At 61.0% G+C, this 56,157-nt stretch carries 51 protein-coding genes, 5 tRNA genes, 3 rRNA genes and 1 pseudogene (2 of these 60 running past the window's edge); 26 read left to right on the forward strand and 34 right to left on the reverse strand.

Annotated elements, in window-relative coordinates:
* The 3 genes in view from NMB38_RS18655 to yacG are tightly spaced (each overlapping or abutting the next) and all read left to right on the forward strand, a layout consistent with a single transcriptional unit that may run on beyond the window.
* A protein-coding gene (locus tag NMB38_RS18655; protein ID WP_049695406.1) for a prepilin peptidase crosses the window boundary here: on the forward strand, positions 1-382 show its end. 488 nt of this gene lie to the left of the window's left edge; only the last 382 of its 870 coding nucleotides appear in the window; the start codon falls outside the window, past its left edge; the stop codon is at positions 380-382.
* Entirely contained in the window at positions 379-1,002 is a 624-nt protein-coding gene (coaE, locus tag NMB38_RS18660; protein WP_027915706.1) for a dephospho-CoA kinase, read from the forward strand. Before NMB38_RS18655 ends, coaE begins: the two co-directional genes overlap by 4 nt.
* Positions 999-1,199 (forward strand): DNA gyrase inhibitor YacG, encoded by a 201-nt coding sequence (gene yacG, locus NMB38_RS18665; RefSeq protein WP_027915705.1) that lies wholly within the window; start codon positions 999-1,001, stop codon positions 1,197-1,199. Before coaE ends, yacG begins: the two co-directional genes overlap by 4 nt.
* Positions 1,200-1,248: 49 nt before the next feature.
* Here the strand turns inward: yacG and NMB38_RS18670 are convergent, their stop codons facing one another.
* Positions 1,249-1,932, reverse strand: a complete 684-nt coding sequence (locus NMB38_RS18670; RefSeq protein WP_027915704.1) for an energy-coupling factor ABC transporter permease — start codon at positions 1,930-1,932, stop codon at positions 1,249-1,251.
* Positions 1,933-2,078: 146 nt separating this feature from the next.
* Here NMB38_RS18670 and NMB38_RS18675 point away from each other — a divergent pair, with 146 nt between their 5' ends.
* Positions 2,079-2,708 carry a DUF1780 domain-containing protein gene (locus NMB38_RS18675; protein WP_023533234.1) on the forward strand — a complete coding sequence of 210 codons (630 nt, stop codon included), beginning with the start codon at positions 2,079-2,081 and terminating at the stop codon, positions 2,706-2,708.
* Positions 2,709-3,057: 349 nt separating this feature from the next.
* The gene (locus NMB38_RS18680) at positions 3,058-4,353 is read left to right on the forward strand and encodes an NAD(P)/FAD-dependent oxidoreductase (RefSeq protein WP_049695405.1); all 1,296 of its coding nucleotides are present in this window, start codon (positions 3,058-3,060) and stop codon (positions 4,351-4,353) included.
* Between the two features lie 36 nt (positions 4,354-4,389).
* Here the strand turns inward: NMB38_RS18680 and NMB38_RS18685 are convergent, their stop codons facing one another.
* The 7 genes from NMB38_RS18685 to rluD all read right to left on the reverse strand — a co-directional run bounded on the left by NMB38_RS18685 (position 4,390) and on the right by rluD (position 10,706).
* Positions 4,390-5,391, reverse strand: a complete 1,002-nt coding sequence (locus NMB38_RS18685) for an NAD(P)/FAD-dependent oxidoreductase (RefSeq protein WP_049695404.1) — start codon at positions 5,389-5,391, stop codon at positions 4,390-4,392.
* Between the two features lie 167 nt (positions 5,392-5,558).
* A tRNA-Lys gene (locus NMB38_RS18690) sits at positions 5,559-5,634 on the reverse strand.
* 6 nt (positions 5,635-5,640) lie between these two features.
* Positions 5,641-5,717: transfer RNA gene (locus NMB38_RS18695), tRNA-Pro, on the reverse strand.
* Positions 5,718-5,721: 4 nt separating this feature from the next.
* A tRNA-Asn gene (locus NMB38_RS18700) sits at positions 5,722-5,797 on the reverse strand.
* A 467-nt stretch (positions 5,798-6,264) separates the two neighbouring features.
* The gene (gene clpB, locus NMB38_RS18705; RefSeq protein WP_494354852.1) at positions 6,265-8,829 is read right to left on the reverse strand and encodes an ATP-dependent chaperone ClpB; all 2,565 of its coding nucleotides are present in this window, start codon (positions 8,827-8,829) and stop codon (positions 6,265-6,267) included.
* Between the two features lie 177 nt (positions 8,830-9,006).
* On the reverse strand, positions 9,007-9,747 hold the full coding sequence (gene pgeF, locus NMB38_RS18710) for a peptidoglycan editing factor PgeF (protein WP_027915701.1): 741 nt from the start codon (positions 9,745-9,747) through the stop codon (positions 9,007-9,009).
* Positions 9,744-10,706, reverse strand: coding sequence for a 23S rRNA pseudouridine(1911/1915/1917) synthase RluD (rluD, locus tag NMB38_RS18715; RefSeq protein WP_023533229.1), 963 nt, complete (start codon positions 10,704-10,706; stop codon positions 9,744-9,746). Before rluD ends, pgeF begins: the two co-directional genes overlap by 4 nt.
* 147 nt (positions 10,707-10,853) lie before the next feature.
* Here rluD and NMB38_RS18720 point away from each other — a divergent pair, with 147 nt between their 5' ends.
* Together NMB38_RS18720 and NMB38_RS18725 are read left to right on the forward strand one after the other, a co-directional pair.
* Complete coding sequence (locus tag NMB38_RS18720; RefSeq protein ID WP_027915700.1) at positions 10,854-11,873, forward strand: outer membrane protein assembly factor BamD; 1,020 nt, start codon at positions 10,854-10,856, stop codon at positions 11,871-11,873.
* A 94-nt stretch (positions 11,874-11,967) separates the two neighbouring features.
* Positions 11,968-12,198, forward strand: a complete 231-nt coding sequence (locus tag NMB38_RS18725) for a PP0621 family protein (protein ID WP_023533255.1) — start codon at positions 11,968-11,970, stop codon at positions 12,196-12,198.
* Positions 12,199-12,206: 8 nt separating this feature from the next.
* On the opposite strand, the gene thiO is transcribed toward NMB38_RS18725, so the two are convergent.
* Genes thiO through NMB38_RS18750 form a run of 5 tightly spaced genes read right to left on the reverse strand, consistent with a single transcriptional unit; the run spans position 12,207 to position 15,027 of the window.
* Entirely contained in the window at positions 12,207-13,304 is a 1,098-nt protein-coding gene (gene thiO / locus NMB38_RS18730; protein WP_088523216.1) for a glycine oxidase ThiO, read from the reverse strand.
* A 56-nt stretch (positions 13,305-13,360) separates the two neighbouring features.
* Positions 13,361-13,747, reverse strand: coding sequence for a type IV pilin protein (locus NMB38_RS18735; RefSeq protein WP_027915698.1), 387 nt, complete (start codon positions 13,745-13,747; stop codon positions 13,361-13,363).
* 1 nt (position 13,748) lies between these two features.
* A complete protein-coding gene (locus NMB38_RS18740; RefSeq protein ID WP_027915697.1) occupies positions 13,749-14,213 on the reverse strand; it encodes a hypothetical protein in 465 nt (154 codons plus the stop codon).
* Positions 14,210-14,848 (reverse strand): PilW family protein, encoded by a 639-nt coding sequence (locus NMB38_RS18745; protein WP_132578351.1) that lies wholly within the window; start codon positions 14,846-14,848, stop codon positions 14,210-14,212. The genes NMB38_RS18740 and NMB38_RS18745 overlap by 4 nt, the downstream gene beginning before the upstream one ends.
* Positions 14,845-15,027 carry a type IV pilus modification PilV family protein gene (locus tag NMB38_RS18750; protein ID WP_027915695.1) on the reverse strand — a complete coding sequence of 61 codons (183 nt, stop codon included), beginning with the start codon at positions 15,025-15,027 and terminating at the stop codon, positions 14,845-14,847. Before NMB38_RS18750 ends, NMB38_RS18745 begins: the two co-directional genes overlap by 4 nt.
* Positions 15,028-15,136: 109 nt before the next feature.
* Here NMB38_RS18750 and NMB38_RS18755 point away from each other — a divergent pair, with 109 nt between their 5' ends.
* On the forward strand, positions 15,137-15,634 hold the full coding sequence (locus NMB38_RS18755; protein ID WP_027915694.1) for a GspH/FimT family pseudopilin: 498 nt from the start codon (positions 15,137-15,139) through the stop codon (positions 15,632-15,634).
* A gap of 36 nt (positions 15,635-15,670) precedes the next feature.
* On the opposite strand, the gene ispH is transcribed toward NMB38_RS18755, so the two are convergent.
* The 6 genes from ispH to murJ form a co-directional block, all read right to left on the reverse strand.
* Positions 15,671-16,618 (reverse strand): 4-hydroxy-3-methylbut-2-enyl diphosphate reductase, encoded by a 948-nt coding sequence (ispH, locus tag NMB38_RS18760; protein ID WP_027915693.1) that lies wholly within the window; start codon positions 16,616-16,618, stop codon positions 15,671-15,673.
* Positions 16,619-16,632: 14 nt separating this feature from the next.
* Positions 16,633-17,070 (reverse strand): FKBP-type peptidyl-prolyl cis-trans isomerase, encoded by a 438-nt coding sequence (gene fkpB / locus NMB38_RS18765; RefSeq protein WP_027915692.1) that lies wholly within the window; start codon positions 17,068-17,070, stop codon positions 16,633-16,635.
* Positions 17,063-17,578, reverse strand: a complete 516-nt coding sequence (lspA, locus tag NMB38_RS18770; RefSeq protein ID WP_027915691.1) for a signal peptidase II — start codon at positions 17,576-17,578, stop codon at positions 17,063-17,065. The genes fkpB and lspA overlap by 8 nt, the downstream gene beginning before the upstream one ends.
* Positions 17,571-20,402, reverse strand: coding sequence for an isoleucine--tRNA ligase (gene ileS / locus NMB38_RS18775; RefSeq protein WP_088523211.1), 2,832 nt, complete (start codon positions 20,400-20,402; stop codon positions 17,571-17,573). The genes lspA and ileS overlap by 8 nt, the downstream gene beginning before the upstream one ends.
* Positions 20,399-21,349, reverse strand: a complete 951-nt coding sequence (ribF, locus tag NMB38_RS18780; protein ID WP_494354853.1) for a bifunctional riboflavin kinase/FAD synthetase — start codon at positions 21,347-21,349, stop codon at positions 20,399-20,401. The genes ileS and ribF overlap by 4 nt, the downstream gene beginning before the upstream one ends.
* Positions 21,350-21,467: 118 nt before the next feature.
* Entirely contained in the window at positions 21,468-23,006 is a 1,539-nt protein-coding gene (gene murJ / locus NMB38_RS18785) for a murein biosynthesis integral membrane protein MurJ (RefSeq protein WP_027915688.1), read from the reverse strand.
* Between the two features lie 250 nt (positions 23,007-23,256).
* On the opposite strand from murJ, the gene rpsT reads away from it, so the two are divergent.
* Positions 23,257-23,535, forward strand: coding sequence for a 30S ribosomal protein S20 (gene rpsT, locus NMB38_RS18790; protein ID WP_023533220.1), 279 nt, complete (start codon positions 23,257-23,259; stop codon positions 23,533-23,535).
* Between the two features lie 128 nt (positions 23,536-23,663).
* On the opposite strand, the gene NMB38_RS18795 is transcribed toward rpsT, so the two are convergent.
* The 10 genes from NMB38_RS18795 to aptA all read right to left on the reverse strand — a co-directional run bounded on the left by NMB38_RS18795 (position 23,664) and on the right by aptA (position 36,137).
* Positions 23,664-25,964, reverse strand: coding sequence for a PqiB family protein (locus NMB38_RS18795; protein ID WP_027915687.1), 2,301 nt, complete (start codon positions 25,962-25,964; stop codon positions 23,664-23,666).
* Entirely contained in the window at positions 25,957-26,580 is a 624-nt protein-coding gene (locus NMB38_RS18800) for a paraquat-inducible protein A (protein ID WP_028688058.1), read from the reverse strand. Before NMB38_RS18800 ends, NMB38_RS18795 begins: the two co-directional genes overlap by 8 nt.
* Entirely contained in the window at positions 26,567-27,226 is a 660-nt protein-coding gene (locus tag NMB38_RS18805) for a paraquat-inducible protein A (RefSeq protein WP_027915685.1), read from the reverse strand. The genes NMB38_RS18800 and NMB38_RS18805 overlap by 14 nt, the downstream gene beginning before the upstream one ends.
* A gap of 214 nt (positions 27,227-27,440) precedes the next feature.
* Positions 27,441-27,556 (reverse strand): 5S ribosomal RNA (gene rrf, locus NMB38_RS18810).
* Positions 27,557-27,690: 134 nt separating this feature from the next.
* Positions 27,691-30,582, reverse strand: a 23S ribosomal RNA gene (locus tag NMB38_RS18815).
* A 243-nt stretch (positions 30,583-30,825) separates the two neighbouring features.
* Positions 30,826-30,901, reverse strand: a tRNA-Ala gene (locus tag NMB38_RS18820).
* Positions 30,902-30,925: 24 nt separating this feature from the next.
* Positions 30,926-31,002: transfer RNA gene (locus tag NMB38_RS18825), tRNA-Ile, on the reverse strand.
* Between the two features lie 85 nt (positions 31,003-31,087).
* Positions 31,088-32,624: ribosomal RNA gene (locus tag NMB38_RS18830) — 16S ribosomal RNA — on the reverse strand.
* Together the 16S, 23S and 5S rRNA genes with 2 tRNA genes alongside form the textbook arrangement of a ribosomal RNA operon.
* Before the next feature lie 603 nt (positions 32,625-33,227).
* Positions 33,228-34,721: a CoA-acylating methylmalonate-semialdehyde dehydrogenase gene (locus tag NMB38_RS18835; RefSeq protein WP_027915193.1), complete on the reverse strand. Its 1,494-nt coding sequence runs from the start codon at positions 34,719-34,721 to the stop codon at positions 33,228-33,230.
* Between the two features lie 69 nt (positions 34,722-34,790).
* Entirely contained in the window at positions 34,791-36,137 is a 1,347-nt protein-coding gene (gene aptA, locus NMB38_RS18840) for an omega-aminotransferase AptA (protein ID WP_027915192.1), read from the reverse strand.
* 115 nt (positions 36,138-36,252) lie between these two features.
* Between aptA and NMB38_RS18845 the strand changes: the two genes are divergently transcribed.
* From NMB38_RS18845 to NMB38_RS18865, 5 genes are all read left to right on the forward strand, one after another.
* The gene (locus NMB38_RS18845; protein ID WP_176417824.1) at positions 36,253-37,173 is read left to right on the forward strand and encodes a LysR family transcriptional regulator; all 921 of its coding nucleotides are present in this window, start codon (positions 36,253-36,255) and stop codon (positions 37,171-37,173) included.
* Between the two features lie 90 nt (positions 37,174-37,263).
* A complete protein-coding gene (locus NMB38_RS18850) occupies positions 37,264-37,926 on the forward strand; it encodes a TetR/AcrR family transcriptional regulator (RefSeq protein ID WP_023535181.1) in 663 nt (220 codons plus the stop codon).
* 9 nt (positions 37,927-37,935) lie between these two features.
* Positions 37,936-38,520: an IMPACT family protein gene (locus tag NMB38_RS18855; protein ID WP_028687904.1), complete on the forward strand. Its 585-nt coding sequence runs from the start codon at positions 37,936-37,938 to the stop codon at positions 38,518-38,520.
* A gap of 384 nt (positions 38,521-38,904) precedes the next feature.
* Positions 38,905-39,591: an SDR family oxidoreductase gene (locus tag NMB38_RS18860; RefSeq protein WP_104926549.1), complete on the forward strand. Its 687-nt coding sequence runs from the start codon at positions 38,905-38,907 to the stop codon at positions 39,589-39,591.
* A gap of 85 nt (positions 39,592-39,676) precedes the next feature.
* Complete coding sequence (locus NMB38_RS18865) at positions 39,677-40,624, forward strand: adenosine deaminase (protein ID WP_049695395.1); 948 nt, start codon at positions 39,677-39,679, stop codon at positions 40,622-40,624.
* Positions 40,625-40,629: 5 nt separating this feature from the next.
* Here the strand turns inward: NMB38_RS18865 and NMB38_RS18870 are convergent, their stop codons facing one another.
* The 3 genes from NMB38_RS18870 to NMB38_RS18880 form a co-directional block, all read right to left on the reverse strand.
* Positions 40,630-41,343, reverse strand: a complete 714-nt coding sequence (locus NMB38_RS18870) for an ArsR/SmtB family transcription factor (RefSeq protein ID WP_027915187.1) — start codon at positions 41,341-41,343, stop codon at positions 40,630-40,632.
* Between the two features lie 342 nt (positions 41,344-41,685).
* Positions 41,686-42,867 carry a multidrug effflux MFS transporter gene (locus NMB38_RS18875; RefSeq protein WP_125922713.1) on the reverse strand — a complete coding sequence of 394 codons (1,182 nt, stop codon included), beginning with the start codon at positions 42,865-42,867 and terminating at the stop codon, positions 41,686-41,688.
* A 98-nt stretch (positions 42,868-42,965) separates the two neighbouring features.
* On the reverse strand, positions 42,966-43,163 hold the full coding sequence (locus tag NMB38_RS18880) for a heavy-metal-associated domain-containing protein (protein ID WP_494354854.1): 198 nt from the start codon (positions 43,161-43,163) through the stop codon (positions 42,966-42,968).
* Positions 43,164-43,300: 137 nt separating this feature from the next.
* Between NMB38_RS18880 and NMB38_RS18885 the strand changes: the two genes are divergently transcribed.
* The 5 genes and pseudogenes from NMB38_RS18885 (at position 43,301) to NMB38_RS18905 (ending at position 48,663) form a co-directional block, all read left to right on the forward strand.
* On the forward strand, positions 43,301-43,687 hold the full coding sequence (locus tag NMB38_RS18885; protein WP_027915184.1) for a hypothetical protein: 387 nt from the start codon (positions 43,301-43,303) through the stop codon (positions 43,685-43,687).
* 51 nt (positions 43,688-43,738) lie between these two features.
* Positions 43,739-46,135, forward strand: a complete 2,397-nt coding sequence (locus NMB38_RS18890) for a heavy metal translocating P-type ATPase (RefSeq protein ID WP_059183622.1) — start codon at positions 43,739-43,741, stop codon at positions 46,133-46,135.
* On the forward strand, positions 46,132-46,542 hold the full coding sequence (cueR, locus tag NMB38_RS18895) for a Cu(I)-responsive transcriptional regulator (RefSeq protein ID WP_027915182.1): 411 nt from the start codon (positions 46,132-46,134) through the stop codon (positions 46,540-46,542). Before NMB38_RS18890 ends, cueR begins: the two co-directional genes overlap by 4 nt.
* 333 nt (positions 46,543-46,875) lie before the next feature.
* Positions 46,876-47,757 (forward strand): annotated as a pseudogene (locus tag NMB38_RS18900) (cache domain-containing protein); the annotation flags it as partial.
* 201 nt (positions 47,758-47,958) lie between these two features.
* On the forward strand, positions 47,959-48,663 hold the full coding sequence (locus tag NMB38_RS18905; RefSeq protein WP_422768398.1) for a methyl-accepting chemotaxis protein: 705 nt from the start codon (positions 47,959-47,961) through the stop codon (positions 48,661-48,663).
* 70 nt (positions 48,664-48,733) lie between these two features.
* Here NMB38_RS18905 and NMB38_RS18910 read toward each other — a convergent pair whose 3' ends face one another.
* Together NMB38_RS18910 and NMB38_RS18915 are read right to left on the reverse strand one after the other, a co-directional pair.
* Positions 48,734-49,513: an AraC family transcriptional regulator gene (locus tag NMB38_RS18910; RefSeq protein WP_027915180.1), complete on the reverse strand. Its 780-nt coding sequence runs from the start codon at positions 49,511-49,513 to the stop codon at positions 48,734-48,736.
* A gap of 107 nt (positions 49,514-49,620) precedes the next feature.
* Positions 49,621-50,898: an acetyl-CoA C-acetyltransferase gene (locus NMB38_RS18915; RefSeq protein ID WP_111475914.1), complete on the reverse strand. Its 1,278-nt coding sequence runs from the start codon at positions 50,896-50,898 to the stop codon at positions 49,621-49,623.
* Positions 50,899-51,014: 116 nt separating this feature from the next.
* On the opposite strand from NMB38_RS18915, the gene NMB38_RS18920 reads away from it, so the two are divergent.
* From NMB38_RS18920 to NMB38_RS18950, 7 genes are all read left to right on the forward strand, one after another.
* Entirely contained in the window at positions 51,015-52,367 is a 1,353-nt protein-coding gene (locus tag NMB38_RS18920; RefSeq protein ID WP_049695392.1) for a 3-oxoacyl-ACP reductase, read from the forward strand.
* Positions 52,368-52,369: 2 nt separating this feature from the next.
* Positions 52,370-53,245, forward strand: coding sequence for a MaoC family dehydratase (locus NMB38_RS18925; RefSeq protein WP_059183621.1), 876 nt, complete (start codon positions 52,370-52,372; stop codon positions 53,243-53,245).
* An 80-nt stretch (positions 53,246-53,325) separates the two neighbouring features.
* A complete protein-coding gene (locus tag NMB38_RS18930; protein ID WP_023535180.1) occupies positions 53,326-53,631 on the forward strand; it encodes a MazG-like family protein in 306 nt (101 codons plus the stop codon).
* Complete coding sequence (locus tag NMB38_RS18935; RefSeq protein ID WP_028687894.1) at positions 53,628-54,377, forward strand: methyltransferase domain-containing protein; 750 nt, start codon at positions 53,628-53,630, stop codon at positions 54,375-54,377. The genes NMB38_RS18930 and NMB38_RS18935 overlap by 4 nt, the downstream gene beginning before the upstream one ends.
* A gap of 19 nt (positions 54,378-54,396) precedes the next feature.
* Positions 54,397-55,026, forward strand: a complete 630-nt coding sequence (locus NMB38_RS18940; RefSeq protein ID WP_345956415.1) for a DUF4136 domain-containing protein — start codon at positions 54,397-54,399, stop codon at positions 55,024-55,026.
* Between the two features lie 19 nt (positions 55,027-55,045).
* Positions 55,046-55,615: a DUF4136 domain-containing protein gene (locus NMB38_RS18945; protein ID WP_345956417.1), complete on the forward strand. Its 570-nt coding sequence runs from the start codon at positions 55,046-55,048 to the stop codon at positions 55,613-55,615.
* Positions 55,616-55,822: 207 nt separating this feature from the next.
* On the forward strand, positions 55,823-56,157 hold the 5' portion of the coding sequence (locus tag NMB38_RS18950) for an A24 family peptidase (RefSeq protein WP_023535174.1). It continues 136 nt past the right edge of the window; the window shows 335 of its 471 coding nt (coding positions 1-335); the start codon lies at positions 55,823-55,825; its stop codon lies off the right edge, out of view.

Raw genomic sequence — 56,157 nt, forward strand, 5'->3', positions numbered from 1 at the left:
GTGGCTGGGGCTGATCGTCAATGCTGGCGATGGGTTCGCGCCACTTGGCGATGCGCTGTGGGGTGCCGTGCTGGGGTATCTGAGCCTGTGGGCCGTCTACTGGACATTCAAGCTGCTGACCGGCAAGGAAGGCCTTGGGTACGGTGACTTCAAGTTGATGGCGCTCATCGGTGCCTGGGGTGGCTGGCAGGCATTGCCGCTAACCCTTTTGCTGTCTTCGGTAGCAGGCGCATTCATAGGGCTGTGCCTGATCGCGTTGCGTCGGCATGCCATGGGGGCGGCAATGCCCTTTGGGCCTTATCTGGCCATTGCAGGGTGGATTGCCGTGCTCTGGGATGATGAAATATCCCCCTCCTACATGCAACTGCTTGGATCCCAATGACCACAGCGGCCACAACACCCTGGATTCTGGGCCTTACCGGCGGCATCGGCAGCGGCAAGAGCGCCGCAGCCGAGCGCTTTGTCGAGCTTGGCGTGCACCTGGTCGATGCCGACCAGGCGGCGCGCTGGGTGGTCGAGCCCGGACGCCCGGCTCTGGCGAGCATCGTCGAGCACTTCGGCCCCGCCGTGCTGCAGGCCGATGGGCAGCTTGACCGTGCCGCGCTGCGCCAGTTGATCTTCACCGACCCGGCGCAGCGCAAATGGCTGGAGCAATTGCTGCACCCGCTGATCGGCCAGGAGATTTTCAGTTACCTGGCCAAAGGGCAATCGCCCTATGCGGTGTATGTCTCGCCCCTGCTGATCGAGTCGGGGCAGTATCGAAAAACTCAGCGCGTACTGGTCATCGACGTACCGCAAACACTGCAGGTAGCACGCACCCTTGCCCGCGACCACACCAGCGCCGAACAGGTGCAGGCCATTCTTCAGGCCCAGCTGCCGCGTGAAGAACGCCTGCACCATGCCGATGACGTGGTGGTCAATGACGGCGACCTGGGCCATTTGCATGCGCAGATCGACCGATTGCACAACTTTTACCTGACTTTACGAGGAGGCCAGCCATGAGCCAGCCATTGACCGTCGATTGCCCGACCTGCGGCGCACCTGTGGAATGGAACGATAAGAACACCTTCCGGCCGTTCTGCTCCGACCGTTGCAAACTGATCGACCTGGGCGCCTGGGCGTCCGAGGAGCACAAGATTCCCGGGGCCGAGGACTCGGAAGACGAATTGTATTCGGGGGATCTAGAGCCTCGTCACTGATTCTTTGGAGAAACACACCCCGTAGACGCTGTGCAGGGGGGCATGGCTTTCAGTCACCCCCTTCTTTCCAGGGAGCCTGCAGGTATCGAGTGCGGTTGAACGTCTCCAGCCATTCAGGGCAAAAGACCACCAGTGCGCTGATCACGGTTCCGTTGATGAACGCTTCGGGAAACATCATCAGCCACAGGTAGCCCACAAAATCACTTAGCCACTCTGGCATGGCGAACAGGCCATCGAGCCAGAGCAGCCCCAGCGCGGCGGTGAGGCACACGGCCACCGTCAGTGCCGCCGGGAAAAACCCTGAGCAAAAGATGTACACGAAAAGATTTCGCGGCTGCGCTCGTTCCACCGCGATGGCACAGGCTTCGGTGACCAGGACCGGCAGGCCGACCAGCAGCAGACCGTTGACCCCTAACCCAGCCAACTCCTGACGCCCGAGCAGTAGCAGGCCCAGCTGCGCCATAAAGCCACCCAGTACCGCCAGCGGCCAGTCCAGCAGCAGGGTGACGGCGGTCATGCCGATGAAGTGGTAGGACACGCCCGTGTCGAAATCGCGCCGAACCAACCACAGCGCGAACAACCCAACCACAGTGCCGAACAGCAAGTGCTGGCGCCGCCGGTCCGTGACCAGCTCGACCCAGCGGGCTTGACTGGCGGCCCACGCGAGCAGTGGCACGTAGCCTAGCCAGCCAACGGTCAGCGTTGTTGCCGACAGCACCTGCGCGCTGATCATGTAGGAATAACCTCAATGAATGCATGGATAAATGCGAGTCTACACGGATTGCCATCAGCGTGCTTTTGGCCCAAAGGGCAGGTAATTCATTGATTCAAGGCGCGATCAACTCCTGATCGTCATCAAATTACAGCTAAGCTTGCTTCATGGATGACTCCGATTACCTGCGCCTGCTTACCATCCAGGCCGAACAAGCCAACGCCTTCTTGTCCAATGCCCGCAAATGGGAGCGCGAGCGTTGGGTCTGCCAGCGCCTGCTCCAAGGCTTGAATATCGCCTATCGCAACGACGACTTCACGCCCGCCGGCCAGGAGCCGCCTGACGTACTGTTCCGCGATGCGGCCTTCGAGGTGTTCTTCGTGCTGGACGAGGGTCGCCGACTTAACGATGAATGGCGAGAAGAGCTGCAACGCAGGCGCAGCGCCTTTTCACTGGCGCAACTGGTGCGACGCGAAGCACGCCCTCGCCGCATCAGTGCGACCGAGTTGCTGGGCAGGCTGGCGCCCACCCTGCGCAAGAAAGCGCACAACTACCGTGAACGCGGGTTAGACCTGAACGAGCTGGACATCATTGCCTTCGCCAGTCTCAAACGCGAGGTGCTGGACCTCAACACCCACTTCCCGCCGCCCACCGAGTACTTGCGCCAGGGCTGGCGCTCACTGTCGCTGGTCGGGCCAACCTTTGCCCGGGTGTTGTTCGCCCACCCAGATGCGCCGGATTTCCTACGCGGTAACCTGGGACGCAGCATCGTCTTCGATGTGGGGATCAGTCTTTGATCCTATGCAGTGATCGCTTGCGATGACGTACACTCGGCGGCGCCGATAGAAAGGATTATCATTTGTCACAGCCGCGTGCGCGAGCGCTGTAGCGTTTGCCGATGCGCGAACGTCTATGCCTAGAGGCCCAGCATGACCCATCGCCTGAACCCTGTGTGTCAGCCAGTGTCGATGATGACCTGCAAGCCCTTGGGACGCTGTGTCGAGTACCTCGCTACCCCCGTCGTCTTGGGTCAGGCACCTGTTGAGTGGACCGGAGCTATGAGCTGCCTTGCGCTCGCCCTCCCCTCATGCCCCGTGCGACCGGCCCGTTGGGCCAAGAATTCCGTAAACCTTATGAGATATTCCCATGACTCATCGCATCGTGATTGTCGGCGGCGGCGCCGGCGGCCTGGAACTGGCGACCCGCCTGGGCAAGACCCTGGGCAAGCGCAAGCAAGCTGACATCACCCTGGTGGACACCAACCTCACCCATATCTGGAAACCGCTGCTGCACGAAGTGGCCGCCGGCTCGTTGAACTCCTCCGAAGACGAACTGAACTACGTAGCGCAAGCCAAGTGGAACCACTTCAACTTCCAACTGGGGCGCATGAGTGGCCTGGAGCGTGAGAGCAAGCGGATCCAGCTGGCTGCCACGCTGGATGAAGATGGTCGCGAGTTGCTGCCCGCGCGCACCCTTGCCTACGACACCCTGGTCATCGCCGTCGGGTCCAACACCAACGACTTTGGCACCTTGGGTGCGGCGCAGCATTGCCTGTTCCTGGACACGCGCAAACAGGCAGAGCGCTTTCATCAGCAACTGCTTAACCATTACCTGCGCGCCCATGCAGGCGATGTGGCCAGCGAAAAGATCAGCGTGGCCATCGTCGGTGCGGGTGCCACGGGCGTGGAGCTGGCTGCCGAGCTGCACCACGCGGCGCATGAGCTGGCGGCCTACGGCCTGGATCGCATCCAACCCAAGGACATGCACATCACCCTGATCGAGGCGGGCCCACGCGTGCTGCCGGCACTGCCGGAGCGCATCAGCGTGCCCGTGCATCAGACCCTTGAGAAGCTTGGGGTGAAAGTAATGACCAACGCGGCTGTCAGCGAAGTGACGGCTGAAGGTCTCAAGACCAAGGACGGCGAAGTGATCCAGGCCAGCCTGAAGGTCTGGGCAGCGGGCATCCGGGCGCCGGGCTTCTTGAAGGAGATCGATGGCCTGGAGACCAACCGCATCAACCAACTGGTCGTGCGTTCCACCCTGCAAACCACCCGTGATGACGATATTTTCGCCTTCGGTGACTGCGCCGCCTGCCCGCAGCCAGACAGCGATCGCAACGTGCCGCCCCGGGCGCAGGCAGCTCACCAGCAGGCTTCAATGCTGGCACAGAGCATCAAGGCACGCCTGGAGAACAAGCCGCTGCCGACCTACCAGTACAAGGATTATGGCTCGCTGGTGTCGCTCTCGCGATTCTCGGCAGTGGGTAACCTGATGGGTAACTTGATGGGCAATGTGAAGCTCGAAGGCTGGCTGGCAAGGATGTTCTACGTGTCGCTGTATCGCATGCACCAGATGGCGTTGTACGGATTCTTCCGCACGGCCCTGATGATGCTGGGCAGCAAGATTGGCCGCGGCACCGAACCAAGGCTGAAGTTGCACTGACCTGGCTGCTGACCGGGTGCGTTCGCAGGCGCCCGGCTAGCTTCGCGTTCGTACGATTTCCTCGGCTGCCAGACGGCCGAGGTGGGGCGCAAGCACGATCCCAGGGTGTGCCACCAAGGTATACAACCCCTCGACACCAGGAAGGTAACCCATCACAGGCTTGCCTTCCGGGGTCATCGGTCGGTGCCCGATACTGACCGCGCGCAGCGAAAGCGCCGTGGCGCCGATGAACATCTGCCGGATGGCCTTGGTCGTAAGCTCGACCAAGGCTGGCAACCCTGCCTCACCCTCGGCGGGCGCTTCTTCGGCGCAGGCCACGCCCCCTTCCAATGCCGGGCGTAACTCCAAACCATTACCGTAGACCAGGTGTCGCACTACACCGGCAGGCGCCGCGAAGCGCATCAGTACGGCAGGCCGGGTAAGCAAGGGCAAGGGCAGACCGACACCCGCTGCAAGGCCGATAGCGGCACCGGCATTGGCCAGCACCACGGTATCGGCGGCGTAGGTTTGCGCTGCGCACCTGGCGGCCGTCACGCGTCCGTTGTGCGTGTCTATGCCATCGACCCGCCGGCCGTAGAGAATCTCTGCCCCGGCCTGCTCAGCGCCGCTCAACAGCATCTTCGCCAAGGCAACGGGCTCCACGGCAAAATCGTCCGGCGCCCACGCCGCCAGGGCCGGTGGCGTGATCATGCAAGGCTCAAGGGCGCTTATCTGCTGGGCATTCAGGGGTTGAAGGTTTACGCCGGCAGAACGTTGCTGATTGATGAGGGCGGACGTTTGTGCATCGTTTTCCAACCACACCATGGCGCCACGGGCGGCAATCGGCAAAGGCCCGAGGTCAAGCGCCAGCCGTTTGAAATCGGCAATAGCCTGCAACGTGGAGGAAAATGCCGCCGGGTTGTCCGATGCACTGGCGCTGGCGGTGCCTACCCAGCCATATGACCAACGGGTAACGCCACTGGCGGCGCGAGACCCTTGCTCCAGAACAGTGACCCGGGCACCGAGCCTTGCAAGGTGCCACGCAATGGAAGCACCCATGATGCCTCCACCCACGACCACGACACTTGATGTGTTGGCTCCCATGCCAATAGGTCCCCAGACTGCCAAAGACACAGGGCAGAATAGCGGATTTGCGGGAAAACACAGGGCTTTGAAAAACCGAGACAAAAGAAAAAGGGCATCTCATTCGAGATGCCCTTCTTACATGGTGGGTCGTGTAGGATTCGAACCTACGACCAATTGGTTAAAAGCCAACTGCTCTACCAACTGAGCTAACGACCCGGAAAATGGTCGGGGTGAGGGGATTCGAACTCCTGACATCCTGCTCCCAAAGCAGGCGCGCTACCGGACTGCGCTACACCCCGAGATTGGCTCCGCGACCTGGACTCGAACCAGGGACCCAATGATTAACAGTCATTTGCTCTACCGACTGAGCTATCGCGGAACTGAACTTCGGTACAACCTTACATCTTCGAAGCTTGTGTTAACTTCGGTCTCTTTGGCTATCCGCTTTCGCGTTATCGCTGCTGAGGCCGGCTATTCTACATTCTTCGTTTTGCTTGTCAACCACTTTTTTTCATTCAACTTACTGATTTCTAAGTTGTTTTGCGGTCACCGGTGTTGCTGGTGATTCGCTTAGTGCCTGACAACGCGGCGTATATTAGGGCCACTCGATTGATCATGCAAGCATAAATTTCAAAAATTTCAGCGAGTTATCTTGGATGGGTACAAAGGCCCGGATTTACAGGGGTTAGCTGGTCTCCTTGAAGACAGCATAGAGGTTGTTGGGGCCGCGTTGCGTCCCATCACGGCCCGTCCGGCGCCCCGGCAAGGGCGCGCCTACATTGACCGCGCGGGGCCTGCCTGGCCCATTGGCCGCGAGACGGCCCCAACAACCCTATGCGACCAACATCACGCAAACACGATTTCGTCGCCTTCCACGGTGGCAGTGATGGCCGTACCTGGCACGAACTTGCCCGACAGGATCAACTGCGCCAGCGGGTTTTCGATCCAGCGCTGAATCGCACGTTTGAGCGGCCGCGCGCCATACACCGGGTCGTAACCGACTGCGATCAGCTTGTCCAGGGCCTGCGGGCTCAAGCTCAGCGAAAGCTCACGCTCCATCAGGCGGCTGCGCAGCCGTCCCAGCTGGATCTCGGTAATGCCGGCGATCTGCTCGCGGCCCAGCGGTTCGAACACCACCACTTCGTCGATCCGGTTGATGAACTCGGGACGGAAGTGCGCACCTACCGCATCCATTACAGCGGCACGTTGCGCCTCGCGGTCGCCCACCAACTCCTGAATCTGCGCCGAGCCCAGGTTGGACGTCATCACGATGACCGTATTGCGGAAGTCCACGGTGCGGCCATGGCTGTCGGTCAGGCGTCCGTCTTCCAGCACCTGCAACAGCACATTGAAGACGTCGGGGTGAGCCTTCTCCACCTCATCGAGCAGCACCACCGAATACGGCTTGCGGCGCACGGCCTCGGTCAGGTAACCGCCCTCCTCGTACCCCACATAGCCTGGCGGTGCACCGATCAGCCGCGCCACGGAGTGTTTCTCCATGAACTCGGACATGTCGATACGCACCATGGCTTCCTCGGTGTCGAACAGGAATTCGGCCAGCGCCTTGCACAGCTCCGTCTTGCCCACGCCGGTCGGGCCGAGGAACATGAACGAGCCGCTGGGCCGGTTGGGGTCGGACAGACCTGCCCGGGACCGGCGCACCGCATTGGCCACGGCAGTGACGGCCTCGCTCTGGCCAATGACGCGCTGGTGCAGCAGCGCTTCCATTTTCAGCAGCTTCTCGCGCTCGCCCTCCAGCATCTTGGACACTGGGATGCCCGTCCACTTGGAAACCACTTCGGCAATTTCTTCCTCGGTGACCTTGTTGCGCAGCAACTGGTTATCGGTCTTGCCGTGCTGGTCGACCATCTGCAGGCTGCGTTCCAGGTCCGGGATTACCCCGTACTGCAGCTCAGCCATGCGGCTCAGGTCGCCTTTGCGGCGGGCGGCCTCGAGCTCCTGGCGCGCTTGTTCGATCTTCTGCTGAATCTGGGCCGAACCCTGGACTTCAGCTTTTTCCGACGCCCAAATCTCTTCGAGGTCGGAATATTCGCGCTCCAGGCGCTCGATTTCCTCGGTCAGTTTCTCCAGGCGCTTCTTGGCAGCCTCATCCTCTTCTTTCTTGAGTGCCTGGGACTCTACCTTCAGCTGAATCAGACGGCGGTCAAGACGGTCGAGCACCTCCGGCTTGGAGTCGATTTCCATCCGAATACGGCTGGCTGCCTCGTCGATCAGGTCGATGGCCTTGTCGGGCAACTGACGATCGGTGATGTAGCGGTGGCTGAGCTTGGCCGCCGCGATGATAGCGCCGTCGGTGATGGCCACCTTGTGGTGGACTTCATAACGTTCTTTCAAGCCACGCAGAATAGCGATGGTGTCCTCTTCGCTAGGCTCCTCCACCAGTACCTTCTGGAAGCGACGTTCCAGGGCCGCATCCTTCTCGATGAACTGGCGGTATTCGTTCAAGGTGGTGGCGCCGACGCAGTGCAGTTCACCACGGGCCAGGGCAGGCTTGAGCATGTTGCCTGCGTCCATGGCACCCTCGCCTTTACCGGCGCCGACCATGGTGTGCAATTCGTCGATGAACAGGATCACCTGCCCTTCTTGCTTCGACAGTTCGTTGAGCAGGCCTTTGAGGCGCTCCTCGAATTCACCCCGGTACTTGGCGCCGGCAATAAGGGCCCCCATGTCCAGGGCGAGCAGGCGCTTGCCTTTCAAGCCATCTGGCACTTCGCCGTTGATGATGCGCTGGGCGAGGCCCTCGGCAATGGCGGTCTTGCCCACGCCGGGCTCACCGATCAGCACGGGGTTGTTCTTGGTACGGCGTTGCAGCACCTGGACGGTGCGGCGGATTTCGTCGTCACGGCCGATCACAGGGTCAAGCTTGCCTTCTTCGGCACGCTTGGTCAGGTCGACGGTGTACTTGTCCAGCGCCTGGCGTAATTCCTCGGCGTTGGCATCGTTTACGGCCGCGCCACCGCGCAGGTTATTGATGGCGTTTTCAAGGGCTTTCTTGCTCACGCCCTGGCTGAGCAGCAACTTGCCCAGCTTGCTGTTTTCATCCATGGCCGCCAGCACTACCAGCTCGCTGGAAATGAACTGGTCACCCTTTTGCTGGGCCAGGCGGTCTGCCTGGTTGAGCAGGCGCGCCAGATCCTGCGACATGTTCACGTCGCCCGTCGGGTTCTGGATCTTCGGCAATTGGTCGAGTTCCTTGACCATGGCCTGACGCAGGCTATTGATGTCGAAGCCGACCTGCATCAGCAGTGGCTTGATGGAGCCACCCTGCTGTTCGAGCAAGGCCTGCAGCAAGTGGACAGGCTCGATGGCGGGGTGGTCCATGCCAACGGCCAGGGATTGCGCATCGGATATTGCAAGCTGGAGCTTGCTGGTCAAACGGTCTATTCGCATGATGTACCTTCCTGTAAAGGGCAGGTCGGAGCGATGGACAGCGCCTGTTTATGAAGAAACCTGCCTGAGATGTCTTATAGATAAGGCTGATTCTGGAAGATTCAAGCGTAGCGCGGTTGACGGAGGTCAAGCTGCTGGATTTGCACAGGTGTAATGGCAGGTACAGCCTATTGCGCGCTAGCGCGGCGCCAGCCACACCAAAGAAGCGAAACGCCCGCCTTGCGGGGTACGCCGATAGGAGAAGAACCGCTCGTCGCTCACCGTGCACAAGCCGCCACCGTAAACAGCCGTGACCCCACGGGCTGCCAGGCGAATACGGGCCAGGGCGTAGATATCGGCCATCAGCTTGCCGGGTCGTTCGCCGTCGACGAATGCCCGTGCGGCCTCAGGGTGCACCGCAGTAAAAGCATCGCGCACCTCCAGGCCCACTTCGAATGCCTGCGGCCCAATGGCCGGGCCCAACCACACCAGCACCTGAGCCGGTGGTACGTTCAGACGATCCAGGGTGGCTTCGAGCACACCGCCGGCAAGCCCGCGCCAGCCTGCATGAGCGGCCGCCACTTGCGTACCTGCCTGGTCACAAAACAATACAGGCAGGCAATCGGCGGTCATTACCGTACAGGCGATGCCTGGCCGGTTGGTCCAGCTGGCATCGGCTTCGACCACGCGGGAAGGGTCTGCATCGGCGACGGCCAGACCGTGCACCTGCTTGAGCCAGGCGGGCTGGATGTCGAACTCGCCGCTTAGGCGCAGGCGGTTCTGGGCAACGGCCGCAGGGTCGTCCCCCACATGGTCACCCAGATTGAAAGTATCGAAAGGCGGCAGGCTGACGCCGCCCTGGCGGGTGGTGACGCAGGCGCGAACCGAGGCTGGCGCAGGCCAGTCCGGCGTCAGCAGCGACTGCGTCAAGCCACTCATCCGATGAAGCTCTCGCGATCCTGATTGAGCAGCGACAGCAGCCAGACGAAATCGTCGGGCAGTGGCGATTCCCACTCCATGCGCTCGCCCGTCGCCGGGTGCACCAGTGCCAGGAAGCGTGCGTGCAGGGCCTGCCGCGGGAAGGTCTTGACCGCCTCGACCATGGTCGGGCTTGCCGCAGGCGGGATGCGGAAACGCCCGCCGTAGGTCTGGTCACCAACCAGGGGGAAGCCGACGTGGGCCATGTGCACGCGGATCTGGTGGGTACGCCCGGTTTCGAGCTTGACCCGCACGTGGGTGTGCGAGCGGAAGCGCTTGAGCACACGGTAGTGGCTGACCGCTGGCTTGCCGCCGTCGGTGACGGCCATGCGCTGGCGCATGCCGCCGTGACGACCGATGGGGGCGTCGATCTTGCCACCGGCGGTGACCACGCCCACCACGATGCATTCGTAGATACGGCTGACCGACCGCTTCTGCAGCTGGTCGACCAAGTGGGTTTGCGCCTGCAAGGTCTTGGCCACGACCATCAGGCCAGTGGTGTCCTTGTCCAGGCGGTGGACGATGCCGGCACGTGGCACGTTGATGATGTCGGGCACGTGGTGCAGCAAGGCGTTGAGCAAGGTACCGCTGGCATGGCCGGCAGCCGGGTGCACCACCAGGCCCGCAGGCTTGTTGATGACCAGGATCTGGTCGTCTTCATAGACGATGTCCAGCGCGATGTCCTCGGCCTCCCATTCGCCCTGGGCCTCCTGCTCGGCTTCCAGGGCCAGCACGGCACCGCCATGCACGGTGTCACGCGGGCGCAGGACAGCCCCGTCGACCGTCAGACGGCCATCTTTGATCCATGCCGTCAGCCGCGAGCGCGAATACTCGTCGAACAATTGGGCGGCGACCTGGTCGAGGCGTTGACCGCCCAGTTCGGACGGGACCTCTGCGCTAAGTTGAATGATCTCGGACATGCTCGATTCAGTGGGCGCACAGCCTTTGGTTTCAGCTGCGAGCTTGTGGTTAAATACGGCTTCTTTTGTCCCGGGGTTGGCCGGGGCGCTCATCATAACAGGACGGCCCCGCCCAAGACAGCGGCCGTCAAAGGGACGCAAGCCGCCATGCAAGTGAAACACCTGCTGCTGATCGCCATCCTCGGGCTCACCGCGGCCTGTTCCTCTAATAAGGAAGTCATCGACGAGAACCTCAGCGAGGCCGAGCTGTATCAACAGGCCCAGGCTGACCTGGACAATTCCAGCTACACCAGCGCCGTGAACAAGCTCAAGGCCCTGGAGTCGCGTTACCCGTTCGGCCGCTATGCCGACCAGGCGCAGCTGGAGCTGATCTACGCCAACTACAAGAACGCGGAGCCGGAGGCTGCCAAGTCTGCCGCCGAGCGCTTCATCCGCCTGCACCCGCAGCACCCGAACGTCGACTACGCGTACTACCTCAAGGGTCTGACCTCCTTCGACCAGGACCGTGGCCTGCTGGCGCGCTTCCTGCCGCTGGACATGACCAAGCGCGACCCGGGCGCGGCCCGCGACTCGTACAACGAGTTCGCGCAGCTCACCAGCCGCTTCCCCAACAGCCGTTACGCCCCAGACGCCAAGCAGCGCATGATCTACCTGCGCAACCTGCTGGCCTCCTATGAAATCCACGTGGCCGACTACTACCTCAGCCGTCAGGCATATGTGGCTGCCGCCAACCGTGGCCGCTACGTGGTCGAGAACTTCCAGGAAACGCCCTCGGTTGGCGACGGCCTGGCGGTGATGGTCGAGGCGTACCAGAAGATGCACCTGGACGACCTGGCTGCCACCAGCCTGGAAACCCTGAAGCTCAACTACCCGGACCACCCAAGCCTGGCCGATGGTGAGTTCCAGCCCAAGCAGACCGAGTCTGACGGTCGCGGCTGGCTGTCCAAAGCCACGCTGGGCCTGATCGAAACCGACACCCCGCTGCCACCGGGTCAGACCCGCGCCAACCAGGACGTGATCAAGCAGTTCCAGGATGCGCGTGATGAAATGCCCAAGGAGCTGCTGCCCAAGGATGAAAACGGCGACCCGATCGAGCCACCAGGGCCGAAGGAAGCCGACAGCAACCGCTCCTGGTTCAGCTACATGACCTTCGGTCTGTTCGACTGATTCAGCCGTTGCATGAAAGGGAGGTCTGGGACCTCCCTTTTTTTATGCCTGCGCCCTAGACTGTCATCCTCTTTCATTCGACAAGCTGAACACCATGGTTCGCCTACTTTTCTGGATCGTCCTGATCGCCGCCGCGTTCTGGCTGTGGCGCAAATTCAAACTCAGCCAGCAACCGCGCCAAGAGGCCAAGCTCGACGCGCCGCTGAAAATGGTTCGCTGCGCGCATTGTGGCGTGCACCTGCCCACCGACCAGGCATTGGCGCAGGGCAACACCTGGTATTGCAGCCAGGCACACTTGCAGCAGGGGCCTGGCCGACAGGGCTGATCGGGCGGTTAGCCAAGGCGCCCCTGCGGGGCGTAGGGTGCCGGATCGATGATAGGCTCGGCGCCATTGAGCAAATCGGCCAGCAGTTGGCACGAGGCTGGCGCCAGCACCAGCCCGTTTCGATAATGGCCGCAATTCAGCCATAGCCCCTCGAAATCGGGCACCGGCCCGATAAACGGAACGCCTTCAGGCGAACCTGGCCGTAGCCCGGCCCAGTGGGCAACCACAGGCGCGCCTTCCAGGCCGGGCAGCAGATCCACTGCCGATGCCTTGAGGCTTGCCAGCGCCTCATCGGTGGGTGTTTTGTCGTAGCCGGCATGCTCCAGCGTACTGCCCACCAGAATGTGACCATCCCGGCGCGGAATTGCATAACGACCTTTGGCAAGCACCATGCTTGGCAGAAAGTCTTCAGCGCATTTGAACAGGATCATCTGCCCTTTCACCGGCTCGACCGGAAGCTCAAGGCCCAAGTAGCGCAGCAGTTCGCCGCTCCAGGCACCGGCGCTGAGTACGACTTCGTCGGCCGCCAGCTCGCCTTCAGCGGTGCTCACCCCAATGATACGACCGCCCTGCTGCACGAACCCCGTGATCTGGCAGTGCTCCCGCACACTCACATTGGGCAATGCCAGCAACGCCGCCTTCAGCGATTTGACCAGGCGCGGGTTGCGCACATTGGCCACGCCCTCCATGTAGAGGGCTCGCTCATAGCCTGGCCCGAGCACAGGGACTGCGTCGTACACCGCCGAAATGTCCACGGCGCTCAACGGCCGCTGCTGACGGTCCGCCCATGCCAAGGCCTGGGCTTGATCATCCAGGTCAAGCCAGTACAGCCCGGTGGTATGTACTTCAGGGTCCAGGCCCGTGCTGGCGAATAAGCGCTCACCCAGCTGTGGATAAAAGTCCTGCGACCAATGCGCCAGGGCGGTCACTGCCGGGCTGTAGCGCCAGGGGTACAGGGGCGAGACGATACCGCCCCCGGCCCAGGAGGACTCGCGACCTACCTCGCCTTGGTCGCATATCACTACCTGGTCGACGCTCGCCGCCAGGTTGAATGCCGTCAGCAGGCCAATGACCCCGCCACCGACCACCACTACTTGCTTGCTCATCTGTCGATTCAACACCTGAAGTAAAAAACCGCGATGCACCGGGCACCTGTGACCGTTCAGCCTCCCCAGCAGCGCGCGCTGTCGATGGCGCCGTGGTTGCGCCCTACCCCAGCTTGATCAAGCTCGAAATCGCCACAGCGGTCTTCGGCCATCAGCCCTTTTGGCAAACGTCGGGCGCGCAGGGTGAAGGTCTGGTCTTCGCGCAGCGCTTGCAGGCTGTAGTAGCGATTGCCCGAAGGCAGGCTCGGGTCGCCTTCGGCATACTGGCCAGTAACCAAGCGATGGCGTTCCAGGCGCAATGCAGCATCCTGCAACAGGGCGACCACCTCGTGGCGCGCTGCCTGCCGCAGGTGGTCGTTGTAACGGGGGTAGGCAATGGCTGCCAGAATGCCGGTGACGGCCAGCACAATCAACAGCTCGATCAGGCTGATGCCTTGCTGCATGTCAGTCTCCTCTGAATCTTTGTCGCCACGTCATGCGTACAAGCGCACTACCATCGCTGGCATACACCGCTTCCACCACCTGACGAGGATGACTTAGCTGGCTGACCGCGGTTACCCGGAACACTGTCACTGATCGCCCGGCCGGGACACCCACGGCGCGTTGCGTGGTGCCCAGGTTCTGCACCTGAAAAAAGCCTTCTGGCCCGGCTTCCCAGACCCCGGCCAGGCGATGCGGCTGCTCAGGCGGCGGGCACACTTCACATGGCGGTGGCCGTACCTGCATGATCGACTGCTTGCCAACGTCCAATGTGGCTTCGGCCTGCTCGAAGGCCAGCTGCCCTTCTTTGAACAGGCCCACCATTTGCGTCTCAACGGCGGCCGCACGTAGCGCCGAGGTGGTCAGCACACCCAGCAAGAGGCTCAGCACCAATGCCAACAGCAGCACCACCCCACGTTCGCGCGTCATGGCTCGCCCCCGTTGCGGCGGGCCACACTGACAACGTACTGCTGCTCCAGCGCCAACACGGGATCGAACAGATCCAAGTGCAGGTCGATGCGCTGGCCATCGGCCGCAGCCATCACGTGCAGACGGCGCACATGCTCAAGCAGGGGCTGGGTGCTGCTGCCACGGGTGAAGTACAGGGTAGCGCCCCTGACGGCGTAACGATGCCGGGTGATGGGGATGGCCATTAGCGGCGCGGCGGCTTGGACATGCCCTCGATGTACCTTGGCGTACCCCACGCAGTCAGTGAGCAGGGTCCATTGAGGCTTCAGCGGATGGCCAGGAAGGTCGGCCACCACCACCTCAAGGTTTGAGCCCTCGACTTCCAGAGGTCGGCTAAATGCGGTAAAGGTGTCGCCGTCTGGCAGATCCGCGGGCTCCAACCGCAGGCAGCCGAACATGCCAGCCATGCGGATGTCCTGGGCCATGCGCAACAAGGCCAGCCGTGCATCTTCCTGCATGCGCAGCGCTGCCCCTTGCAGCTGCCACGCTCGGTGGGCAGAGGTGAACAACTGGCTGGCGCCGGCCAACAGCATCAACCCGAGTGCCAGCGCCAGTAGCAGCTCGAGCAATCCGACCCCTTTTTGCCAGGGCCTCATGGCAGCGCCTGCTCATGTGCACTGGCAGATGCCAGCACCGCCTGCACCTGCTGCCGAGCGTCTTGCGAGGCCTGCAAAGCCTGCATGTGCAGCGCTGCTGCGGCAAACATGCCCACCGCAATCACCACCATGGCCAACAGCGTTTCCAGGAGCGTCATGCCCCGTTGCGTTACCTGCATCCCTGCAGCTCCTGCGACTTTTCATGCATTGTCGATGTACGCCTGCCACTGGAAGGGTGGCCCAGCGTGCGTGAAGCTAAAGCCAAGCACGTCCAAGGAGAAATGCACGGTGAAGCAACAGGGAGTAACACTGATACAAACGGTGTCGGCATTGGCGGTACTCGCTGTCCTGACGCAGCTGGGGGCGCCTGCCTACGTCAAGCTCAGCGATGACGTGCACCGCGCTGCCGTCACGCGAGACTTGGCGCAAACGCTGCGGAGCGCGCGTGGGCGCGCCATGCTGCTGGGTGAGGCCGTGCGGGTGCAAGCGCTGGACGAAGCATGGGGCAATGGATGGCGAGTGACGCTGGAGCAGGATTCGCGGGTGCTGCATGAACACCGCCTGCGTCGGCCTCTGCAGATCGCCGCGAACCTAGGTACGACGATGACGTTCACGGCCATGGGCCTGCCAGTGAACCCCGCCGGCAACTGGCTGGCGGCGACTTTCGAAGTATGCGCGCGGTCGGCTGGCACCAGCCAGCATCAAGTGGTGATGGCGTCCAGCGGCAGAGTCAGGGTATCGAATGAAACTCGCGACACCCGAGGGTGCGCAGGTGCAGGGGCCTGAGCGTTCGCGGCTAACCGCTCAGGCCCGCGCAGGCGATCAGATCAACGAGCGCACACGCAGCTCTTTGGGCATCGAGAAGGTGACGTTCTCTTCACGCCCGTCCAGCTCCTCGGCGCCCGTAGCGCCCCAGGCCTTGAGCTGTTCGATGACGCCGCGCACCAGCACTTCCGGCGCGGACGCGCCTGCGGTGATGCCGATGCGGCCAACCTGGTCGAACCAGGCCCGCTGCAGGTCTTCAGCGCCGTCGATCAGATGGGCTGGGGTACCCATTCGCTCGGCAAGCTCACGCAGGCGGTTGGAGTTGGAGCTGTTAGGGCTGCCGACCACCAGGACCACATCACACTCGTCGGCCAGTTGCTTAACGGCATCCTGGCGGTTTTGCGTGGCGTAGCAGATGTCGTCCTTGCGCGGCCCGCCGATGTTCGGAAAGCGCGCACGCAGCGCGTCGATCACGCGGCTGGTGTCGTCCATCGACAAGGTGGTCTGGGTCACGAATGCCAAGTGGTCAGGGTCTCTCACCTGCAGATTGGCTACGTCGTCCTCGTCTTCTACCAGGTAGATGGCCCCGCCGTTGCTAGCGTCATACTGCCCCATGGTGCCTTCGACTTCCGGGTGGCCGGCATGGCCAATCAGGATGCACTCACGGCCATCGCGGCTGTACTTGGCCACCTCGATGTGCACCTTGGTGACCAATGGGCAGGTGGCATCGAATACCTTCAGGCCACGCCCACCGGCTTCCTGACGCACGGCCTGGGAAACCCCATGGGCGCTGAAGATGACGATGACATCGTCAGGCACCTGGTCCAGCTCCTCGACGAAAATGGCGCCACGGCTGCGCAGGTCCTCGACGACGAACTTGTTGTGTACCACTTCGTGGCGCACATAGATGGGCGGGCCGAACACTTCCAGCGCGCGGTTGACGATTTCGATCGCCCGGTCGACCCCCGCGCAGAAGCCGCGCGGGTTGGCGAGTTTGATTTGCATGATCGGCTCCAGGCCTACAGGGCCTTCACCTCGAGGATCTCTACCTCGAAGGTCAGGGTCTTGCCAGCCAGTGGGTGATTGAAGTCGATGGTCACCTGATCGTCGTCGAAGGCCTTCACCACGCCCGGTAGCTCGGCGTTGGCGGCGTCCTTGAAGATGATCAGCAAGCCATCGGACAGCTCCATGCCTTCGAACTGAGACCTTGGCATAACCTGCACATTCTGTGGGTTAGGCTGGCCGAAGGCGTTCTCCGGGGCCACCTCCACGGTGCGTTTGTCGCCAGCCTTGAAACCGAACAGCGCGGCCTCGAAGCCCGGCAGCAGGTTGCCGTCGCCCACCTTGAAGGTGGCAGGCGCCTTGTCGAAGGTGCTGTCGACCGTGTCACCGTTTTCCAGGCGCAGGGCGAAATGCAGGGTAACTTCGGTGTTCTGGCCGATACGAATGTCAGTCATGGACCGGCTCCTCGGATTTCTTGCTCTTGAACATGTCCAGCGCCAACATGATTGCGCCGACGGTAATGGCGCTGTCGGCCACGTTGAAGGCCGGGAAGTAGTGGCGGTTCTGCCAGTGCACCAGGATGAAATCGACCACATGGCCCAGCACGATACGGTCGTAGAGGTTGCCGATGGCCCCGCCCAGCACCAGGGCCAGCGCTACGGCCAGCCAGGTTTCATGACGGCCGAGGCGCTTGAGCCACACCACCAGCACTGCACTGACCACCACGGCGATCAGGGCGAACAACCAGCGCTGCCAGCCGGCGCCATCGGCCAGAAAACTGAACGCAGCGCCGGTGTTGTAGGCCAGGGTCCAGCTGAAGTAGTCGGGGATGACGACAATTTGCTGGTACATGGTCAGGGCGTTGTTGAAGTACAGCTTGGTGGCCTGGTCGACGACCAGGACCAGCAAGCTCAGCCACAGCCATACGAGGCGCCCGAAGCGCCCCGCTGCAAGGTTAGGCATAGTGGCGCACCTCGCCGGAGCCGGTCAGGTTTTCCACACAGCGACCGCAGATTTCCGGATGCTCCGGATGGCTGCCGACGTCTGCACGGAAGTGCCAGCAACGGCCGCACTTGGTGTAGCCGGACTTGACCACTTTCAACTTGAGGCCTTCGACCTCGGTCGCCACCGCTTCGGCAGGCGCCTGCGCGAACGGCACCACGCTGGCAGCCGAGGTGATGAGCACGAAACGCAACTCATCGCCCAGCTTGTTCAGATCGGCGCTCAGGCCCTCGTCCGCGTACAAGGTGACTTCGGCCTGCAGGTTGCCGCCGATGACCTTGGCGGTACGCTGGTTTTCCAGTTCCTTGTTGACCGAAGCCTTGACCGCCATGACGCGGTCCCAATAGGCGCGATCGAGTTCGGTGCCTTCCGGCAGCTCACTCAGGCCTTCATACCAGCCATTGAGCATGACCGACTCGTTACGCTCACCCGGCAGGTACTGCCAGATTTCGTCGGCGGTAAAAGCCAGGATCGGCGCGATCCAGCGCACCAGCGCCTCGCTGATGTGGTACAGCGCGGTCTGGCAGGAACGGCGGGCGACGCTGTTGGCACCCGTGGTGTACTGGCGATCCTTGATGATGTCGAGGTAGAAACCACCCAGCTCCTGCACACAGAAGTTGTGCACCTTCGAGTAGACGTTCCAGAAGCGGTACTCGCCGTAGTGCTCTTCCAGCTCGCGTTGCAGCAACAGGGTGCGATCCACCGCCCAACGGTCCAGGGCCAGCATGTCCTGCGGCGCGAGCAGGTCGCGTGCCGGGTCGAAGCCGGTCAGGTTGGAGAGCAGGAAGCGTGCGGTGTTGCGAATACGCCGGTAGGCATCGGCGCTGCGCTGCAGGATCTGCTCGGACACTGCCATTTCACCGGAGTAGTCGGTAGCAGCGACCCACAGGCGCAGGATGTCGGCACCCAGGGTGTTGTTGACCTTCTCCGGCTCGATGGTGTTGCCCAGCGACTTGGACATCTTGCGGCCGTTCTCGTCCACGGTGAAGCCGTGGGTCAGCAGCTCGCGGTATGGCGCGTGGCCGTCGATGGCGCAGCCGGTCAACAGCGACGAGTGGAACCAGCCGCGGTGTTGGTCGGAACCTTCCAGGTACAGGTCGGCGCGGGGGCCGGTGGCATGGCCGATGTCGTGGGAGCCGCGCAGTACATGCCAGTGCGTGGTGCCGGAGTCGAACCATACGTCCAGAGTGTCAGCGATCTTGTCGTACTGCTCGGCTTCGACGCCGAGCAGCTCGGCGGCGTCCAGCTTGAACCAGGCCTCGATGCCCTGTTGCTCGACGCGCTTGGCGACCTCTTCCATCAGCTCGACGGTCCGAGGGTGCAGCTCGCCCGTCTGCTTGTTCAGGAAGAACGGGATAGGCACGCCCCAGTTACGCTGGCGCGAGATGCACCAGTCAGGCCGGTTTGCGATCATCGAGTGCAAGCGTGCCTGGCCCCACGCCGGGACGAACTTGGTGTCCTCGATGGCCTTCAGGGCACGCTCGCGCAGCGGTTCGCCGTCGCGTGGCTGCTTGTCCATGCCGACGAACCACTGTGCGGTGGCACGGTAGATCAGCGGCGACTTGTGACGCCAGCAGTGCATGTAGCTGTGGCTGATGGTTTCGGTGTGCATCAGCGCACCGACTTCGCCCAGCTTCTCGACGATGGCCGGGTTGGCCTTCCAGATGAACTGCCCGCCGAAGAACGGCAGCGATTCGACGTACACGCCGTTACTCTGCACGGGCGTGAGGATTTCATCGTTGATCATGCCGTAGCGCTTGCAGGTCACGAAGTCGTCTTCACCGTAGGCCGGCGCAGAATGCACCACGCCAGTGCCTGCGCCCAGTTCCACGTACTCGGCCAGGTAAACCGGCGAAAGGCGGTCGTAGAACGGGTGACGGAAGTTGACCAGCTCAAGGGCCGAGCCTGGGGCGGTGGCGATCACCGAACCTTCCAGTTCGTAGCGCTTGAGGCAGGACTCGACCAGCTCTTCGGCCAGGACCAGCAGACGCTCGCCGATGTCGACCAGGGCGTACTGGAACTCGGGGTGAACGTTCAGCGCCTGGTTGGCAGGGATGGTCCACGGGGTGGTGGTCCAGATCACGATGGCGGCCGGTTTTTCGAGTGCCGCCAGGCCGAAGGCTGCGGCCAGCTTGGCGTCATCGGCGACAGGGAACGCCACGTCGATGGTCTGCGACTTCTTGTCGGCGTATTCGACTTCCGCCTCGGCCAGTGCCGAGCCGCAATCGAAGCACCAGTTCACCGGCTTGAGGCCCTTGAACACGTACCCCTGCTTGACCATCTCGGCCAGGGCGCGGATTTCACCAGCCTCGTTGGCGAAGTTCATGGTCTTGTAGGGGTTGTCCCAGTCGCCCAGCACGCCCAGGCGAATGAACTCGGTCTTCTGCCCTTCGATCTGCTCGGCAGCGTACTCGCGGCACAGCTCGCGGGTACGGTCGGCGGTCAGGTGCTTGCCGTGGGTGACTTCGACCTTGTGTTCGATCGGCAGCCCATGGCAGTCCCAACCCGGCACGTACGGCGCATCGAAGCCGGCCAGGGTCTTGGAGCGGACGATCATGTCCTTGAGGATCTTGTTCAGCGCATGACCGATGTGGATCTTGCCATTGGCGTAGGGCGGGCCGTCGTGCAGGACGAACTTGGGACGATCCTTGCCAATCTCGCGCAGCTTCTGGTACAGGCCAATGCTGTCCCAGCGCTGCAGAATCTGCGGTTCGCGCTGAGGCAGGCCGGCCTTCATGGGGAAGGCGGTGTCCGGAAGGTTTAGCGTGGCTTTGTAGTCGGTCATTTCAGGCTCTTGGTTAGCGGTTGAGCGTGCCAATGTGCACGTGCGGCGGCGATATCCGCATCGATCGCCGACTTCAGCGCCTCCAGGGAGGCGAATCGCTGCTCTTCACGCAGCTTGTGGTGGAACACCACCGTCAGACGGCGACCATAAAGGTCACCGGCATAGTCCAGCAGATGGATCTCCAGGTGCGGGCGCCCGTCACCGGCAACGGTAGGACGCACGCCAATGTTGCCGACACCCGCCCAGGCCTTGCCGTCGATCTCGATGCTGGCCAGGTAGACACCGGCCAACGGTACGCGACGACGCTTGAGCTGGATGTTGGCAGTGGGTGTGCCGAGCTGGCGGGCCAGCTTCTGGCCATGCAATACGCGGCCGGTGATGCTGTACGGGCAGCCCAGCAGATGCTCGGCCAGCTCGAAATTGCCTTGCGCCAGCGCCTTGCGTACTTCGGTGCTGCTGACCCGTAGGCCGTCCTGGATCACGGTGTTGGCGGCTTCTACGGTAAAACCATACTGCGCGCCGGCCTGGACCAGGAAGGCGAAATCGCCTTTGCGATCACAGCCAAAGCGGAAGTCGTCACCCACTTCGAGATGCTGCACGCCCAGGCCATCGACCAGGATGGTCCTGACGAAGTCATCGGCGTCGAGCTCACCCAGGCGCTGGTTGAAGGCCAGGCACAATACGCGGTCGATGCCTTCGCCGGCCAGCAACGCGATCTTGTCCCGCAGCCGGGCCAGGCGGGCCGGCGCGGTATCGGGCGTGAAGTACTCGCGCGGTTGCGGTTCGAAGATTACCACGCAGGTCGGCAGGCCCAGGGCCTGGCCTCGCTCGCGCAGGCGCGCCAGGATTGCCTGGTGGCCGCGGTGAACCCCGTCGAAGTTGCCAATGGTGGCGACACACCCCCGGTGCTCGGGGCGCAGGTTGTGAAGACCTCGAACCAGCTGCATAACGCGCTTCTTGCTCATAAAGTGGCCGATTATAACCACACCCGGGCGCCGGTGACAGGCAGCAGCGCCCAAGGGCGGCGTGGATTGCGAAAAACCGACGCCTGACGCGCCCGCAGCCTTAGTGCAAGGCTTTGCGGGCGAACTGCCGAGGTCGGAAACCGCACAGGTACAGGCAACCAAAGTAGGTGACGACGGCTGCCATGATCAGCGCCATCAGCCGCATCAGTCGTTCAAGCATGTTTCCCTCGACCCAGGCCGGCAGGTAGTGCATGCCAGCCAGCAGGACACCGGACATCAGGCCTGCCGCCAACACCAGCTTGAGCAGAAACATGGCCCAACCTGGTTGCGGTTGGAATAGCTGCTGGGTGCGCAGCTTCCAGAACAGCAAGCCGGCATTGAGGCAGGCGCCAAGGCTGATGGCCAGGGCCAGTCCGGCATGCGCCAGCGGGCCGATGAGCACCAGGTTGAACAGCTGCGTGCAGACCAGGGTGAAGACGGCGATCTTCACCGGCGTGCGGATATTCTGCTGCGCATAGAAGCCCGGCGCCAGCACCTTGACCATAATGATTGCCAGCAGGCCGACGGAATAGGCGATCAGCGCCTGCTGGGTCATGGCGGCATCGGTTGCACTGAACTTGCCGTACTGGAACAGGGCCACGGTCAGCGGCTCGGCTAGGATCGCCAGCCCCAGCGTACACGGCAGCACCAGCAAAAAGCACAAGCGCAGGCCCCAGTCGAGAATGCGCGAGTACTCTTCCCGGTCCTTGTTGGCGTAGGTCTTGGCCAGGGTCGGCAGCAGGATGGTACCCAGAGCCACGCCCAGAACACCCGACGGCAGCTCCATGAGCCGGTCTGCGTAATACATCCAGGAGACGGAGCCTGCCACCAGGAACGAGGCGAAGATGGTATTGATGATCAGCGATATCTGGCTCACCGAGACGCCGAGGATGGCAGGGAGCATCTGCTTGAGCACCCGCCACACGCCTGCATCTTTCAGGTTCAGCCGCGGCAACACCAGCATGCCGATCCTTTTCAGGGCCGGAAGCTGGTAGAGCAGTTGCGCCAGGCCACCGGCCAGCACGCCCCAGGCCAGCGCCATGATCGGCGGATTGAAATACGGCGTGAGCAATACGGCGAACACGATCATCGCCACGTTGAGCAAGGTCGGCGTGAAGGCCGGCACGCTGAAGCGGTTCCAGGTGTTGAGGATGGCGCCCACCAGGGATGACAGCGAGATCAGCAATATATAAGGAAAGGTGACCCGCAGCAGATCGGTGGTGAGCTGGTATTTCTCGGCGTTGTCGACGAAGCCAGGCGCCGTGGCCCACACCACCCATGGCGCGGCCAGGATACCGATGCCGGTCACCACGGCCAGCACCAGCGTCAGCAGGCCGCTGACGTAGGCCACGAAGGTACGCGTGGCCTCTTCGCCCTGCTGGCTTTTGTATTCGGCAAGAATAGGCACGAATGCCTGGGAGAACGCACCCTCGGCGAAGATGCGGCGCAGCAGGTTGGGTAGCTTGAACGCAATGAAGAAAGCATCGGTGGCAACGCCGGCGCCGAAAATACGCGCCAGGATGGTGTCGCGGACAAAACCCAGCACCCGCGAAATCATGGTGATCGAGCTTACCGCAGCGAGGGATTTGAGCAGGTTCATCGAAAAGATTCACGCCAATGACAGAGGACGCTGCCAGAGCGCGTCCGAATGTGCGATACTCCCGCGCCTTCGCAGGGGAGCCAAAAATTCCCGAGTGTACAGGTCGCGCAGCAGAAAGGAATCTTTCCCGCTTGTTGGCGCACCGCTCGGCGGAACCTTGCAAGTGGCCTTGACATCCGCCCGACTGATCGGCATGATTCGCGGCCTATTTTGTTTGCTATTTACCTAAAGTCTTTCGAGGAGCTCGACGGTGGCCAACTCACCTTCCGCCAAGAAACGTGCAAAACAGGCTGAGAAGCGTCGCAGCCACAACGCCAGCCTGCGTTCCATGGTCCGCACCTACATCAAGAATGTAGTCAAAGCCATTGACGCAAAAGACGCCGAAAAAGCGCAAGCCGCTTACGTTCTGGCTGTACCTGTAATCGACCGTATGGCCGACAAAGGTATCATCCACAAGAACAAGGCTGCTCGTCACAAAGGCCGTCTGAATGGCCACATCAAGGCGCTGAAAGAAGCTGCAGCTGCCTAAGCGACGCGCTAGTCAAAAAACCGACCTCAGGGTCGGTTTTTTTATGCCTGGGTTTTGTGAAGTGCCAGGCTCGCGGCTCAACGCACGCGCTGTAAAGTGGCAGGGCCGCATGGCGGCCCTACCCTGCATTACTTGGCGATCTGAATCTTGGGTGCCCACTGCAGCCATTCGTCTTCAGCTTTCTCGAACAGCGGGAACGTTTGCCTTGGCCGAGCCGGAGTGCCCATGCGTTCCCCCTCGGGCGTCGCGAAGGCAATACCACCATCGATCAGTGTTTCCAGCGACTCCGTGCGCACGGTAGCGCCCTTGAACAAGCCCCAGTCGAAGCCGAAACCGCTGCTGTTCCAGAAGCGGCTGCCGCTACGTACCAGGCTGGCATAACGCGGCTCGATCAGAATGTGGATCAGCACCCTGTCGGCACTCTGGCCTAGCTCGACGTCGGTCACCTTGCCAACCGCCACCTCGCGGAATGTCACGGGCACACCGGGCTTGATGGAGCCTAGCCGAGGTGCGCTGAGGGTCACTGGCAGACCCACCTCCGGACCGGCTACTTCGGGCGCTTCGGCCAGTGCGATGAAGTCACGCTGCGGGCCCCTGTCCTTGACCGCAGGCTGTACTTCCAGGTACTGCCCGCCCACCAGCGTGTCGAGGTTTTCGGTGCGCACCAGGCCGAAGGATGGCTTGACCACCCAAAACTGAGTGCCGGCACGGGCAATGCGCTCTGCAGCTTCGGTAATACGTGCCTTCAACAGCACTGCCTGCATGTCTTTGGTAAGGTCGACACTTTCCACACTGCCCACATCCAGCCCCCGGAAGCGGATGGCGGTCCCTGGCTTGAGCCCATCGGCGCGTTCCACACGGATCGTGATAAGGGTACCGGCACGGTTGGCTGCCTCCTGGCTTTCGTGCAGGCGGAAACGCGGGATATGGCGCTTTAGCGGCACATTGGGCCTTGGCGTGTCGAAGGCGATGCCCCCTGCCATCAGGGTTTGCAAGGACTCACTCTTGATCTTGATGCCGGACAGGCCACCGGTGAGGGTAATACCACTGGCGTTCCAGAACCGTGTCGAGCCGTTTACCAGTTTTTCGTATTCTTTCTCGATGTGAACACCGATCAGAATACGGTTGCTGTCACGGGCGAACTGATAGCTTTGCACGCTACCTACCTTCACCTGCTTGAAGGTTACGGGGCTACCCACCTCCAGTGAACCCAGGGTATCTGCGAACAGCACCATGTGCAGGCCCGGCGCCTTCAGGTCCAGCGGCGGCGCCTTGGCGCGCGCTTCGAACTCCCGTTCAGGTCGAGCACCTTTCTCCCCAGGGCGGATGGCAATGTAGTTACCCTTGACCAGTGCTTCCAGGCCCGTGATACCCGCCAGGGAAATGGAAGGTTTGACCACCCAGAACTGAGTGCCCTCCACCAGGTAGTCTTCGGTCAACGGGTCCAATGTCAGCTCGGCAGTGGCGCTGGCAAGGTTGTCCTCCATTTTCAGGGTCTTCAGAGAGCCCACCTGGATGCCTTTGTACATGACAGGCGTACGCCCGGCCTGCAGGCCCTCGTAGTCGCTCAGCTTCACTTTCACCCGGATACCGGCCTGGGCTGCATCGAAGTCCTCGTACAAGCGAAATGGCAGGCTTGGGTCGGTAGGCGGGCTGTCCTTGCGGTGCTCTGGCGTGGCAAAGGCGATGCCGCCGGCGACGATACTCGATAGCGATTCACTGCGCACCTTGACCCCCGATAGCGAGGCATCGATGCTGACGCCGCTGGCGTTCCAGAAGCGCGTATGCTTGCGCACCAGGCTCGCGTAGGCAGGCTCGATGAAGATTTTTACCTCGACTGTGCTCTGGTCGTCGGAAAGCCGGTAGCTTTTCACGCGGCCGACCTGGATTTGCTTGTAGAAGATCGGGCTGTCTTTATTGAGCGACCCCAGGCGCTCGGCCTTGAGGGTGAGGTGCAAACCAGGTTCGGAATCCGACAGGGGCGGTGCCACCTTGAGCGCGGTGAACCGCTTGGTTGGCTCACCCTCTCCGGGGCTGACGGCAATGTAGTTACCCGATACCAACGTCTCGAGGCCGGAAATGCCCGCCAGGCTGACGCTCGGCTTGACCAGCCAGAAACGCGTGCCTTTGTTCAGGTGCCCTTCAGCCGCCTGGTTCATCTCGATGGTGGCGATGACACCCTGATTCTCGCCCTCGGCATCGAGTACCAAACTCTTGACCTTACCGACCGGCATGCCTTTGTAGATGACTTCGGTCTTGTTGGCGACGATGCCTTCGCCCGATTCGAAACGCACCTCGATCTGCACCCCGGCCTCACGGTAAGCCTGCCATGCGAGCCAGCCTCCGATCATCAGCGCGATCAAGGGCAGGATCCAGATGGCCGACCAATTGGAGGCAGGCCGAGTTTTAGCCGTTGGCAGGTCACTCATGGTCGTCATCCGACTCCGTGTTATCCCAAATCAATCGGGGATCGAAGGTCAAAGCAGCAAGCATCGTCAGGATCACCACAGTTGCGAAGGCGACAGCGCCCAGATTGGCTTCGACATTGGCTATCCTGCCGAAATTCACCACTGCCACCAGAATGGCGATAACGAATATGTCGAGCATGGACCAACGTCCTATGAATTCGATGAAACGGTACATCCAGATCCGTTGCCGCGCCGACAGGGGCTGTCGGCGCTGCACGGAATACAGGAGCAGGCCGATCCCTACCAGTTTGAACGTAGGTACGAGGATACTGGCCGTAAATACCACGGCCGCAATCGGAACCATGCCGTGCTTGAGCAGGGCGATGACGCCCGACATGATGGTGTCGGGCGTGCCTTGACCAAATGAGCTGACGGTCATGATCGGCAGCACGTTGGCCGGAATATAGAGAATGGATGCAGCGATGAGCAGCGCCCAGGTGCGCATGATGCTGTTCGGTCGACGCGGATGCACCCTGGCACCGCACCGCATACACGTTTGGGATGCGTCACCTGTGGTTTGCCTGTTCAGTTCATGACACTCGTTGCAGACAACGATACCTGCATCAATCGCCCGCATGCGGGTCCTCCCCCGATAACGCACTCCAGACCTGGTGCGGTGACATGACAACCTCCAGCCAAACCTGAATCAACAGCAAGCTGATGAAGCAGAACAGACCAACCCCTACGGTAAGTTCTGCCAAGTCCACCAATTTGACGATGGCCACGAGCACGCCCATGAAGTAGACCTCGAGCATGCCCCAGTCACGCAAGTGGTGATAGGTTCTGTACAGCAACAGACCTAACCTGCGCCCTGTGTTGAGCCGAATTGCCAGTAGAACGGCCAGCTGACACATCAGTTTTGCCAGCGGTATGGCCATGCTGCACAGGAAAACCACGATGGCCACCCCCTGCATGCCCGAATCATACAGCCCCAGTACGCCGCTCCAGACCGTGTCGTCCGATGTCTGGCCTAGCAGATGCAACTGCATGATCGGCAGGAAATTGGCTGGGATGAACAGCGCGAGCGCCGTCAGCACCAACGCCAGGCTGCGGTTGACCACATTATGCCGGTGCGCATAGAGCTCGTAGCCGCAGCGCGGGCAAAGCGCTTTTTCACCGGGGTGGATCACAGGTTTGCGCAAGAGCAGATCGCATTCATGGCATGCGACCAGGTCTTGGAGTGGCAGATCAGCCAGCGTTTCTGGCTCGACGGGGTTGGACATAGGACGCTTCTGAGTAAGTGCGTGGGGTTATTCTAGTGATCTTATGGAGGCCGGCATAGGCTGGAGATTGCGGTTCGAATGGCCCGGCGCTCGAAATGCGGGCTCTTGACGAACAGGAAGGGGTGCCTTGAGCGACAGGCAGGCTAGAAAGTTTTTTTCAGCCCAAAGACAAAACCCCTACCTGCATGCGCAGATAGGGGTTTTGCGAAATGAATCTTGACGATGACCTACTCTCACATGGGGAAACCCCACACTACCATCGGCGATGCATCGTTTCACTACTGAGTTCGGGATGGGATCAGGTGGTTCCAATGCTCTATGGTCGTCAAGAAATTCTGTAGCCAGAATGTCCTATTGGACAGCCCAGCGAATTCGGATATGTGATGTTTGTGATGCGTTGCGAACTTTCGGCTCATGTCATCTTCACCACCGCAATCTGCAGGAGCAAATTGCTTGGGTGTTATATGGTCAAGCCTCACGGGCAATTAGTATTGGTTAGCTCAACGCCTCACAGCGCTTACACACCCAACCTATCAACGTCGTAGTCTTCGACGGCCCTTTAGGGGATTCAAGATCCCAGTGAGATCTCATCTTGAGGCAAGTTTCCCGCTTAGATGCTTTCAGCGGTTATCTCTTCCGAACATAGCTACCCGGCAATGCCACTGGCGTGACAACCGGAACACCAGAGGTTCGTCCACTCCGGTCCTCTCGTACTAGGAGCAGCCCCTCTCAAATCTCAAACGTCCACGGCAGATAGGGACCGAACTGTCTCACGACGTTCTAAACCCAGCTCGCGTACCACTTTAAATGGCGAACAGCCATACCCTTGGGACCGGCTTCAGCCCCAGGATGTGATGAGCCGACATCGAGGTGCCAAACACCGCCGTCGATATGAACTCTTGGGCGGTATCAGCCTGTTATCCCCGGAGTACCTTTTATCCGTTGAGCGATGGCCCTTCCATACAGAACCACCGGATCACTAAGACCTACTTTCGTACCTGCTCGACGTGTGTGTCTCGCAGTCAAGCGCGCTTTTGCCTTTATACTCTACGACCGATTTCCGACCGGTCTGAGCGCACCTTCGTACTCCTCCGTTACTCTTTGGGAGGAGACCGCCCCAGTCAAACTACCCACCATACACTGTCCTCGATCCGGATAACGGACCTGAGTTAGAACCTCAAAGTTGCCAGGGTGGTATTTCAAGGATGGCTCCATGAGAACTGGCGTCCCCACTTCAAAGCCTCCCACCTATCCTACACAAGCAAATTCAAAGTCCAGTGCAAAGCTATAGTAAAGGTTCACGGGGTCTTTCCGTCTAGCCGCGGATACACTGCATCTTCACAGCGATTTCAATTTCACTGAGTCTCGGGTGGAGACAGCGCCGCCATCGTTACGCCATTCGTGCAGGTCGGAACTTACCCGACAAGGAATTTCGCTACCTTAGGACCGTTATAGTTACGGCCGCCGTTTACCGGGGCTTCGATCAAGAGCTTCGCTTGCGCTAACCCCATCAATTAACCTTCCGGCACCGGGCAGGCGTCACACCCTATACGTCCACTTTCGTGTTTGCAGAGTGCTGTGTTTTTAATAAACAGTCGCAGCGGCCTGGTATCTTCGACCAGCAAAAGCTTACGGGGCAAGCCCTTCACCTTCGCCGGCGCACCTTCTCCCGAAGTTACGGTGCCATTTTGCCTAGTTCCTTCACCCGAGTTCTCTCAAGCGCCTTGGTATTCTCTACCTAACCACCTGTGTCGGTTTGGGGTACGGTTCCCAGTTATCTGAAGCTTAGGAGCTTTTCTTGGAAGCATGGTATCAACCACTTCATCGCCTAAAGGCAACTCGTCATCAGCTCTCGGCCTTGAAATCCCGGATTTGCCTAAGATTTCAGCCTACCACCTTAAACCTGGACAACCAACGCCAGGCTGGCCTAACCTTCTCCGTCCCTCCATCGCAATAACTGGAAGTACAGGAATATTAACCTGTTTTCCATCGACTACGCTTTTCAGCCTCGCCTTAGGGACCGACTAACCCTGCGTCGATTAACGTTGCGCAGGAAACCTTGGTCTTTCGGCGTGCGAGTTTTTCACTCGCATTGTCGTTACTCATGTCAGCATTCGCACTTCTGATACCTCCAGCAAGCTTCTCAACTCACCTTCACAGGCTTACAGAACGCTCCTCTACCGCATCATCATAAGATGATACCCGTAGCTTCGGTGCATGGTTTGAGCCCCGTTACATCTTCCGCGCAGGCCGACTCGACTAGTGAGCTATTACGCTTTCTTTAAAGGGTGGCTGCTTCTAAGCCAACCTCCTAGCTGTCTAAGCCTTCCCACATCGTTTCCCACTTAACCATGACTTTGGGACCTTAGCTGACGGTCTGGGTTGTTTCCCTTTTCACGACGGACGTTAGCACCCGCCGTGTGTCTCCCATGCTCGGCACTTGTAGGTATTCGGAGTTTGCATCGGTTTGGTAAGTCGGGATGACCCCCTAGCCGAAACAGTGCTCTACCCCCTACAGTGATACATGAGGCGCTACCTAAATAGCTTTCGAGGAGAACCAGCTATCTCCGAGCTTGATTAGCCTTTCACTCCGATCCACAGGTCATCCGCTAACTTTTCAACGGTAGTCGGTTCGGTCCTCCAGTCAGTGTTACCTAACCTTCAACCTGCCCATGGATAGATCGCCCGGTTTCGGGTCTATACCCAGCGACTAAACGCCCTATTAAGACTCGCTTTCGCTACGCCTCCCCTATTCGGTTAAGCTCGCCACTGAATATAAGTCGCTGACCCATTATACAAAAGGTACGCAGTCACCTAACAAGTAGGCTCCCACTGCTTGTACGCATACGGTTTCAGGTTCTATTTCACTCCCCTCTCCGGGGTTCTTTTCGCCTTTCCCTCACGGTACTGGTTCACTATCGGTCAGTCAGTAGTATTTAGCCTTGGAGGATGGTCCCCCCATATTCAGACAAAGTTTCTCGTGCTCCGTCCTACTCGATTTCATTGATAAGAGATTTTCGTGTACGGGGCTATCACCCACTATGGCCGCACTTTCCAGAGCGTTCCACTAATCTCAAATCAACTTAAGGGCTGGTCCCCGTTCGCTCGCCACTACTAAGGGAATCTCGGTTGATTTCTTTTCCTCAGGGTACTTAGATGTTTCAGTTCCCCTGGTTCGCCTCTTGCACCTATGTATTCAGTACAAGATAACCAGCTTGTGCTGGCTGGGTTCCCCCATTCAGAGATCTCTGGATCACAGTCTGTTTGCCGACTCCCCAAAGCTTTTCGCAGGCTACCACGTCTTTCATCGCCTCTGACTGCCAAGGCATCCACCGTATGCGCTTCTTCACTTGACCATATAACCCCAAGCAATCTGGTTATACTGTGAAGACGACATTCGCCGAAAATTCGCACGTCGCTCTTACGAGCAAAACTCACAAATTTTACCTTAGCCTGAATTCCAGCAGTGAAACTGGTCTTCAGTCTATTTCTATCACATATCCGAATTTTTAAAGAACGATCTGACAAAAGTCAGAAATCAACATTCACACCGGAATGTTCATTTCTGTATTCTGAACAGTGCTGCAAACCTGAAGGATTGGTGGAGCCAAGCGGGATCGAACCGCTGACCTCCTGCGTGCAAGGCAGGCGCTCTCCCAGCTGAGCTATGGCCCCGTATTCTACGGCTGAACCAAGTAATGGTAGGTCTGGGCAGATTTGAACTGCCGACCTCACCCTTATCAGGGGTGCGCTCTAACCAACTGAGCTACAGACCTATAACAGGGTCGCGTTACAGCATCGTCTTTTACAATGAATCAAGCAATTCGTGTGGGAGCTCATCAGCAGGCTGATGTCGTCGATTAAGGAGGTGATCCAGCCGCAGGTTCCCCTACGGCTACCTTGTTACGACTTCACCCCAGTCATGAATCACACCGTGGTAACCGTCCTCCCGAAGGTTAGACTAGCTACTTCTGGTGCAACCCACTCCCATGGTGTGACGGGCGGTGTGTACAAGGCCCGGGAACGTATTCACCGCGACATTCTGATTCGCGATTACTAGCGATTCCGACTTCACGCAGTCGAGTTGCAGACTGCGATCCGGACTACGATCGGTTTTGTGAGATTAGCTCCACCTCGCGGCTTGGCAACCCTCTGTACCGACCATTGTAGCACGTGTGTAGCCCAGGCCGTAAGGGCCATGATGACTTGACGTCATCCCCACCTTCCTCCGGTTTGTCACCGGCAGTCTCCTTAGAGTGCCCACCATAACGTGCTGGTAACTAAGGACAAGGGTTGCGCTCGTTACGGGACTTAACCCAACATCTCACGACACGAGCTGACGACAGCCATGCAGCACCTGTGTCAGAGTTCCCGAAGGCACCAATCCATCTCTGGAAAGTTCTCTGCATGTCAAGGCCTGGTAAGGTTCTTCGCGTTGCTTCGAATTAAACCACATGCTCCACCGCTTGTGCGGGCCCCCGTCAATTCATTTGAGTTTTAACCTTGCGGCCGTACTCCCCAGGCGGTCAACTTAATGCGTTAGCTGCGCCACTAAAATCTCAAGGATTCCAACGGCTAGTTGACATCGTTTACGGCGTGGACTACCAGGGTATCTAATCCTGTTTGCTCCCCACGCTTTCGCACCTCAGTGTCAGTATCAGTCCAGGTGGTCGCCTTCGCCACTGGTGTTCCTTCCTATATCTACGCATTTCACCGCTACACAGGAAATTCCACCACCCTCTACCGTACTCTAGCTTGCCAGTTTTGGATGCAGTTCCCAGGTTGAGCCCGGGGCTTTCACATCCAACTTAACAAACCACCTACGCGCGCTTTACGCCCAGTAATTCCGATTAACGCTTGCACCCTCTGTATTACCGCGGCTGCTGGCACAGAGTTAGCCGGTGCTTATTCTGTCGGTAACGTCAAAATTGCAGAGTATTAATCTACAACCCTTCCTCCCAACTTAAAGTGCTTTACAATCCGAAGACCTTCTTCACACACGCGGCATGGCTGGATCAGGCTTTCGCCCATTGTCCAATATTCCCCACTGCTGCCTCCCGTAGGAGTCTGGACCGTGTCTCAGTTCCAGTGTGACTGATCATCCTCTCAGACCAGTTACGGATCGTCGCCTTGGTGAGCCATTACCTCACCAACAAGCTAATCCGACCTAGGCTCATCTGATAGCGCAAGGCCCGAAGGTCCCCTGCTTTCTCCCGTAGGACGTATGCGGTATTAGCGTTCCTTTCGAAACGTTGTCCCCCACTACCAGGCAGATTCCTAGGCATTACTCACCCGTCCGCCGCTGAATCCAGGAGCAAGCTCCCATCATCCGCTCGACTTGCATGTGTTAGGCCTGCCGCCAGCGTTCAATCTGAGCCATGATCAAACTCTTCAGTTCAATACTGCTTGGGTTTTTAAGAAACCCTAAACTTGGCTCAGCAATCTCAAATGACTATGTGATTTCTCGCATGGTCACTTGTGATGCTGATAATCTTTCTGACTATCAGTCCGTACTCACAAGCACCCACACGAATTGCTTGATTCGATTTGTTAAAGAGCGTTTGGCTGAGAGTGTTTCGTCTCAACCGAGGCGCGTATTCTACGCTTTCCTCATTGCCTGTCAAGCGTTTATTTTGAAGTTTGTTTCGAGAAACTCGTTCAACTTCAACCACTTGACTCGCTTCGATCTCTCGTAGCGGGCGGCGAATTCTACAGCGTTTCAACACGCTGTCAACCTTCTTCTCAACCGCCTTCGATCTATTCGATCGTAGCCCTTTCAGCACCACCCGAACTAGCTAACTCATTGAATCTCAAGGAGTTTCGCGTTCCAATGTCGCTGGAAGTGGGGCGCATTATAAGGGGATTCGAAACCGCGTCAACCTTTAATTTCATATATTTGAAATATTCAGGCCGTGGGTGGGAAAGACGCCGTACATGAATGAACCATGACGCTATATAGAAGAAGGAGGCCCCGTGGCCTCCTTCGTCGTTTACAGCACGCTTACAAACTAGGGAACGCGAACTGCGATGCTTCATGGCTAGCACGTTGCGGCCAGCGTTGAGTAATGGCCTTGCGCCGGGTGTAGAACCTCACGCCGTCCGGCCCGTAGGCATGCAGGTCACCAAACAGCGAACGCTTCCAACCGCCGAAGCTGTGGTAGGCCACAGGGACCGGCAGCGGAACGTTCACCCCCACCATGCCTACTTCGATCTCATCGCAGAACAACCGCGCCGCTTCACCGTCACGGGTAAAGATGCAGGTACCGTTGCCATACTCGTGATCATTGATCAGTTGCATGGCCTGTTCAAGGCTGTCGACCCGTACTACACACAACACCGGCCCGAAAATCTCTTCCTTGTAGATGCGCATTTGCGGGGTCACCTTGTCGAACAAGGTGCCGCCGACGAAATAGCCTTCTTCATTACCCGATACGCGCAAGCCGCGACCGTCGACAACGAGCCTGGCCCCCGCCGCTACGCCTTCCTCGATGTAGCCAACCACTTTGTCGCGAGCAGCCGCCGTGACCAGCGGCCCCATGTCCAGGCCGCACGATGTGCCCGCACCGATCTTCAGTGCCTTGATTTGCGGCTCAAGCTTGGCAATAAGCGCATCGGCCACCTGGTCACCCACGCATACCGCGACCGAAATGGCCATGCAACGCTCACCGCACGAACCATAGGCAGCCCCCATCAGCGCACTGACGGCGTTGTCCAGGTCGGCATCGGGCATCAGCACTGCGTGGTTTTTCGCGCCGCCCAGTGCCTGGACGCGCTTGCCACGTTTGGTACCCTCAGCGTAGATGTACTCGGCGATCGGCGTGGAACCCACGAAACTCAGCGCCTTGACCTCCGGTGCCTCGATCAGGGCATCCACCGCTTCCTTGTCACCGTGCACCACATTGAGGATGCCCTTGGGCAGGCCCGCTTCCAGCAACAGCTGGGCGATGAACAGCGTCGAGCTGGGGTCGCGCTCCGACGGCTTGAGAATGAATGCGTTGCCGCATGCGATTGCCAGTGGATACATCCACAGCGGCACCATCGCCGGGAAGTTGAAGGGCGTGATACCCGCCACTATGCCCAGCGGTTGGAAGTCGGACCAGGCGTCGATATTGGGTCCTACGTTTCGGCTGTACTCGCCCTTGAGCAATTCAGGTGCAGCACAGGCGAACTCGACGTTCTCGATACCGCGCTTCAACTCACCGGCGGCATCTTCCAGGGTCTTGCCGTGCTCCTCGCTGATCATCTGTGCGATTCGCGCTTCGTTCTGCTCGAGCAGCTGCTTGAAACGGAACATGACTTGCGCGCGCTTGGCCGGCGGGGTGTTGCGCCAGGCCGGGAACGCGGCTTTGGCAGCATCGATGGCTTGCTGCACGGTCGCACGACTGGCCAGTTCGACCTTGCGAATGGCCTGGCCAGTGGAAGGGTTGAACACATCGGCGGTGCGCTCGCCCTTGGTAACCAGGTCACCGTTGATCAGGTGCTGAACAATGCTCATGTAACACTCCAGAAAAAAAGAGGCGTGACAGGCGTGCCTGCGGCAAACGCCTGCCTTGAACGCAGGAAATCAGTCGATCAGGTTCAGGGTCTCGCCCACGGCATCGAACAGACGGTCCAGCTCTTCGGGCTTGGTATTGAAGGTTGGGCCGAACTGCAAGGTGTCGCCACCGAACCGCACATAGAAGCCCGCTTTCCACAGTTTCATGGCCGCTTCATAAGGGCGAACGATGGCATCTCCGTCCCGGGCGGCGATCTGGATGGCGCCTGCCAGGCCATAGTTGCGGATATCGACGATATTCTTGGTGCCTTTGACGCCGTGCAGCAGCTTCTCGAAATGCGGTGCCAGGTCGGCAGCAGACTGCACGAGGTTTTCTTTTTGCAGCAGATCCAGTGCGGCAAGACCTGCCGCGCAGGCGACCGGGTGTGCGGAGTAGGTATAGCCATGGGGGAATTCCACGGCATAGTCCGGCGTCGGCTGGTTCATGAAGGTGTGATAGATCTCGCTGCTGGCGACCACGGCCCCCATGGGGATCGCCCCGTTGGTCACCTGCTTGGCGATGCACATCAGGTCAGGCGTAACGCCGAAGGCCTCGGCGCCGGTCATCGCGCCCATGCGGCCAAAGCCGGTGATCACTTCGTCGAAGATCAGCAGGATATTGTGCTGGGTGCAGATTTCACGCAAACGCTTGAGGTAACCCTTGGGCGGCGGCAGCACGCCGGCCGAACCCGCCAGCGGCTCGACGATCACCGCTGCAATATTGGACGCGTCGTGCAGCTCGATCAGCTTGAGCATCTCGTCAGCCAGCGCGATGCCGCCTTCTTCCGGCAGGCCCTTGGTGAACGCGTTGGCCGGCAATACGGTGTGGGGCAGATGATCGACGTCCAGCAACTGCCCGAACATCTTGCGGTTGCCGTTGACACCGCCCAGGCTGGTACCCGCGATGTTCACCCCGTGGTAGCCACGGGCGCGGCCAATGATCTTGGTCTTGGTGGCCTGGCCTTTCAAGCGCCAATAGGCGCGCACCATCTTCAGCGCCGTATCGGCACATTCGGAGCCTGAGTTGGTGTAGAACACATGATTCAGGTCACCCGGGGTCAGTTCGGCAATCTTTTCAGCCAGCTGGAAGGACAGCGGGTGCCCGAACTGAAACCCCGGCGAATAGTCCAGGGTGCCGATCTGACGCGACACCGCCTCGGTGATTTCCTTGCGGGTATGGCCCGCGCCACATGTCCACAAACCTGACAGGGCATCGAAAATCCTGCGCCCCTTGTCGTCCACCAAATGGTTGCCATCGGCCGCCACGATCAGCCGAGGATCGCGCTGGAAATTGCGGTTGGCGGTATAGGGCATCCAGTGCGCATCCAGCTTGAGCTGGCTGGCGATACCGGCAGGCGCGGTTTGGAGCATGTTCATCGGCGGTTCCTCGAGAGACGATTAGGCAACGATGGATGTTGTTGCAGCTAACTTGGCACGGCGATAAAGTCTGAAAAAGCCTGCATTTCTAACCTTTACACAGGCCACGACTAAACTGATGAGCCGACGCCCCGATCCGCTTGCCCAAGTCAGCGACTTCGATATTCGCCTGCTGAAAATCTACCGCAGCGTGGTGGAATGTGGCGGGTTTTCCGCCGCGGAAAACGTGCTGGGTATCGGGCGATCGGCTATCAGTCAGCAGATGAACGATCTTGAGCAGCGTCTGGGTTTGCGCCTGTGCCAGCGCGGGCGTGCAGGGTTCTCGTTGACCGAGGAAGGCCGAGAGGTCTATCACTCGGCGCTGCAACTGCTGAGCGCACTGGAGACCTTCCGTACCGAAGTCAACGGCCTGCACCAGCATTTGCGCGGCGAGTTGAACATCGGCCTGACCGATAACCTCGTCACCCTGCCGCACATGCGCATCACCCATGCGCTGGCTGAACTCAAGGACCGAGGTCCGGACGTGCGTATCCAGATCCGCATGATTGCACCCAGCCAGGTGGAGCACGGCGTTCTAGATGGTAGCCTGCATGTGGGCGTCGTCCCCCAGACCAGCCCGTTGTCGGGGCTGGATTATCAACCGCTGTATAGCGAACGCTCGCTGCTGTACTGCGCCGTCGGTCATCCGCTGTTCTACGCCGATGACCATCTGCTCGACGATGAGCGCCTCAATCGCCAGGAAGCCATTACCCCAACCTTCCGCTTGCCTGCCGAAGTCCAGGCCCACTACCAGGTGCTCAACTGCACGGCCAGCGCCTCTGATCGCGAAGGCATGGCGTTTCTGATCCTGACAGGGCGCTACATGGGTTACTTGCCTGATCACTACGCTGCGCTCTGGGTCCAGCAAGGAAGGCTGAGAGCGCTCAAGCCGCAGCAACGTTTCTATGACCTGAGCTTGAGCTGGGTGACGCGAAAAGGCAGACGGCCCAACCTGGTGCTTGAGAGTTTTCTGGAAAGTCTGGCTGCGACACGTTGATGCCACTCTCTGCCGCCAATGCTTGTTACTTTGCCGTGGGAAGGTAATCTTGTCCTACAGACGCAGCCATCCCCCTGCACGGAATCGTTCATGACATTAGAAGTCCCTGCGCATCGCCTATCCGCCTCCGGCAAACCCGCAGGCCGTATTCGACAGAAAAACGAACAGGCCATCATCAAGGCCGCCGAAGACGAGTTCGCCCGTCATGGTTTCAAGGGCACCAGCATGAACACCATCGCCCTCAAGGCGGGGCTGCCCAAAGCCAACCTGCATTACTACTTCACCAACAAGCTGGGCCTGTATATTGCCGTACTCAGCAACATCATCGAGCTATGGGACAGCACCTTCAACGCCTTGAGCGTCGAGGACGACCCGGGCGAGGCGCTTAGCCGGTACATTCGCACGAAGATGGAGTTCTCCAGGCGCAACCCGCAGGCGTCCCGAATCTTCGCCATGGAAGTCATCAGCGGCGGCTCATGCCTGACCGAATACTTCAGCGCTGACTACCGCGAGTGGTTCCGGGGCCGGGCGGCAGTGTTCCAGGCCTGGATGGACGCCGGCAAGATGGACCCTGTCGACCCCGTCCACCTGATCTTCCTGCTATGGGGCAGTACCCAGCATTACGCCGACTTCGCCACGCAGATCTGCCAAGTCACTGGCCGCAGCCGGTTGACCAAGCAAGACATGGAAGATGCCAGCACCAACCTTATCCACATCATTCTCAAAGGATGCGGCATCGCGCCAGTTGCCTGACCGACATTTATGCCTTCTACCCTGCTCGACCTCTGCGAATACCGCGAGGACATTCGCAAAAGCCGCTTCATTACCCTGGCCGGGCCCATCGACAGTGCCAGCGATGCCATGAGTTTCATCGAGCGTCACAGCGACCCCGACGCCACCCACAATTGCTGGGCATGGAAAATCGGTGCTCAATACCGCAGCAGCGACGATGGTGAACCCGGCGGCACGGCCGGGCGCCCGATCTTGTCAGCCATCGAGGCACAGGATTGCGATCAGGTAGTAGTACTGGTCATCCGCTGGTACGGTGGCATTCAGCTTGGCACCGGCGGGTTGGCCAGGGCATACGGCGGCGGAGCCAACAAATGCCTGCAGCAGGCCCCCAAGCGCCTGCTGGTACAGCGCAGCGAGTTCACTTGCAGTTGTGCGTTCAGCGAGTTGGCACTGGTGAAACTGCGGATCGCCGACGTTCAGGGTCTGGTGCTTGAAGAGCACTTCACCGCCAATGGTGTAGACCTGAGGCTTGCCTTTGAAGATGCCCACAGGCAGCCACTGCAGCAGCAATTGGCAGACCTGAGCCGCGGCCGGATCCTGTTGGAGAGTTGCTGAGTATTGCCCACAGCAACTGTGGGCCTGGCTGTGGATAAGCTTGGGGCATACGCCTAGAGCCCAATAAGCATGAGCCCTCCACAGGTTTGTTCAAAATTTGACCACGATTGCTGGATCGGCGGCTTGACCAAAGCCGGCCTGAGTTATCCCCATGCGCAGGTGGCAATAAGGTTGGACCGCTGCGGTTTGCACACATTAATTGTGGAGCAGCCTGTGGATAACCCGTGAGTGGAACGACAGGGCGCCTGTTGCACAAGGCCGCACCAAGGTTCGCTCATTTTTCGAGCAGCAACGCTCTCCCGAGCAACAACACGAATGACCTGGCACGACCCCGCGCCCTATGGATTATGCTCATTGGCTCTGACAACCATAGGGAGCACGCTCATGGCCGATTCAAAAACCGCTCTGATCATCGGGGCCTCACGTGGCCTGGGGTTAGGCTTGGTCAACCGCCTGTACGAAGACGGATGGGAGGTCACCGCCACCGTACGCACTCTGCAAATACCAGGCGCTCTGGCTGATGTTCCAGGCGTGCGTATCGAACAGCTGGAAATGAATGACCCAGCCCAACTCGACACCCTGGCCGAGCGTCTGACCGGCCAGCTATTCGACCTGGTGTTTATCAACGCAGGTGTCATGGGCCCTCTCCCACAGGATGTGGAAAACGTCACACACCAAGAAATCGGTGACCTGTTCATGACCAACGTCGTTGCACCGATTCGTGTCGCACGCCGCCTGGTTGAACATGTACGTGAACATACCGGCGTACTCGCCTTCATGAGCTCCATTCTGGGCAGTGTCGCAGTGCCTGATGGCGGGGAGATTTGCTTGTACAAAGCCAGCAAGGCGGCCCTCAACTCCATGATCAACAGTTTTGTGGTGGCCCAGCAGCGCCATGACCTGTGCGTATTGGCCATGCACCCAGGATGGGTGAAAACCGACATGGGCGGAGAAAACGCGGAGATCGACGTGTTGACCAGCACGCGTGGCATGCTCGAGCAGATCAAGGCCCAGGGTGGAACGGCGGGCCTGCGCTTCATCAACTACAAGGGCGAACCCTTGGTCTGGTGATTGGGCAGGTTGCCGCCATTGGGGCGCACGGCCGGGCCGGGCCCTGTAGAATGGCGGCAACCGTACCTGATTGAGATCACCTTATATGTATGACTGGTTGAACGCCCTGCCCAAGGCCGAACTGCACCTGCACCTTGAAGGCTCCCTGGAACCCGAGTTGCTGTTCGCCCTGGCCGAGCGCAACAAGATTGCCCTGCCTTGGGCTGATGTCGAGACGTTGCGCGGTGCGTACGCCTTCAACAACTTGCAGGAGTTTCTCGACCTGTACTACCAGGGTGCCGACGTTCTGCGCACCGAACAGGACTTCTATGACCTCACATGGGCTTACCTTCAGCGTTGCAAAGCGCAGAATGTGATTCACACCGAGCCCTTCTTCGATCCACAGACACACACCGACCGCGGCATCCCTTTCGAAGTGGTGCTCAATGGCATCAACCAGGCACTTAAGGATGGCCGTGACCAGTTGGGCATCAGCAGCGGCCTGATCCTGAGCTTCCTTCGTCACCTGAGCGAAGACGAAGCCCACAAGACGTTGGACCAGGCCCTGCCGTTTCGCGACGCATTCATTGCCGTTGGGCTGGACAGTTCCGAAATGGGCCACCCACCGAGCAAGTTCCAGCGTGTGTTCGACAGGGCACGCAGCGAAGGCTTCGTGGCCGTCGCGCATGCCGGCGAGGAAGGCCCGCCCGAGTACATCTGGGAAGCGCTGGACCTGCTCCAGATCAAGCGTATCGATCACGGTGTGCGCGCCATCGAGGACGAGCGCCTCATGCAGCGCATCATCGAGGAGCAGATCCCCTTGACCGTGTGCCCACTGTCCAACACCAAGCTGTGCGTGTTCGACCACATGAGCCAACACAACATTCTCGACATGTTGGAAAAAGGCGTGAAGGTCACCGTCAACTCGGACGACCCAGCCTATTTCGGTGGCTACGTGACGGAAAACTTCCACGCCCTGCACACTCACCTGGGTATGACCCAAGAGCAAGCTCGCCGGCTTGCCCAGAACAGCCTGGATGCGCGCCTGGTCTGACGCGTTCAGCCCACCTGCAGCGTCTCGACCCGGGCGATGCGATTGATCTGCTGGATACCCAGCGGTGATATGTGCAACGCCCGGGTATCTTCGGCCTCGCGCATCCACCCTGATTGCAGGAACAGCCGGAACAGCGCCTGGCCCAGAATGCCCCCCAGGTGCGGTTCCATGTCGTGCCACTCGGTGCAGCGGCACATCGTGCATGCTCGGGGCTGATGCGGTGCCAGCGCATCGATGTATACGCCGAGGCGAGCCAGTTGCGCTCGCCCCTCATCGCTGACCACCAACTGCCGCCCACAACCATCCAGCCATCCAGCCACTACCAGTCGATGGTAGAGTTCGCCTGCAAGCTCACCGCCCAGGTGATCGCCGCACCGCCTGGCGCGTCGCACGGACATGGGCAATGAAGGGCGCGGCGTGTGGGCATGACGGTTTCTTGCCTGTTCGAGCTGCACGCTGGCAAGGGCCTCTACAGCGGCGCCCACCTGAGGCGTTGCCAGGCGGAAATAACGCTTGCGTCCCCTGGCCTCATGCCGAAGCAAGCCCGCTGAAGAAAGCAGCGAAAGATGTGCACAGGCCGATGAGGCGCTGAGCCCGGTCATGATGGCCAACTCGTTGGCCAGGCGGGGGGTGCCATCGATCAAGGCCCATAACATGGCACTGCGCTTGGGGTCGGCCATCAGGCTGGCGATCTGGCTGATGCTGCTGGCTGCTTTCATGTCCCTGTGACTCCTGCATATTCACTGTGTAGGTGCGATGGCCGACCCTGGCCCACGAACGCCCTCGCTCGCGCCGGCCTGGCTCGTCAGTATAAGCCGCACCTGGAGCCACCCTGGCGCCACTCCCAGGCCTAGTTGTCGCAAAAATGCACTGGGTAGGGCTACCCTTTGCAGGAGACTTATTCAACGGCATGTTCGCAAAACAGCCTGTATATCGGCGGTTTGACAGGAAACATGGCCCAGCATGGAGTGAGTTAAGGCATATCACTTATTGCAAATTCGGAAGATGCCCACAGCCGTCTTCACCAAATAGCGCAGATACAATCGAAGGTTCTTCACGCCTCATACCGAGCGTTTAAATTGCAAGCGCCGCGTCAACAGCGCAACCGTGACCACCAATGCCCCACACAGGCTCATCACCAGCGCCATGGGCACCGCGCTGCCATCGTGCAGCAAACCCACCAACGCCGCGGCCCCAGCGGCAACACTGAACTGCACGCAGCCCATCATGGCCGACGCGCTGCCAGCCCGAGCGCCCTGCCCGCTCATGGCGCAAGCCGAGGCGTTGGGCAGAATGAAGCCCAGGCTCGCTATGCACACGAATAGCGGTACCAATAGCGGCCAGAGCGCTGGGGGCCTGATTGCCGCCATGCTCAGCAAAACCAGGCCTGCTGCCAGGTATACCCATACCGCCCGGGTCAGCAGCCAGGCGGGCCCGCGTTTGGCCAGCAGGCGTGCGTTCACCTGAGCCATCAGGATGAACCCCGCAGCATTGGCACCGAAGAACCACCCGTAATGCTCGGCAGGTACTCCGTACAACTTGATGAACACGAACGGCGAGCCTGCGATGTAGGCAAACATGCCGGCGATGGCGATACCGCCCGTCAAGGCGTGCCCCAGGAACACACGGTCGGCGAGCAGGCGCAGGTACTGACGCAAAGCCCCTGACAATGGCTGCCGGGGAATATGATCAGGCATGCTTTCAGGCAGCCCGAGGCTGACGGCGAGCAGGCAACCGGCACTGAACAGGCTCAAGGACAGGAAAATGAACTGCCACCCAGCATGGTTGACCAGCACGCCGCCGAGCATGGGCGCAAGGATCGGCGCCAAGCCCATGACCAGCACCAGCTGCGAGAACACCTTGGCCGAAGCCACCGGGTCGCACTTGTCGCTGACGATCGCCCGGGATAGCACCATACCCGCGCAGCCGCCCAGTGCCTGGACAAAGCGCGCCAGAATCAGGGTGTCCAGGTTGGGCGCATAGGCGCATCCCAGCGATGCCAGGGTAAAAAGCGCCACGCCAAACAGCAACGGCTTGCGCCGACCGAAACGGTCAGCTACCGGGCCATAGAGGAGCTGCCCGATCGACAACCCGAGAAAGTAGGCAGCCAGAGTGGTCTGGATGTGTTTTTCATCAGTGGCGAACGCCTGGGCTATCGCCGGAAAGGCAGGCAGGTAGAAGTCGATCGCCAAAGGCCCGAACGCACTGAGTGCGCCCAGGATAAGGACCATTCGCAGGTTCATCGGGAATCCATAGCAAGCTAACAAAGTTGCACATTCTACCTGCTGTGGACCCCGTGCTGCGCAAAACAATCCAACAATAGCGTTGCCAGCTTGAGCGCCTACGCAATTTCGGCCTGGTAACCCTCTTCCTGGACGGCCGCCCGTATCTGCGCTGGGTCGGCGCTGCTATCGACGCGAACCTGCTTCTTGGCCAAATCGACATCGACCTTGGCAGCGCCATCGAGCGCCTGAACGGCTTGGGTGACCGCCTTCACGCAATGGCCACAGGTCATGCCTTCTACAGTGAATACGTGCATGGAAACACCTCCTCAAGGTTTTCAGCGAGTTTCAAGCTTGCCATGGGGGCAAGGTCAAGCGGGCGTGTCTGGAGGTGGCAATTCGCGTCCACCTCGGCCAAGCTGCGACTTTGAAACAGGCAAGCAGGAGAGTGTTCATGTTCAGGACAGCAATGGGCTTCATCGGGCTGCTGGGTGCGCTCGCTGCAGTGCCGCCGGCCGCCGCCGAAGACAACTCGGCCTACAGCGTACTGATCATTTCCCGCGAACGGCTTGAAGTGGCCACCAGTTGCGAGATCGGTGTCTACCTCAACGATCAACTGGCGGGGCGACTGTTCCAGGAACAGTCCACGTCGTTCAACCTGCCTGCGGGCCCCGTCGATGTACGCCTGCGCCTGCTGCCTGGGCAGACACCCGGTTGCGCCCCGGGCCTTGAGGATCAACGTAGCACCCGGTTGAACCTGCAAGCCGGGCAGATCAACAAGTACCGCATCGCGATGGGCCACTATGGGATGGAGCTCAAGCGAACGCCGCTGGACTATTGACCTTCCCCAGGTGGCAAGGTTGATGCTGGCAGCGTGCCCAAGGAGGAAACCATGTCCACGCCCGTCACTTATCACCTGCCCGTCTCCGGCATGACCTGCGCCAGCTGCGCTGGCCGAGTGGAGCGTGCCTTGCGCAAGGTCACCGGCGCAGATCACGTCACCGTCAACCTTGCCAGTGAGCAGGCCCGTGTGCAGGCGCCGGCCGATAGCCTGGATGCACTGGTCAACGCCGTCCACGCAGCCGGTTACGCTGTACCCAGTCATACGGTGGAATTGCAGATCGCCGGCATGACCTGTGCCAGCTGCGTCGGCCGAGTCGAGCGTGCGCTGGCCAAGGTGCAGGGGGTGCTGAAGGTCAGCGTCAATCTGGCCAACGAACGTGCCCACCTGGACGTTCTCGACGGCGTGCCGGACGCGGCGCTGATCGATGCGATAGGGCAAGCCGGTTATGACGCCAGCCTGCCGCGCGCCCCCGAGAATGAACAAGCGACGATCCAGCGCCGCTTGCGCCGGGAACGGCTTGCAGTCGCTGCGGCGCTGCTGCTGGCGTCTCCCCTGGTGTTGCCTATGCTGGTACAACCGTTGGGCCTGCACTGGATGCTGCCGGCCTGGGCGCAGTTTTTGCTGGCAACGCCGGTGCAGTTCATCCTGGGTGCCCGCTTCTACGTTGCGGCCTGGAAGGCCGTGCGTGCGCGCAGCGGCAACATGGACCTGCTGGTCGCCCTCGGGACCAGTGCCGGTTACGGCTTGAGTCTTTATCAATGGGCCAACGCGCCAACGGGTAGCACACCCCACCTCTACTTCGAAGCCAGTGCAGTGGTCATCGCCCTGGTCATGCTGGGCAAGTACCTGGAGAGCCGTGCCAAGCGCCAGACCGCCAGCGCCATACGCGCGCTGGAAGCGCTGCGTCCCGAGCGTGCGCTAAGGGTCATCGATGGCGTGGAGCAGGAGGTCGCCATCACCCAGCTGCGCGTGGGTGACCTGGTCATGGTCAAACCAGGTGAGCGTTTTCCGGTCGACGGTATCGTCGAAGACGGCCACAGCCATGCCGATGAGGCCCTGATCAGCGGCGAAAGCCTGCCAGTCGCCAAGCGACCCGGGGACAGCGTCACCGGGGGTGCGATCAACGGCGAAGGCCGGTTGCTGGTCCGCACCCAGGCGCTTGGCACCGAAACCGTCCTGGCGCGCATCATCCGCTTGGTCGAAGACGCCCAAGCCGCCAAGGCGCCCATTCAGAAACTGGTCGACCGGGTAAGCCAGGTATTCGTGCCCGCCGTACTGATACTCGCCGCGATCACCTTGATGGGGTGGTGGCTGGCCGGTGCCCCGTTCGAAACCGCTGTGATCAACGCCGTGGCCGTTCTGGTCATCGCCTGCCCATGCGCGCTGGGGCTGGCCACGCCGGCCGCGATCATGGCGGGTACAGGCGTTGCCGCACGCCACGGCATTCTCATAAAAGATGCCGAAGCACTGGAACGCGCGCAGGCCGTCAACCGCGTCGTGTTCGACAAGACAGGCACGCTCACCTCCGGCAGCCCGAACGTGGTGCATAGCCAAGCACTGGACGGCGATACGGACAACCTTTACCGATTGGCCGGCGCGCTTCAGCGCGGCAGTGAACACCCGCTGGCCAAGGCCGTGCTGGACGCCTGCGCCGAGCGCGGCCTGCGGGTGCCCGAGGTAACTGACAGCCAATCCCTGACCGGCCGCGGCATTGCCGGGCGTGTCGATGGACGTGACCTGGCACTGGGCAATCGCCGCCTGCTGCAAGACCTTGGCCTGGCACCCGGCGAACTGGCCGCGTCGGCTGACGCCTGGGAAGCACAAGGGCGCACCTTGTCCTGGCTCGTCCAGCGCGGGACTTCGCCCAGCGTGCTTGGCTTGATCGCATTCGGTGACAGCCTCAAGCCCGGAGCCGGTCAGGCGGTCCAGACGCTGCGCAGCCAGCGCATCAGCAGCCACCTGCTCACAGGCGACAACCGGGGCAGCGCCATGGCCGTGGCGGCCGCCCTCGACATTACCGATGTCTACGCCGAGGTGCTGCCAGCGGATAAGGCCGCCACCGTGGAGACCCTCAAGCAGGGCGGCGCCGTAGCCATGGTCGGCGACGGCGTCAACGACGCACCGGCATTGGCGGCTGCAGACATCGGCATCGCCATGGGCGGTGGCACGGATGTGGCCATGCAGGCCGCCGGCATCACCCTGATGCGCGGGGACCCGCGGTTGGTGCCGGCAGCCCTCGAAATCAGCCGTAGAACCTACGCGAAGATTCGCCAGAACCTGTTCTGGGCGTTCATCTACAACCTCGTCGGCATCCCGCTGGCTGCCTTCGGTTACCTCAACCCGGTCATGGCCGGCGCGGCCATGGCGCTCTCCAGCGTCAGCGTGGTCAGCAATGCGCTGTTGCTCAAGGCCTGGAAGCCCGCCCTCGATCAGGAGGCACCATGAATATCGGCCAAGCGGCGGCCCGGACCGGGCTCAGCACCAAGATGATCCGCTATTACGAATCCATCGGCCTGCTCAAGCCTGCCCTGCGCAGCGACAGCGGTTATCGGATCTATCAGCCTGCCGACCTGCACGCCTTGGCCTTCATCAAGCGCTCGCGAGACCTGGGGTTTTCCCTCGAGGAGGTCGGCAAGCTGCTCACCTTGTGGCAGGACCGGCAGCGAGCCAGTGCTGATGTCAAAGCACTGGCCAACCAGCATATCGATGTGTTGAACAAACGTATCGACGAACTGCTTAGCCTGCGCGACACCTTGGTCGAGCTGGTTTCCAGCTGCCACGGTGATGACCGCCCGGACTGCCCGATTCTCAAGGAACTGGCCAACGAAGCGCCGGGGCGCTGCTGCCGCTGAGCATTCCCGGCACCCGTGCAACCAAGCTCATAGGGCATACCCGTCCAAACGCGACCGAATAGGCATCAATAGCGACTTCGCCCAATAATTACGGGCGTTTTCCTACATAAAATTCGGTTGCTGCCGATGCATTAGGTACCTGCCTCATGTGTCGACAACAATAATTCGGGAGCGCCGATGAGCATCAAACAGAAACTGACCTGGGCTTTTGCGATCATCGCCGCCCTGCCCATCGTGCTGGTGGCCACCCTGGTGGTACTCAACCTACGCGGCGAGGCCAGGGACGGCTTCCTCGACAGCAGCAGTCGAGAAATCCGTCAGGTCAGCAACGCGATGAACATCTTCTTCCAAGGCATCAGCCAGAACGTGGAGTACATGGCCTCGCAACCCTTGGTGGCGGCCACTGGCAACGAGCTGACCAAGTACACGAGCGCCACGCCTTCCTACGAGCTGGGCGAGCAATCGAGCAAGATTCTGGCGTTCATGACCAGCCTGGCCAATGCTCATCCTGCCTATGCCTACCTCTCCTACGGGGTCGCCGACGGGGGCTACGTCGGCTGGCCGGCAGGGCAGAAGTTCGTCAACTACGATCCGCGTACGCGCCCTTGGTATCAGCTGGCCATGGCCAACCCTGGCAAGACCCTGCGCACCGGTGCCTACTACTGGGCCGCCGACGATGCCGTACTGGTCAGCACCGTGCGTGCCGTGGCCAACCAGCTGGGCAACCCTGGCGGCGTAGTCAACGTCGACGTTTCCATCAAAGGCCTCACCGAAATCGTCAAGCAGATCAAGCTGGGCGAAAGTGGGTACCTGCTGCTGGTCGAAAATAACGGCAACGTCTTGGTAGACCCACGGGATACCGCGCACAACTTCAAACAACTGGCGAGCTTCGGCGACGGCTACGCCGAGCTTGCCAAGCACGGCAAGGGCCTGGCTGAAGTCGAGCTGGACGGTGTTCGCTACATGGCCAACATCTACCCGGACGAACAGCTGGGCTGGACGCTTATCGGGCTGATCGAGCAGCGCGAGGTGATGCAGACCACCACCCGCCTGACCTGGCTGATCGGGATCGTCGCGCTGGTACTGGCTGCCGTGTTCGCCGTCGTGGGTGCCACCTTCGCCAAACTGATCGTGCGCCCGATCAACAGCGTCACCAACGGGCTTGAGGACATCGCCCAGGGCGAAGGGGACCTGACCCGCAACCTGGAAATCCGCGGCCGTGACGAAACTGCCCAGCTGGCGAGCTGGTTCAACCAGTTCCTGGGGGCCATTCGCAGCCTTATCCAGCACATCAGCGCCGCGGCCGGCAATATCCTCAACACCTCCACCAGCTCGACACGCGTGTCCAGCGACATGGCCGAGGCCGCCGGGCGCCAGCGTGAGGCAGTCGACATGGTCTCCACCGCCTTCCATGAAATGGTCGCCACTGCCAACGAGGTCGCACGTTCCTGCAGCCAGGCGGCGCAGTCGGCCGACAGCGGCCAGCAGCAGGCGCGCGAAGGCCAGCAGCAGATCGATGCCGCCGTCAGCAGCGTCGACCGCCTGAGCCACGAGATCGAACAGTCGGCGCAGTCGATTCAGCAGCTTGAGCGCGACAGCAACGCCATCCAGTCGATCCTGGGCACCATCCGTTCCATTGCCGAGCAGACCAACCTACTGGCGCTCAACGCCGCCATCGAAGCGGCCCGTGCCGGTGAGCAAGGGCGTGGGTTCGCAGTGGTGGCAGATGAAGTGCGTGCCCTGGCCAAGCGAACCGCCGACTCCACGGCCGAAATCGACGGCCTGCTGGGCAACCTGGCCGGGCGTACGGCCGAGGTGGCGGCGCAAATGCACGCCAGCCTCGAAGTTTCGCAGCAATCGGTGAGCCGTATCGGCATGGCCCGCGACAGCTTTGGTCAAATACGCGAGTCGGTGGACGTTATCCGTGACATGAACACGCAGATCGCCACGGCAGCCGAAGAGCAGCACCAAGTAGCCGAGGACATCAACCGGCACATCAGCCAGATCCACGGCGATGCCCAGCTGGTGGCAGAACTGGCCCAGGCAGCCCGCCAGGACTCCGAAAGCCTCGCCGGCCTGTCCAACGAGCTGGACGCGCTGGTTCGCAGGTTCCGTACCTGACGGCAAAAGCCTCGCAAGTATCGGGCGTGCACGTTCACCCGGCTCGCGGGGCGCCGCACCAGGTAAGCCGCTAGAGTTTAAGCTCGCCTGGCGTGGCACCGAACAGCTGCTTGAACGCGGCGATGTAGGCGGAGGTCGAGTCGTACCCGCAGCCCAGCGCCGCGTCAGTGACCGTGTGCCCCGCCTCGAGCGCGGTCAAGGACGACAGCAGGCGCATGCGCTGGCGCCAGTTGCGAAAGCTCAACCCGGTCTCGCGCTGGAACAACCTCATCAGGGTCTTTTCCGAACACCCCAGTTCGCGCGCCCATTGCTGCAAGGTCTGCGGCTGCTCCGGTGCAGCGATCAGGCCATTGCACAGGGCAAGCAAGCCTGGGTGTTGCGGCAGCGGCAACGAAAACGCCACCTCTGGCAACGCTTGCAACTGGTCAAGCAGCACGGCGACCAGACGCGCCTGTGCGCTATCGCCTTCTGGGTAATGTGCAGGGTACAGGCAGAACTGCTTGATCAGCTCACGGGCCAAGGGGGTCACTTCCAGCACACGGCAACGCTCAGCCGCCCAAGGGCAGGCATCGCGGCGTATGTAGAGGCTGCGCATTTCAGCCTGCATCGAACTGGACACCGCATGCTCGGCCTGCGCGGGTATCCACACGCCCCATTGCGGCGGGGCGAAGTAACTGCCTGCCTGGGTATACACCCCCAGTACGCCACTGATGGCATAGGAAAACTGCACCCAGTCGTGTTGATGTGACGTCGTCCACGAGCCGGCGACCAGTCGCTCGGCGCGGGCATAGAGTGGTCGAGGCAGGCAATCGAGCGTTGGAATGGGACGGGGATGTCCGATGGCAGGCATGGCGACTTCTTATCATGATGATCGGACAAGCCTAACAGCCCAGGCGCCCTCGGCGTTATCCGGCTCGATGGCCACCTTCGGTCACCCAGCCGGATCAACACCGACGCTCACCGCTCGACGATGACCGTAACGCCCTGCCCGCCTGCGGCGCAGATCGAGATCAGGCCTCGCCCTTGGGGCGCTGTCGACAGCAGCTTGGCCAAGTTGGCCAGGATGCGCCCACCCGTTGCAGCGAATGGATGGCCTGCCCCAAGTGAGCTGCCCTTCACGTTCAGCCGAGAACGGTCGATCGCCCCCAGCGGCGCATCCAGCCCAAGGCGGTCTCGGCAGTACTGGTCATCCTCCCAGGCCTTGAGGGTGCACAGTACCTGGGCCGCGAATGCCTCATGGATCTCGTAGTAATCGAAATCCTGCAGCGTCAGGTTGTTGCGGGCCAGCAATCGCGGCACCGCATACACGGGCGCCATCAGCAAGCCCTCGCGGCCGTCGACGAAATCCACCGCGGCTGTTTCGCCATCGACCAGGTAGGCGAGCACCGGCAAGCCATGTTGGTCTGCCCACTCCTGAGTCCCCAGCAACACCAGCGAGGCGCCATCGGTCAACGGCGTGGAGTTGCCTGCCGTCAAGGTGCCCTCATCGCTGCGGTCGAAGGCCGGTTTGAGCTTGGCCAGTTGCTCCCGTGTCAGCTCGGGGCGCAAGTTGTTGTCCCGGGTCAGCGACCGAAAAGGGGTCATCAGATCGTCCTGCCAACCTTCTTCGTAGGCACGTGCCAGGCATTGATGGCTACGCAGCGCCATCTCATCCTGCTCGTCCCGGCCAATGCGCCAGGTTTTGGCCATGCGTTCGCAGTGCTCGCCCATCGACAACCCGGTGCGTGGCTCGCCGTTGCGCGGCAGCGACGGCTTGAGATGGTGAGGCCGCAAGCCCAGAAATGGCTTGAGTCGGTCACCCAGCGTCTTGCCCCGGTTGGCCTGCAACATCATACGGCGCAGGCCTTCGCTCACGGCGATGGGTGCGTCGGAGGTCGTGTCGACGCCGCCGGCGATGCCGCAGTCGATCTGCCCGAGGGCAATTTTATTGGCCACCAGCAATGCAGCTTCAAGCCCGGTGCCGCAGGCCTGCTGAATGTCATAGGCGGGGGTCGAGGCCGACAGGCGTGAACCCAGCACGCACTCGCGCGTAAGGTTCATGTCCCGGGCATGCTTGAGTACCGCCCCTGCCACCACTTCGCCAAGGCGCAGGCCGTGCAGGCGGTAGCGCTCGATGAGCCCCTCGAGTGCGGCAGTCAGCATGTCCTGATTGCTGGCGGTGGCGTACGCACCATTGGAACGGGCGAATGGGATTCGATTGCCGCCCAAGATAGCGACCCGGCGAAGTGAGCGCATGCGCATGTTCCTCCTGAAACAATTTGATCCGTAGAGCCTAGGTGTTTTTGCTGCATTCGAACGACCTGGCCACAATCCTGGTCCACACTGTCAGACCTGCTTTCGGAGGACCTACCATGAGCGATCGCTACCTTGGTTTTGCCAACTCAAGCCTCGGCCGCAAACTTGTCGACAGCCTGGGCCTGCCTCGTCCAGCCACCCTGGAGCGCTGGGAAGCGGGCCGCATGCGGCCAGTGGACGGGCCGTTGGTCCTTGGCGGCGGCCCCTTGGCACGCCAGGTCGAAACACTCGCAGCGCGGTTGACCGACGCGGTTTACGGTTTCAACGGCCAAGGCCTCCAGTGCGAACCCTGGGTCGCCGGGTTGGGCCCCAAGATCAAGGCGCTGGTATTCGATGCCAGTCACTTGTCCGACAGCGATGCGCTCACGCAGTTGCGCGAATTCTTCCAGCCGCTGCTGCGCAACCTGGCGCCCTGCGCCCATATCGTGGTGTTGGGTCGCCCGCCTGAGGCCGTCGCTGACCCGATGGCCAGCGTCGCCCAGCGTGCGCTTGAAGGGTTCAGCCGGTCACTGGCCAAGGAGCTGCGCAACGGCGCTACTGCACAGTTGCTGTACGTGGGTGATGGCGCCGAATCTCAACTCGAAGGCGCCTTGCGCTTCTTCCTGTCACCCAAGAGCGCCTTCGTGTCGGGGCAGGTGCTGCGCCTTCAGCCCTGCCAGGCTCAGGTGGAGGACTGGACACGGCCGCTTAGCGGCAAGCGTGCGCTGATCACCGGGGCTGCCCGCGGCATCGGCGCCGCCATTGCAGAAACCCTGGCCCGCGACGGTGCCGACGTGTTGCTGCTCGATGTGCCCCAGGCCAGCGAGCCATTGCAGGCGCTCGCTGCGCGCCTGGGTGGCAAGGCGCTAGCACTGGACATTTGCGCCAGTGACGCCGCCGAACAGTTGCTGGCGGCCTTGCCCGATGGCCTCGACATCCTGGTGCACAACGCAGGCATCACCCGTGACAAGACCCTGGCGAACATGACCCCCGAATATTGGGACGCCGTGCTGGCGGTGAACCTCAAGGCTCCGCAGGTGCTGACCCAGGCCCTGCTCGATAACGGCGCGTTGCACGCGGACGCCCGCATCACCCTGCTGGCTTCGGTCAGCGGCATCGCCGGCAACCGTGGGCAATCCAACTATGCGGCCAGCAAAGCTGGGCTGATTGGCTTGGCTCAGGCCTGGGCACCGACGCTTGCCGAGCAAGGCATCAGCATCAACGCAGTGGCGCCTGGCTTCATTGAAACCCATATGACTGGCGCCATGCCCATGGGCTTGCGCGAGGCGGGGCGACGCCTGAGTTCGCTCGGCCAGGGCGGCAAGCCCCAGGATGTGGCCGAAGCCATCGCCTGGCTTAGCCAACCTGGCTCCGGTGTCGTGAGCGGCCAGGTGCTGCGGGTGTGCGGCCAAGCACTGATGGGGGCCTGAGCATGCAACGACAATGGCATGACCTGCACCAACCCGCCAGCCGCGCCAGCCTGTACCTGCGCGCAGCGGGCAAACGACGCATCACCGGTGATCAACTGCCTATGCACGGGCTGCGCTGCACCCTGGCGGTTCAGCCCAAGCAACTGCATGCCTACCGGCAGTTGTGTCGTTTCGTCGACGATGGCCGGCTGCCTGCCACGTATCCGCACATCATGGCGTTCAACCTGCAACTGCAGTTGATGACCGCCGAGCAGTTTCCCTTTCCGCTACTGGGGCTGGTCCACCTGCACAACCGCATTGACGTCATTCGCCCGCTTGGGGGCATCGAGTCGCTGCGCATGGCGGTTCACGCCGACAACCTGCAGCCCCACCCCAAAGGCGGAACGTTCGACCTGGTCACCGAGGCGGCGGACGGTATCGGCGTGCTCTGGCGGGAAACCAGCCGCATGCTCGTGCGCGGGCTGAAGCTCGACGGCGACCCCGCAGAAGCGGCAGAAGCGGCAGAAGCGGCCGAGGATCAGGCCAGCAGCTTGCCTGAAGTCACGCGCTGGTATGCCGACAGTGATATCGGCCGCCGTTATGCCAAGGTCTGCGGCGACTACAACCCCATTCACCTCAGCGCCCCCAGCGCCCAGCTGTTCGGTTTTCCCACTGCCATCGCCCACGGCATGTGGAGCAAGGCCATGGCCATGGCCGCGCTGCACGGGCACTTGCCCCACAGTGGCTATTGGTTCGAAGTGGACTTCCACAAACCCGTGCGCTTGCCCTCGGAGGTGGTACTCAGCGCCAGCCAGGCCGGCCCTGTTGGTGAACTGCGCCTGGACGGCCAGGCGGACGTGGTACATATGCTCGGCCGCTGGGCCTGCTTGCAGGGCTGACTCGCGCGTGCTGCCCCCGTGCAGGGAAGCTTGCTTTGCAACGGCCCTGCGCGGAAGCTATGCGCCATGAGGAGAACCCGATGAACCTGCAAGAACTGACTCAACGCCTGCATCAAATCCGCGATACCAATGACTGGCAACGTTTCCACAGCCCAAAGAATTTGGCCATGGCCGCCAGCGTTGAAATGGCCGAGCTGGTTGAAATCTTCCAGTGGCTCAGCGAGGACGAGTCACGTCGCCTGCCACCCGAACAGTTGGCCCACGCCGGTCAGGAAGTAGGCGATGTCGTGCTCTACCTGTTGCTGTTGTGCAGTGAACTGGGGCTGGACATGGACCAGGTGGTGCGCGCCAAGCTGGCCGACAGTGAAAGGCGCTTCGCACGATGAACGACCGTCATTTCGATGAACTGGCCACCCGTTTTGCCGAAAAGATCTATGGCGGCGCAAAGGGTGCGATCAGGCTGGCAGTCTTGCAGGCCGACCTGGCCGAAGCCTTGCCGGATCGCCCGTTGCGCATCCTCGATATCGGTGCTGGCCTTGGCCACATGGCGCTATGGTTGGCCCAGCGCGGGCACCAGCTTACCCTGGCCGAACCTGCCGAGCCCATGCTCGAAGGGGCACGGGCCCGCTTTGCCGCAGCGGGTCAGGCGGCAACGTTCATCCAGGCACCCTGGCAAGCGTTGCTGGGCGAGCTGACCGAGCCCTACGACGTGGTCGTGTGCCACGCGGTACTTGAATGGCTGGCTGAGCCGGAAAGTATCCTGCCAGTTCTGCATCAACTCACGGCCCCCGAAGGGTGGCTGTCGTTGGCGTTCTACAACCGCGATGCCCTGGTCTACCGCAACCTGCTCAAGGGCCACTTCCGCAAACTGCGCAGCAATCGCCTCGAAGGTGAAAAGCAGAGCCTTACCCCGCAGAAACCACTTGATCCGCGGGCGCTCAGGGCGCAACTTGAACCTCTGTGGCAGGTCGAAAGTGAAAGTGGCATACGTGTTTTCCATGACTACATGCCCAAGGAATTTCAGGACCGCGCCGAGCTGCTGGACCTGCTGGAAATGGAGCTCGCTCACCGCCGCCATCCGAGTTTCGCCGGCCTGGGCCGCTACCTGCACTGGGTCTGTCGCCCACGTTGACCTGCCGTGAGGAGCAAGCATGCCGTACCGTCTGTTGCCACTGGCCCTGCTGCCGTTGGTTCTGGCCGGATGCCAGGGCACCAATCCCTACGTCGCCAGCAGCCGCCCACTGCCACCAGCCCCGCCTCAGGCAGCGACCACGTTCGACGCAAGCGCTTACCCCGCACCGACACGGGACTACGGCCGCTACCGCAGCTGGAGCTGGCGTGACGGCCACCTGCCCAGCGGTTCGGCCAATGCCGATCCTGCGCAGTTGGCCGATGCCGTCGCCGCAGCGCTTGATCAGCAGGGCTTGCGCCCTGCCCGCAGCGGCGTTGGCGACCTGCTCGTCGGCGCCGATATCCGCCTTGAGAAACGCCTGCGCCAAGTGCGCGACTACGACGGCTACGACCCCTACTACGGGCCCTACGGCAACGTAGGCTATGGCGGTTACCGCAACGGTTTTGGGGGTTATGCCAATACCCCAGTGGTGCGCACCTATCAGGTTGAGGTCATGGTGGTGCGCATCGACCTGTACGACAGCCGCAGCGGCCAGGCCGTCTGGAGCGCCAGCGCCGAAAGCGGCAACGATCAGGGTTCACCGCGAGACCGTGAAAATGCCGTGCGCGACGCCGTGCGCAAGGCCCTCAGCGGCTATCCTCCCAGTTAACGCCTAACGGAGATTCATCATGTTTCGCCGCCTGTTACTCGTGTCGTTCGCGGCTTTGCTGGCTGCCTGCTCAAGCCATAATGTGCAGCAGGACTACGACGCGAGTCGTGATTTTGCCGCCTACCGCAACTGGGCCTGGCAGGAGCCCGGCCTGCAATATCGTCCTGACGATCCACGCATCAAGAGCGACCTGACCGAGCAGCGCATCCGTCAGGCGGTCAGCGAACAGCTTGATCAGCGTGGCCTACGCCCAGCGCCCCCTGGCACGCGAGCGGACCTCAACGTGCGCACCTACCTGATAGTGGAGCAACGCCAGCAACAGGTCACCACCAACTACGGCGGCGGTTGGGGTGGCTATTGGGGAGGTTACTGGGGCGGGCCGATGTACAACGAAACCCGCAGCGTCGACTACAAGGTCGCGACCATCCAGGTCGACTTGCTTGATGGGCGCGATGGCAAGCTGGTCTGGCGCGGCAGTGCCGAGCAGATCATGAACAACTACCCGCCAAGCCCGCAGGAACGCAACGAAACCATCCAAAAAACGGTGGCTCAGGTGCTGGGCAATTATCCACCTGGCAGCAAACGCTAGCGGGGCATGTTCTGCCTGCCTCGCCCCGTGGCGGGGTGCAGGCAAAGGCCGACCTCCCCTCTCGACAGACGACGACTGCGACAAAACTCATTCTCCCAGCGCCTTTTCCTCGCGGCACACGGCCGTCATGCAGGTTCCGGTCTATCTTGACTAAGGAAACCTGACTGAACGGGTAAGTGTTCATCTACCAGGAAAGGCGACCTGTCGATGCAAAGCATTGTTCTTCTTCTGTGGCTTGCCTTGTGTACCGAACAGGATGTGCGCCAGCGCCAGCTCCCGGATCTATTGACGCTGGGTGTGGCCGTAGGGGCTCTACTATGGCTGTTCGCAACCGGCCACACTTGGCTTGGCGCCGACCCTAGCTCGGCAGGCTGGGGGCTGGCCATCGTCATGCTCCTCACCTTGCCCGGCTACATGCTGGGCCACTTCGGCGCCGATGACGTCAAACTGATGGGCGCGCTGGCATTGGCTACCGGCACCGATCATGTGCTCGGCACCTTTATCGGGGCCGGGATCGCGTTGTTGATCTGGCTGACTACCCG

This window comes from Pseudomonas sp. FBCC-B35 (assembly GCF_059133755.1).

Bases quoted from the DNA above. Each gene is read 5' to 3' on its own strand.
- coaE (WP_027915706.1), top strand. From the start codon at position 379: ATGACCACAGCGGCCACAACACCCTGGATTCTGGGCCTTACCGGCGGC.
- yacG (WP_027915705.1), top strand. From the start codon at position 999: ATGAGCCAGCCATTGACCGTCGATTGCCCGACCTGCGGCGCACCTGTG.
- NMB38_RS18670 (WP_027915704.1), bottom strand. From the start codon at position 1,932: ATGATCAGCGCGCAGGTGCTGTCGGCAACAACGCTGACCGTTGGCTGG.
- NMB38_RS18675 (WP_023533234.1), top strand. From the start codon at position 2,079: ATGGATGACTCCGATTACCTGCGCCTGCTTACCATCCAGGCCGAACAA.
- NMB38_RS18680 (WP_049695405.1), top strand. From the start codon at position 3,058: ATGACTCATCGCATCGTGATTGTCGGCGGCGGCGCCGGCGGCCTGGAA.
- NMB38_RS18685 (WP_049695404.1), bottom strand. From the start codon at position 5,391: ATGGGTGCTTCCATTGCGTGGCACCTTGCAAGGCTCGGTGCCCGGGTC.
- clpB (WP_494354852.1), bottom strand. From the start codon at position 8,829: ATGCGAATAGACCGTTTGACCAGCAAGCTCCAGCTTGCAATATCCGAT.
- pgeF (WP_027915701.1), bottom strand. From the start codon at position 9,747: ATGAGTGGCTTGACGCAGTCGCTGCTGACGCCGGACTGGCCTGCGCCA.
- rluD (WP_023533229.1), bottom strand. From the start codon at position 10,706: ATGTCCGAGATCATTCAACTTAGCGCAGAGGTCCCGTCCGAACTGGGC.
- NMB38_RS18720 (WP_027915700.1), top strand. From the start codon at position 10,854: ATGCAAGTGAAACACCTGCTGCTGATCGCCATCCTCGGGCTCACCGCG.
- NMB38_RS18725 (WP_023533255.1), top strand. From the start codon at position 11,968: ATGGTTCGCCTACTTTTCTGGATCGTCCTGATCGCCGCCGCGTTCTGG.
- thiO (WP_088523216.1), bottom strand. From the start codon at position 13,304: ATGAGCAAGCAAGTAGTGGTGGTCGGTGGCGGGGTCATTGGCCTGCTG.
- NMB38_RS18735 (WP_027915698.1), bottom strand. From the start codon at position 13,747: ATGCAGCAAGGCATCAGCCTGATCGAGCTGTTGATTGTGCTGGCCGTC.
- NMB38_RS18740 (WP_027915697.1), bottom strand. From the start codon at position 14,213: ATGACGCGCGAACGTGGGGTGGTGCTGCTGTTGGCATTGGTGCTGAGC.
- NMB38_RS18745 (WP_132578351.1), bottom strand. From the start codon at position 14,848: ATGAGGCCCTGGCAAAAAGGGGTCGGATTGCTCGAGCTGCTACTGGCG.
- NMB38_RS18750 (WP_027915695.1), bottom strand. From the start codon at position 15,027: ATGCAGGTAACGCAACGGGGCATGACGCTCCTGGAAACGCTGTTGGCC.
- ispH (WP_027915693.1), bottom strand. From the start codon at position 16,618: ATGCAAATCAAACTCGCCAACCCGCGCGGCTTCTGCGCGGGGGTCGAC.
- fkpB (WP_027915692.1), bottom strand. From the start codon at position 17,070: ATGACTGACATTCGTATCGGCCAGAACACCGAAGTTACCCTGCATTTC.
- lspA (WP_027915691.1), bottom strand. From the start codon at position 17,578: ATGCCTAACCTTGCAGCGGGGCGCTTCGGGCGCCTCGTATGGCTGTGG.
- ileS (WP_088523211.1), bottom strand. From the start codon at position 20,402: ATGACCGACTACAAAGCCACGCTAAACCTTCCGGACACCGCCTTCCCC.
- ribF (WP_494354853.1), bottom strand. From the start codon at position 21,349: ATGCAGCTGGTTCGAGGTCTTCACAACCTGCGCCCCGAGCACCGGGGG.
- murJ (WP_027915688.1), bottom strand. From the start codon at position 23,006: ATGAACCTGCTCAAATCCCTCGCTGCGGTAAGCTCGATCACCATGATT.
- NMB38_RS18795 (WP_027915687.1), bottom strand. From the start codon at position 25,964: ATGAGTGACCTGCCAACGGCTAAAACTCGGCCTGCCTCCAATTGGTCG.
- NMB38_RS18800 (WP_028688058.1), bottom strand. From the start codon at position 26,580: ATGCGGGCGATTGATGCAGGTATCGTTGTCTGCAACGAGTGTCATGAA.
- NMB38_RS18805 (WP_027915685.1), bottom strand. From the start codon at position 27,226: ATGTCCAACCCCGTCGAGCCAGAAACGCTGGCTGATCTGCCACTCCAA.
- NMB38_RS18835 (WP_027915193.1), bottom strand. From the start codon at position 34,721: ATGAGCATTGTTCAGCACCTGATCAACGGTGACCTGGTTACCAAGGGC.
- aptA (WP_027915192.1), bottom strand. From the start codon at position 36,137: ATGAACATGCTCCAAACCGCGCCTGCCGGTATCGCCAGCCAGCTCAAG.
- NMB38_RS18850 (WP_023535181.1), top strand. From the start codon at position 37,264: ATGACATTAGAAGTCCCTGCGCATCGCCTATCCGCCTCCGGCAAACCC.
- NMB38_RS18855 (WP_028687904.1), top strand. From the start codon at position 37,936: ATGCCTTCTACCCTGCTCGACCTCTGCGAATACCGCGAGGACATTCGC.
- NMB38_RS18860 (WP_104926549.1), top strand. From the start codon at position 38,905: ATGGCCGATTCAAAAACCGCTCTGATCATCGGGGCCTCACGTGGCCTG.
- NMB38_RS18865 (WP_049695395.1), top strand. From the start codon at position 39,677: ATGTATGACTGGTTGAACGCCCTGCCCAAGGCCGAACTGCACCTGCAC.
- NMB38_RS18870 (WP_027915187.1), bottom strand. From the start codon at position 41,343: ATGAAAGCAGCCAGCAGCATCAGCCAGATCGCCAGCCTGATGGCCGAC.
- NMB38_RS18875 (WP_125922713.1), bottom strand. From the start codon at position 42,867: ATGAACCTGCGAATGGTCCTTATCCTGGGCGCACTCAGTGCGTTCGGG.
- NMB38_RS18880 (WP_494354854.1), bottom strand. From the start codon at position 43,163: ATGCACGTATTCACTGTAGAAGGCATGACCTGTGGCCATTGCGTGAAG.
- NMB38_RS18885 (WP_027915184.1), top strand. From the start codon at position 43,301: ATGTTCAGGACAGCAATGGGCTTCATCGGGCTGCTGGGTGCGCTCGCT.
- NMB38_RS18890 (WP_059183622.1), top strand. From the start codon at position 43,739: ATGTCCACGCCCGTCACTTATCACCTGCCCGTCTCCGGCATGACCTGC.
- cueR (WP_027915182.1), top strand. From the start codon at position 46,132: ATGAATATCGGCCAAGCGGCGGCCCGGACCGGGCTCAGCACCAAGATG.
- NMB38_RS18905 (WP_422768398.1), top strand. From the start codon at position 47,959: ATGGTCGCCACTGCCAACGAGGTCGCACGTTCCTGCAGCCAGGCGGCG.
- NMB38_RS18910 (WP_027915180.1), bottom strand. From the start codon at position 49,513: ATGCCTGCCATCGGACATCCCCGTCCCATTCCAACGCTCGATTGCCTG.
- NMB38_RS18915 (WP_111475914.1), bottom strand. From the start codon at position 50,898: ATGCGCTCACTTCGCCGGGTCGCTATCTTGGGCGGCAATCGAATCCCA.
- NMB38_RS18920 (WP_049695392.1), top strand. From the start codon at position 51,015: ATGAGCGATCGCTACCTTGGTTTTGCCAACTCAAGCCTCGGCCGCAAA.
- NMB38_RS18925 (WP_059183621.1), top strand. From the start codon at position 52,370: ATGCAACGACAATGGCATGACCTGCACCAACCCGCCAGCCGCGCCAGC.
- NMB38_RS18930 (WP_023535180.1), top strand. From the start codon at position 53,326: ATGAACCTGCAAGAACTGACTCAACGCCTGCATCAAATCCGCGATACC.
- NMB38_RS18935 (WP_028687894.1), top strand. From the start codon at position 53,628: ATGAACGACCGTCATTTCGATGAACTGGCCACCCGTTTTGCCGAAAAG.
- NMB38_RS18940 (WP_345956415.1), top strand. From the start codon at position 54,397: ATGCCGTACCGTCTGTTGCCACTGGCCCTGCTGCCGTTGGTTCTGGCC.
- NMB38_RS18945 (WP_345956417.1), top strand. From the start codon at position 55,046: ATGTTTCGCCGCCTGTTACTCGTGTCGTTCGCGGCTTTGCTGGCTGCC.